Annotated in this window: 39 protein-coding genes and 1 pseudogene; 24 read left to right on the plus strand and 16 right to left on the minus strand. The window is 71.4% G+C overall.

The genetic code is table 11. From position 1 onward, the window contains the following. On the plus strand, positions 1 to 3,403 hold a 3,403-nt coding region (locus R3F55_24940), incomplete at its 5' end, for a PAS domain S-box protein (GenBank protein ID MEZ5670622.1). 29 nt (positions 3,404 to 3,432) lie between these two features. Here the strand turns inward: R3F55_24940 and murJ are convergent. The 9 genes from murJ to R3F55_24985 all read right to left on the minus strand — a co-directional run bounded on the left by murJ (position 3,433) and on the right by R3F55_24985 (position 13,624). Then, positions 3,433 to 4,710, minus strand: a complete 1,278-nt coding sequence (murJ, locus tag R3F55_24945; protein ID MEZ5670623.1) for a murein biosynthesis integral membrane protein MurJ — start codon at positions 4,708 to 4,710, stop codon at positions 3,433 to 3,435. Further along, on the minus strand, positions 4,710 to 4,979 hold the full coding sequence (locus R3F55_24950; protein ID MEZ5670624.1) for a lipid II flippase MurJ: 270 nt from the start codon (positions 4,977 to 4,979) through the stop codon (positions 4,710 to 4,712). The genes murJ and R3F55_24950 overlap by 1 nt, the downstream gene beginning before the upstream one ends. Before the next feature lie 78 nt (positions 4,980 to 5,057). Next, the gene (locus R3F55_24955) at positions 5,058 to 5,396 is read right to left on the minus strand and encodes a P-II family nitrogen regulator (GenBank protein MEZ5670625.1); all 339 of its coding nucleotides are present in this window, start codon (positions 5,394 to 5,396) and stop codon (positions 5,058 to 5,060) included. Between the two features lie 53 nt (positions 5,397 to 5,449). After that, the gene (locus R3F55_24960) at positions 5,450 to 6,811 is read right to left on the minus strand and encodes an ammonium transporter (protein MEZ5670626.1); all 1,362 of its coding nucleotides are present in this window, start codon (positions 6,809 to 6,811) and stop codon (positions 5,450 to 5,452) included. 102 nt (positions 6,812 to 6,913) lie between these two features. Next, on the minus strand, positions 6,914 to 9,700 hold the full coding sequence (locus R3F55_24965) for a [protein-PII] uridylyltransferase (GenBank protein MEZ5670627.1): 2,787 nt from the start codon (positions 9,698 to 9,700) through the stop codon (positions 6,914 to 6,916). Positions 9,701 to 9,765: 65 nt separating this feature from the next. After that, entirely contained in the window at positions 9,766 to 12,507 is a 2,742-nt protein-coding gene (mutS, locus tag R3F55_24970) for a DNA mismatch repair protein MutS (GenBank protein MEZ5670628.1), read from the minus strand. A gap of 95 nt (positions 12,508 to 12,602) precedes the next feature. After that, positions 12,603 to 12,839, minus strand: a complete 237-nt coding sequence (locus tag R3F55_24975; protein MEZ5670629.1) for a hypothetical protein — start codon at positions 12,837 to 12,839, stop codon at positions 12,603 to 12,605. Between the two features lie 128 nt (positions 12,840 to 12,967). Beyond that, complete coding sequence (locus R3F55_24980; protein ID MEZ5670630.1) at positions 12,968 to 13,222, minus strand: hypothetical protein; 255 nt, start codon at positions 13,220 to 13,222, stop codon at positions 12,968 to 12,970. 177 nt (positions 13,223 to 13,399) lie between these two features. Next, positions 13,400 to 13,624, minus strand: a complete 225-nt coding sequence (locus tag R3F55_24985) for a hypothetical protein (protein ID MEZ5670631.1) — start codon at positions 13,622 to 13,624, stop codon at positions 13,400 to 13,402. 254 nt (positions 13,625 to 13,878) lie between these two features. On the opposite strand from R3F55_24985, the gene R3F55_24990 reads away from it, so the two are divergent. From R3F55_24990 to R3F55_25030, 9 genes and pseudogenes are all read left to right on the plus strand, one after another. Beyond that, positions 13,879 to 16,164 (plus strand): NADP-dependent malic enzyme, encoded by a 2,286-nt coding sequence (locus R3F55_24990; protein MEZ5670632.1) that lies wholly within the window; start codon positions 13,879 to 13,881, stop codon positions 16,162 to 16,164. Positions 16,165 to 16,297: 133 nt separating this feature from the next. Continuing rightward, the gene (locus R3F55_24995) at positions 16,298 to 17,722 is read left to right on the plus strand and encodes an ATP-binding protein (protein ID MEZ5670633.1); all 1,425 of its coding nucleotides are present in this window, start codon (positions 16,298 to 16,300) and stop codon (positions 17,720 to 17,722) included. A gap of 297 nt (positions 17,723 to 18,019) precedes the next feature. Then, complete coding sequence (locus tag R3F55_25000) at positions 18,020 to 19,060, plus strand: substrate-binding domain-containing protein (protein MEZ5670634.1); 1,041 nt, start codon at positions 18,020 to 18,022, stop codon at positions 19,058 to 19,060. 877 nt (positions 19,061 to 19,937) lie between these two features. Then, positions 19,938 to 20,855: pseudogene (locus R3F55_25005) on the plus strand (ABC transporter permease subunit). Further along, entirely contained in the window at positions 20,848 to 22,170 is a 1,323-nt protein-coding gene (gene pstA, locus R3F55_25010; protein MEZ5670635.1) for a phosphate ABC transporter permease PstA, read from the plus strand. Before R3F55_25005 ends, pstA begins: the two are co-directional and overlap by 8 nt. A gap of 83 nt (positions 22,171 to 22,253) precedes the next feature. Beyond that, on the plus strand, positions 22,254 to 22,997 hold the full coding sequence (gene pstB / locus R3F55_25015; GenBank protein MEZ5670636.1) for a phosphate ABC transporter ATP-binding protein PstB: 744 nt from the start codon (positions 22,254 to 22,256) through the stop codon (positions 22,995 to 22,997). 59 nt (positions 22,998 to 23,056) lie between these two features. Then, positions 23,057 to 23,809 carry a phosphate signaling complex protein PhoU gene (gene phoU / locus R3F55_25020; protein ID MEZ5670637.1) on the plus strand — a complete coding sequence of 251 codons (753 nt, stop codon included), beginning with the start codon at positions 23,057 to 23,059 and terminating at the stop codon, positions 23,807 to 23,809. Positions 23,810 to 23,854: 45 nt separating this feature from the next. Beyond that, positions 23,855 to 24,556, plus strand: coding sequence for a phosphate regulon transcriptional regulator PhoB (gene phoB / locus R3F55_25025; GenBank protein MEZ5670638.1), 702 nt, complete (start codon positions 23,855 to 23,857; stop codon positions 24,554 to 24,556). Beyond that, the gene (locus tag R3F55_25030) at positions 24,553 to 24,942 is read left to right on the plus strand and encodes a VOC family protein (GenBank protein ID MEZ5670639.1); all 390 of its coding nucleotides are present in this window, start codon (positions 24,553 to 24,555) and stop codon (positions 24,940 to 24,942) included. Before phoB ends, R3F55_25030 begins: the two co-directional genes overlap by 4 nt. Positions 24,943 to 24,961: 19 nt before the next feature. On the opposite strand, the gene R3F55_25035 is transcribed toward R3F55_25030, so the two are convergent. Continuing rightward, the gene (locus tag R3F55_25035; GenBank protein ID MEZ5670640.1) at positions 24,962 to 26,791 is read right to left on the minus strand and encodes an extracellular solute-binding protein; all 1,830 of its coding nucleotides are present in this window, start codon (positions 26,789 to 26,791) and stop codon (positions 24,962 to 24,964) included. A gap of 38 nt (positions 26,792 to 26,829) precedes the next feature. Then, positions 26,830 to 27,840 (minus strand): adenosine kinase, encoded by a 1,011-nt coding sequence (locus tag R3F55_25040; GenBank protein ID MEZ5670641.1) that lies wholly within the window; start codon positions 27,838 to 27,840, stop codon positions 26,830 to 26,832. A gap of 270 nt (positions 27,841 to 28,110) precedes the next feature. On the opposite strand from R3F55_25040, the gene R3F55_25045 reads away from it, so the two are divergent. Next, complete coding sequence (locus R3F55_25045; GenBank protein ID MEZ5670642.1) at positions 28,111 to 28,959, plus strand: polymer-forming cytoskeletal protein; 849 nt, start codon at positions 28,111 to 28,113, stop codon at positions 28,957 to 28,959. 3 nt (positions 28,960 to 28,962) lie between these two features. Beyond that, positions 28,963 to 29,283 carry a hypothetical protein gene (locus R3F55_25050; protein ID MEZ5670643.1) on the plus strand — a complete coding sequence of 107 codons (321 nt, stop codon included), beginning with the start codon at positions 28,963 to 28,965 and terminating at the stop codon, positions 29,281 to 29,283. A 24-nt stretch (positions 29,284 to 29,307) separates the two neighbouring features. Here R3F55_25050 and nth read toward each other — a convergent pair whose 3' ends face one another. Then, positions 29,308 to 29,943 (minus strand): endonuclease III, encoded by a 636-nt coding sequence (nth, locus tag R3F55_25055; GenBank protein ID MEZ5670644.1) that lies wholly within the window; start codon positions 29,941 to 29,943, stop codon positions 29,308 to 29,310. Positions 29,944 to 30,113: 170 nt separating this feature from the next. On the opposite strand from nth, the gene R3F55_25060 reads away from it, so the two are divergent. The 3 genes from R3F55_25060 to R3F55_25070 all read left to right on the plus strand — a co-directional run bounded on the left by R3F55_25060 (position 30,114) and on the right by R3F55_25070 (position 32,812). Next, positions 30,114 to 30,578, plus strand: a complete 465-nt coding sequence (locus tag R3F55_25060; GenBank protein ID MEZ5670645.1) for a DUF2244 domain-containing protein — start codon at positions 30,114 to 30,116, stop codon at positions 30,576 to 30,578. Between the two features lie 29 nt (positions 30,579 to 30,607). Further along, positions 30,608 to 31,510 (plus strand): DMT family transporter, encoded by a 903-nt coding sequence (locus tag R3F55_25065; protein ID MEZ5670646.1) that lies wholly within the window; start codon positions 30,608 to 30,610, stop codon positions 31,508 to 31,510. Positions 31,511 to 31,615: 105 nt separating this feature from the next. Then, the gene (locus R3F55_25070; GenBank protein ID MEZ5670647.1) at positions 31,616 to 32,812 is read left to right on the plus strand and encodes a tetratricopeptide repeat protein; all 1,197 of its coding nucleotides are present in this window, start codon (positions 31,616 to 31,618) and stop codon (positions 32,810 to 32,812) included. A gap of 33 nt (positions 32,813 to 32,845) precedes the next feature. Here the strand turns inward: R3F55_25070 and R3F55_25075 are convergent, their stop codons facing one another. Then, on the minus strand, positions 32,846 to 33,535 hold the full coding sequence (locus tag R3F55_25075) for a response regulator transcription factor (GenBank protein MEZ5670648.1): 690 nt from the start codon (positions 33,533 to 33,535) through the stop codon (positions 32,846 to 32,848). A gap of 334 nt (positions 33,536 to 33,869) precedes the next feature. Here R3F55_25075 and R3F55_25080 point away from each other — a divergent pair, with 334 nt between their 5' ends. Beyond that, positions 33,870 to 34,685 carry a hypothetical protein gene (locus tag R3F55_25080; GenBank protein ID MEZ5670649.1) on the plus strand — a complete coding sequence of 272 codons (816 nt, stop codon included), beginning with the start codon at positions 33,870 to 33,872 and terminating at the stop codon, positions 34,683 to 34,685. A 46-nt stretch (positions 34,686 to 34,731) separates the two neighbouring features. Here the strand turns inward: R3F55_25080 and R3F55_25085 are convergent, their stop codons facing one another. Further along, positions 34,732 to 36,327: a M23 family metallopeptidase gene (locus R3F55_25085; GenBank protein ID MEZ5670650.1), complete on the minus strand. Its 1,596-nt coding sequence runs from the start codon at positions 36,325 to 36,327 to the stop codon at positions 34,732 to 34,734. A 226-nt stretch (positions 36,328 to 36,553) separates the two neighbouring features. Between R3F55_25085 and R3F55_25090 the strand changes: the two genes are divergently transcribed. Together R3F55_25090 and R3F55_25095 are read left to right on the plus strand one after the other, a co-directional pair. Then, entirely contained in the window at positions 36,554 to 36,856 is a 303-nt protein-coding gene (locus R3F55_25090) for a YciI family protein (protein MEZ5670651.1), read from the plus strand. 13 nt (positions 36,857 to 36,869) lie between these two features. After that, positions 36,870 to 37,283, plus strand: coding sequence for an EVE domain-containing protein (locus tag R3F55_25095; GenBank protein MEZ5670652.1), 414 nt, complete (start codon positions 36,870 to 36,872; stop codon positions 37,281 to 37,283). A 7-nt stretch (positions 37,284 to 37,290) separates the two neighbouring features. Here the strand turns inward: R3F55_25095 and R3F55_25100 are convergent, their stop codons facing one another. Both R3F55_25100 and R3F55_25105 read right to left on the minus strand, forming a co-directional pair. Further along, positions 37,291 to 38,424, minus strand: coding sequence for an aldose 1-epimerase family protein (locus R3F55_25100; GenBank protein MEZ5670653.1), 1,134 nt, complete (start codon positions 38,422 to 38,424; stop codon positions 37,291 to 37,293). Between the two features lie 104 nt (positions 38,425 to 38,528). After that, positions 38,529 to 39,005 (minus strand): TIGR02300 family protein, encoded by a 477-nt coding sequence (locus R3F55_25105; protein ID MEZ5670654.1) that lies wholly within the window; start codon positions 39,003 to 39,005, stop codon positions 38,529 to 38,531. 251 nt (positions 39,006 to 39,256) lie between these two features. On the opposite strand from R3F55_25105, the gene aroA reads away from it, so the two are divergent. The 6 genes from aroA to R3F55_25135 form a co-directional block, all read left to right on the plus strand. After that, complete coding sequence (gene aroA, locus R3F55_25110; GenBank protein ID MEZ5670655.1) at positions 39,257 to 40,606, plus strand: 3-phosphoshikimate 1-carboxyvinyltransferase; 1,350 nt, start codon at positions 39,257 to 39,259, stop codon at positions 40,604 to 40,606. 2 nt (positions 40,607 to 40,608) lie between these two features. After that, complete coding sequence (cmk, locus tag R3F55_25115) at positions 40,609 to 41,268, plus strand: (d)CMP kinase (GenBank protein MEZ5670656.1); 660 nt, start codon at positions 40,609 to 40,611, stop codon at positions 41,266 to 41,268. 155 nt (positions 41,269 to 41,423) lie between these two features. Then, positions 41,424 to 43,130: a 30S ribosomal protein S1 gene (rpsA, locus tag R3F55_25120; GenBank protein ID MEZ5670657.1), complete on the plus strand. Its 1,707-nt coding sequence runs from the start codon at positions 41,424 to 41,426 to the stop codon at positions 43,128 to 43,130. Positions 43,131 to 43,256: 126 nt separating this feature from the next. Then, entirely contained in the window at positions 43,257 to 45,272 is a 2,016-nt protein-coding gene (gene tkt, locus R3F55_25125) for a transketolase (protein MEZ5670658.1), read from the plus strand. A gap of 92 nt (positions 45,273 to 45,364) precedes the next feature. Next, entirely contained in the window at positions 45,365 to 46,375 is a 1,011-nt protein-coding gene (gene gap, locus R3F55_25130) for a type I glyceraldehyde-3-phosphate dehydrogenase (GenBank protein ID MEZ5670659.1), read from the plus strand. Between the two features lie 191 nt (positions 46,376 to 46,566). After that, positions 46,567 to 47,788: PEP/pyruvate-binding domain-containing protein (locus R3F55_25135; protein ID MEZ5670660.1), on the plus strand; the 1,222-nt coding region annotated here is incomplete at its 3' end.

A 47,788-nucleotide genomic window follows, 5' to 3' on the forward strand; every position in this document is an offset into this window, starting at 1 on the left:
CGGCCCGACGGTGATGCCGCTGACCACCCGCGACGGCACCCACTGCTATGTCGAGTTCGCGCTGAGCCGGCACGACGAGACCGAGGTCTGGCAGCTGTCGGACGTGACCGAGCGGGTTTCGTCCGACGAGCGCTTCCGGCTGCTGTTCGAGCTGTCGGCCGACGCCCACTTCCTGTACGACGAAACCGGGGTGATCGACTGCAACCGCGCGGCGATCGAGATCACCGGCCGCGGCACCAAGGGCCGGCTGATCGGCATGGACCTGGCCGATATCCTGTCGCCCGACGCCGCGATCGGCATCTCCGGCGACAGCCAGCGCGACCGCAACGGGCTTGCCTTCAGCGACATGGCCGCGCTGGCCCGCGCCAACGGCCACCATCGCTGCGACGCGCGGCTGACCACGGTCAGCGGCATCTCGGTCCCGGTCGAGGTGACGCTGACATCGGTCCAGCTGGCCGGGCGGGCGATGATGCTGGCCGCCCTGCGCGACCTGACCGAGCGCAACAAGGCGGCCCGCGCGCTGCGCGCCAGCGAGGAGCGCTTCCGCCAGATCGCGGAGGCGGCGGGCGAGTATATCTGGGAAATCGACGCCGACGGTCAGTACCGCTTCGTCTCCGCCCGCATCGCCGACGTCCTCGGCCATCCGGTCGACCAGGTCACCGGCCGCAGCATGTTCGACTTCGTCGCCGCCGAGGACCGCGAGCTGCTGCTGCAGTGGTTCGAGGAGACCAAGCGCCGCAAGGCGGCCTATCGCGACGTCGAGCTGCGCAGCGTCAAGCCAGACGGCAGCCTGGTCCACCGGCGCGAAAGCGGGCAGCCGATCATCGAGGCCGACGGCCGCCTGACCGGGTTCCGCGGCGTCGGCCAGGACATCACCCGCCTGCATGCCGCCGAGATCGAGCGCATGCGCACCGAGGCCCGCTTCCGCGAGCTGATCGAAGGCTCGATCCAGGGCATCGTCATCCACCGCCGCTTCATGCCGCTGTTCGCCAACAAGGCCTTCGCCGACATGTACGGCTTCGGTTCGGTCGACGAGGTGCTGGCGGAAAGCGATATCTTCCCGATGGTGTGCGAGGCCGACGCGGGCGGCTACGACCAGGTCTGGGCCAACCAGCTGGCCAGGCGCCAGCCGGCCTATCCGTCGCGCCGCGTCGTGCGCAAGCGCAGCGGCGAGAAGATGTGGGTCGACATCCTGCCGCGCCCGATCGACTGGATGGGTGAGCCGGCGCTGCAGATCACCGTGGTCGATGCCTCGCAGAAGCATCTGGCCGAGCAGACCGTCCAGCGCGTCGAGCGCCACCTCAGCGACGCCGTCGAATCGATCAACGAAGGCTTCGCGCTGTGGGACAGCGACGACCGGCTGGTGATGTGCAACCAGCGCTTCCGCCGGCTGGCGCCCGGGTTCGACGACGTGGCGGTGCCCGGCGCCTCGTTCCGCGACATCCTGCGCGCCATGCAGCCCGAGGTCGCAACCGCCGGGCCCGGCCATGCCGAGGACGGCGGCGCGCCGGGCAACGACATCGCGCTGCTGTGCGCCCAACGCGAGGAGACGCTGGCCCGCGAGGCGCTGCTGCGCAAGGAATTCCGCATCGCCGACCACTGGTACCTGATCTCCGAGCGCCGCACCGCCGACGGCGGCACGGTCAGCGTCTATTCCGACATCGACGCGCTGAAGCGCAACGAGGCCAAGCTGCGCCACAACGAGGAGATCCTGAACCACTACATCAGCGACCTGGAGATCTCGCGCTCGCGGGTCGAGGAGCAGTCGCAGCGGCTGGCCGAGCTGGCCGAGATGTATGCCAGCGAGCGGACGAAGGCCGACGCGGCCAACGAGGCGAAGTCGCACTTCCTGGCGATGATGAGCCACGAGCTGCGCACGCCGATGACCGGCGTGAAGGGGATGATCGACCTGCTGCAGCGCACCGCGCTGTCCACCGAGCAGGACCGCTATGTCGACACGCTGCGCCGCTCGGCCGACGCCCTGCTGGCGCTGCTCAACGACATCCTCGACTTCTCCAAGATCGAGGCCGGCCGCCTGACCATCGAGAACACCGAGTTCGACCTGCAGACGCTGTGCGAGGAGGTGCTGACCCTGTTCGAGGACAAGGCCGACGACCGCTCGACGGTGATGCGGCTGCGCTTCGATCCGGCGATCCCGACGCCGCTGGTCGGCGACCCGACCCGGCTGCGCCAGATCCTGAACAACCTGGTCGGCAACGCGGTCAAGTTCACCGAGAAGGGCTTCGTCGAGGTCCGCGTCCGTCCCGACGGCGCCCAGCCCGAGACCGGGCTGCGCCTGCGCATCGAGGTCGAGGACACCGGCATCGGCCTCAGCGAGGAGCAGATCGCACGGCTGTTCAACGCCTTCGTGCAGGCCGACGCGTCGACCACCCGCAAATACGGCGGTTCCGGCCTGGGCCTGGCCATCTGTCGGCGCCTGGTCGAGGCGATGCACGGCGAGATCGGCGTGGCGAGCACCCCGGGCCAGGGATCGACCTTCTGGTTCACCATGGTCGTGGACACCGCGCGGGCCGAAGGCGCCGAGCCGCAGGTGGAACAGCCCGCCGCCGCGCCCGATCCGGCCCCGACGGTCACGCCGGAGCAGGCGGCCGGCATCCGCGTGCTGCTGGCCGAGGACAACCCGGTCAACCGCATGCTGATCGTCTCGATGCTGTCGGGCATGGGCTACAAGGTCGACGCGGTCGAGAACGGCCTGAAGGCGGTGCAGCGCATCACCCAGGACACCGGCTACAACCTGGTGCTGATGGACATGCAGATGCCGGTGATGGACGGGCCGACCGCCACCAAGGCGATCCGCGACCTGCCGGCGCCGGCCAGGCGCGTACCGATCGTGGCGCTGACCGCCAACGCCTCGCCGGAGCATCGCCGCGGCTACCTGGAGGCGGGGCTCGACGAGGTGCTGACCAAGCCGATCGAATGGCCCGAGCTCGACCGCGTGCTGCGCACGCTGTCGACCCGGCCGGCGGAGGAGGAAGATGTGCCCGAAGCCGCAACGGATGCGCGCGCCGCCGCGCCGGCCGCGCTCGACCGCACGCTGATCGATGCCAACGCGCTGCACCAGCTCGCGCTCGCGATGGGCCGCGAGTCGCTGCGCGACATGGTCGCGATGATGCTGTCGGCGGCGGAGAAGAACCTCAACGAACTGCGCGCCGCGGACGCCGCCGGCAACCGCACCCAGCTGTCGGAGGTCGCCCATTGCCTGAAGGGCGTCTCGGCCAATTTCGGCGCGGTCCGTGTCGCCGAGCTCGCGGCCGCGCTGCAATATGTCGACGACCTGGAGCGCCCGATTCCCGACGTGATCGCCGACCTGGCCGATGCCGTCGCCGCCACCGCGGCGGTGATGAACGCCGAGTTCGACGCCCTGGTCGGCGCCGCCGCCTGACCGGCCGGTTCGGGCCGGCACAACGGCGCTCAGGCCCGCCGGCGCCGCACCATCCGCAGCACCACGCGCAGGTCGGCGCCGCCGCTGAGCTGCACGCCGGCGGCGAAGGCCAGCCCGCCGACCGCCAGCAGGCCGATCGTCGCCGCCAGCCGTTCCGGCGCGCCGGCCGCCAGCCAGCCGTCGCCGGCCCAGGCCAGCCCGGCCAGCACCAGCGCCATCGCCAGGCTGCAGGCGACGATGCGCGGCGCCCGGCGGGCGAGCCCGCTGTCGATCGCCAGATGGCCGCGGCGGCGCAGCACCACCCACAGGCCGACCGCGTTGGCCCAGGCCGCCACCGCGGTCGCCAGCGCGATGCCGACATGGCCCAGCGGCCACATCAGCAGCGGGGTCAGCGCGGCATTGGCCGCCATCGATGCGCCGGCGATCACCACCGGGGTGCGGGTGTCCTCGCGCGCGAAGAAGCCCGGTTGCAGCGCCTTGACCAGCACATAGGCCGGCAGCCCGACGGCATAGGCGATCAGCGCGCCGGCGGTGGCCGCGGTGTCGGCGGCGGTGAACGCACCGCGCTCGAACAGCACCGCCACCATCAGGTGCGGAATCGCGATCAGCCCCGCCGTCGCCGGCAGCGTCAGCAGCAGCGCGAACTCGATCGCCCGGTTCTGCGTCTGCATCGCCTGGACCGTCTCGCCGGCCTTCAGCTGGCGGGTCAGCATCGGCAGCAGGGCGACGCCGACCGCCGCGCCGACCACGCCGAGCGGCAGCTGGTTCAGGCGGTCGGCATAGTACAGCCACGACACCGCGCCGGGGATCAGCGAGGCGAAGATGGTGCCGACCACGATGTTGAGCTGGACCACCCCGGCGCCGATCGCGCCGGGCACGATCAGCCTGCCGAACCGGCGCATGCGCGGCGTCAGCCGCGGCCGCGGCAGGGCGGGCAGCATGTCGATGCGCCGGCAGGCCACCGCCAGCCACAGGAACTGGCCGATCCCCGCCGCCGCCACGCCCCACGACAGCGCGTGGCCGGCCGTCGGCATCACCGGCGTCAGCACCAGCACGCACAGGATCAGGATGACGTTGAGCAGGATCGGCGCCGCGGCGGCAGCCCAGAACCGGTAGTAGGTGTTCAGGATCGCGCTGAACAGCGCCACCAGCGCCATCATCATCAGATAGGGGAAGGTCAGCCGGCCGAACATCACCGCCAGGTCGAAGGCGTCCGCCCGATCGGCGAAGCCGGGCGCGATCGCCGGCACGATCCACGGCATCGCCGCCTGCATGACGACGGTGAACGGGATCAGCACGATCAGCATCACCCCGATGGCGTGGCCGGCGAAGCGCCGCGCCGCCGCCGGCCCTCCTGCTCCAGCGCGCCGGCGAACAGCGGCAGGAAGGCGGCGTTGAACGCGCCCTCGGCGAACAGCCGGCGGAACAGGTTCGGCAGCTTGAAGGCGACGAAGAAGGCGTCGGCCACCGGGCCGGAGCCGACCACCGCGGCGATCAGCAGGTCGCGGACGAAGCCGAGGATGCGGCTGACCATGGTCAGCCCGCCGACGGTGGTGATCGAACGCAGCAGCGTCATGATTGTCTGCCCGAACGCCCCGCGCCGCGCCTCAGCCGCTGGAACCGGCCGCAGGGCGCCGGCCGCCGGGGCGGGCGCCTACAGCGCCTTGTCGCCGGTCTCGCCGGTGCGGATGCGGATCGCCATGTCGATGTCGGCGACGAAGATCTTGCCGTCGCCGATCTCGCCGGTGCTGGCATTCTCCTGGATCGTCTGCACCACCCGGTCGAGGATGTCGTCGGCGACCGCGACCTCGATCTTCACCTTCGGCACGAAATGCACCTTGTACTCCGCGCCGCGATAGATCTCGGTGTGGCCCTTCTGCCGGCCGAACCCGCTGACCTCGGTCACGGTGAGCCCGGCGACGCCCAGCTCGGTCAGCGCCTCGCGCACGGCGTCAAGCCGGAAAGGCTTGATGATCGCCATCACCAGTTTCATCGCACCCGCTCCCGTCCAGGCAGCGGGTTCCGCCGCCGCACCCGACTCGCTCGCTAGTCATATTGGGCCCGCTCGCCGTGCGCGGTCAAATCGAGGCCCTCGGTCTCGGCCTCGCGGCTGACGCGCAAACCGGTCGTCGCCTTCGCCACCAGCACGATGGCGATGCTGGCGATCGCCGACCAGGCGCAGACCGCGACCACGCCCAGCGCCTGCACGCCGAGCTGGCCGCCGACGCTGCCGTCGGTGCCGAGGCCGACCCCGCCGAGCCCTTCCAGCGCGAACACCGCGGTCAGCAGCGTGCCGAGGATGCCGCCGACCCCGTGCACCGCCATCACGTCGAGCGAATCGTCGACCTTCAGGCGGTGCTTGATCCACTGCACCGCGGCGAAACAGAGCAGGCTGGCGGCGACGCCGTAGACCAGGCCGCCGATCGGGCCGACATAGCCGGAGCCGGGGGTGATGGTGGCCAGCCCTGCGATCAGGCCGGTGACCGCGCCGACCATGCTGGGCTTGCCGAAGCGCAGCTTCTCCAGCGCCATCCAGGTCAGCCCGGCGGCGGCGGCGGAGATGTGGGTGACGGTCAGCGCCATGCCGGCCGACTGGTCGGCGGCCAGCGCGCTGCCGGCATTGAAGCCGTACCAGCCGACCCATAGCATCGCCGCGCCGATCATGGTCATGGCCGGGTTGTGCGGCGGGCGGATGTGCTCCGGAAAACCGTCGCGCCGGCCCAGCATCACCGCGATCACGATGGCGGCGACGCCGGCGGTGGCGTGCACCACCAGCCCGCCGGCGAAGTCCATCACGCCGAGCCCGGCCAGCCAGCCGCCGCCCCACACCCAGTGGCAGACCGGCGCATAGACGACGACCAGCCACAGGCCGCTGAACAGCAGCACCGCGCCGAAGCGGATGCGCTCGACATAGGCGCCGACGATCAGCCCCGGCGTGATGATCGCGAAGGTCATCTGGAACATGAAGAACACGGATTCCGGCAGGCCGTTGGCGACCGCGCCGCGGTCGACGCCGGCCATGAACGCCTTGCCGAGGCCGCCGATCACCCCGTTCAGCCCGCCGCCGTCGCCGAAGGCCAGGCCGTAGGCGCCGACCATCCACAGCACCGACATCAGGCAGGCGATGGCGACGCAGTGCATCAGCACCGACAGCACGTTGCGGATCTGCACCAGCCCGCCATAGAACAGCGCCAGCCCGGGCATGGTCATGAACAGCACGAGCGCCGTCGCGGTCAGGATCCAGGCGGTGCTGGCCGGGTCGAACGCCGGCCCGGTATCCGGCACCGCCGCCTGGGCCGCCTGGGCCGCCTCCTGGGCCACCGCCGCGCCGCCGGCCGCGACCAGGCCGAACGGAAAACAGGCAACGCCGGCCGCCCGCCGTGCGACGGTCGATGCAGATTTCATCATGTCCCCCAATGCCGCGCTTGGTTTTGCCGCCTGATTAGCCGCGGCATGCGCGCTTGGCAATCGCGTCCGCCCTCGAAACGGGCGCGACGGCGCGCGGATCGGCTATTCCGCGGCCTGCGCCTCGGGCTGCTTTTCCGGCTCGCCGCCGGCGGGCTCGGTCAGCACGGCGAGCAGGCGGCGGCGGATGGCGGCCAGCTTGCCCTCGTGCATGATCTTGGTGCCGAACAGGTCCTGCACGTAGAACACGTCGACGGCGCGCTCGCCGAAGGTGGAGATCTTGGCCGAGCGGATGATGGTGTTGCGCTCGCTGAGCGCGCGGGTCAGCGCGTAGAGCAGGCCCGGCCGGTCGATGCCGTTGACCTCGATCACCGTGCAGGTGGCGCTGGCCTTCTGGTCGATCAGCACGCGCGGCTCCAGCTTGAACACGCGGTTGCGCCGCGGCTGGAAGCTGCGCTCGCTCATCACCTTCTTCACCCGCAGCCGGCCGCGGAAGCTCTGCTCCAGATAGCTCGACAGCTTGGCCAGCCGGTCGGGCCGGTCGAATGCGGCCGGCGTGCCGGTGCCGGTCAGCGTGTCCTGCACCCAGAAGGTGTCGAGCGCGCGCCCGTTGTTCAGCGTGTGGATGCGCGCGTCGACCACGTCGGCGCCGGCCACGGTCAGCGCGCCGGCGATGCGCGAGAACAGGCCGTGCTGGTCGAAGGTGTAGACGGTGATCTCGGTCACCGCCCGGGCCTTGTCGACCCGGGTCTGCACCGCCAGCGGCAGGTCCTCGATCTCGGCGGCACGCACCATGCGGGCATGGCTGGCCAGCGTGTCGATGTCGTAGGACAGCCAGTAGGCGGCGAAGCCGCGCGCCACGTGCTCGTCGAAATCGGCCTGCGGCCAGTCGGCCAGCCGCTCGCGCAGGGTGGCGAGCTTGCGCGCCACCCGCTCGCCGGCGGTGTCGACCTCCAGCCCGCCGACCATCGCCTCCAGCGCGACGTGATACAGCTCGCGCAGCAGCGAGGCCTTCCAGCCGTTCCACACCTGCGGGCCGACGGCACGGATGTCGGCCACCGTCAGCACCAGCAGCAGGCGCAGGCGCTCCGGCGACTGCACCAGGCGGACGAAGTCCTCGATCGTCTTCGGGTCGCCGAGGTCGCGCTTGAACGCGGTCTCGCTCATCACGAGGTGATAGAGCACCAGCCAGGCGACCGTCTCGGTCTCCTCGGCGTTGAGGCCGAGGCGCGGGCACAGCCGGCGCGCCACCTTGGCGCCGAGCTCGCTGTGGTCGCCGCCGCGGCCCTTGGCGATGTCGTGCAGCAGCACGGCGACGTAAAGCACCCGGCGCGAGACGATCTTGCCGATCAGCTCGCTGGCCAGCGGCAGCTCGTCGGCCAGCTCGCCGCGCTCGATCCGCGACAGGATGCCGATCGCATAGATGGTGTGCTCGTCGACCGTGTAGACGTGGTACATGTTGTACTGCATCTGCGCGACGATGCGGCCGAACTCCGGCACGAAGCGGCCGAACACGCCGGCCTCGTTCAGCCGGCGCAGCGTCGGCTCCGGGTCGGGCGCGGTCAGCATCTCGAGGAACAGCCGGTTGGCCTCCTCGTCCTCGCGCAGCGCCTTGTCGACCAGCTTCAGGTTGCGGCTGACCAGCTGCAGCGCGCGCGGGTGGATGTCGACCTCGTGGCGCTGGGCGACGCGGAACAGGCGCAGCAGGTTGCGCGGGTCGGCCAGGAAGGTGTCGGCCTCGACATGGGTCAGCCGGCCGTTGTCCAGCCCGAAGCCGCCGAACTCGTCGCGGCGCAGCCTGAGCCGCGGGATGCGGAAGCGCGACTTGGTCTGCTCCGCCTCCAGCGTCGCGCAGAAGATGCGGGTCAGGTCGCCGACCTCCTTCGCGGTCAGGAAATAGCGCTTCATGAAGCGCTCGACCCCGCTGGTGCCGGCATGGTCGGTATAGCCCAGCCGCGCCGCGATCTCCGGCTGGATCTCGAAGGTCAGCCGCTCCTCGGCGCGGCCGGCCAGGTAGTGCAGCAGGCAGCGCACGGTCCACAGGAAGCTCTGCGCGCGGGCGAATGTCGCCGCCTCCTTGCGGGTCAGCGCCTTCTTGTCGACCAGCTGGTCGATCTGCTCGACGCCGTAGACGAACTTGGCGATCCAGCCCAGCGTGTGCAGGTCGCGCAGGCCGCCCTTGCCGTCCTTGATGTTCGGCTCCAGCACATAGCGGCTGTCGCCCATGCGGGCATGGCGGGCCGAACGCTCGGCCAGCTTCATCTCGACGAACTCGCGCGCCGCGCCCTGGGTCAGGTCTGCGCGATAGCGCTTGCGCAGCTCCTGGAACAGCTGCTGGTCGCCCCAGATCCAGCGCGCCTCCAGCAGCGCGGTGCTGATGGTGCCGTCGGCCTTGCCCAGCCGGATGCACTCGGCGACCGAGCGGGTGGCGTGGCCGACCTTGAAGCCCAGGTCCCACAGCAGGTACAGCATCGATTCGACCACCTGCTCGCCGCGCGGCGTCTGCTTGTACGGGCGCAGGAACAGCAGGTCGATGTCGGAGAACGGCGCCAGCTCGCCGCGGCCATAGCCGCCGACCGCGACCACGCTCAGCCGCTCGCCGGCGGTCGGGTTGGCGACCGGGTGCAGGATGTCGGCGGCGAAGTCGTGAACCAGGCGGACGATCTGGTCGATCAGATAGGCGCGGGCGTGCACCGCGGTGTCGCCCTGCGGCTCGGCCATGAAGCGCGCCTTGATCTCGGCCTCGCCGGCGGCCAGCGCCTCCTTCAGCAGCTTCAGCACCGCGGCGCGGCCCTTCGGCGTGGCGGCGTCGGCCTTGTGCGCCGCGATCCGGCCGACCAGCGCCTTGCGGTCGATCACCGCACGCGGATTGTCGACCTCGATCAACGGCATTCAGGGGCTCCGGTCTGGCTGGCTGGCGGCGCGACTATGCCAGATCGGGGGCCGGCAAGGCGATCTCAATCGGCCGGACCCGCCGTGCCGCGCAGAGCATACAGCGCCTCCAGCGCCTGCCGCGGCGTCATCGCGTCGGGGTCGAGCGCGCGCACGGCGTCCAGCAACGCCTGTGCCTGCGGGTCGGCCTGCGGCGCGGGCGGCGGGGGCGGGGCGGCGCTGAGCGCGGCCTGGAACAGCGGCAGGTCGGGGGCGAGCGCGCCGGCGCCGCCGCCGCGGGCCTGGTGCTGTTCCAGCAGCGCCAGGATCTGTTCCGCCCGCGCCACCACCGCCGGCGGCAGCCCGGCCAGCCGGGCGACGTGCACGCCATAGCTGCGGTCGGCCGCGCCGGGCGCCACCTCGTGCAGGAACACCACCTGGCCCTGCCATTCGCGCACCCGCATCGAATGGCAGCTGAGCCCGTCCAGCCGCTCGGCCAGCCGGGTCAGCTCGTGGAAATGGGTGGCGAACAGGCCGCGGCAGCGCACCCGGTCGTGCAGGTCCTCCAGGCAGGCCCAGGCGATCGACAGGCCGTCGAAGGTGGCGGTGCCGCGGCCGATCTCGTCGAGGATGACCAGGCTGCGCGTCGTCGCCTGGTTCAGGATCGCCGCCGTCTCCACCATCTCGACCATGAAGGTGGAGCGGCCGCGGGCCAGGTCGTCGGCCGCGCCGACCCGGCTGAACACCCGGTCGACCGCGCCGATGTGGGCGCTGTCGGCCGGCACCCAGCTGCCGGCCTGGGCCAGGATCGCAATCAGCGCGTTCTGGCGCAGGAAGGTCGACTTGCCGGCCATGTTCGGGCCGGTGACCAGCCACAGCCGGCCGCCGTCGGCCGCGGTCCCCTCCAGGGTGCAGCCGTTGGGCACGAAACCGGAGTCGCCGGCGCGCGACAAAGCTAGCTCGACCACCGGATGGCGGCCGCCGGCGATGGCGAAGCGGTCGCTGGCATCCACCGTCGGCCGGCAATAGCGCTGGGTCGCGGCCAGCTCGGCCAGGCCGGCGGCGACGTCGATGGCCGCAAGCGCCTCTGCCGTAGCGCCGATCTCGGCGGCGCGCCCGGTCGCCTCGCCGGCCAGGTCGGCGAACAGCGCCAGCTCCAGCGCCAGCGCCTTGTCGGCGGCCTCGGCGATGCGCCGCTCCAGCTCGGCCAGTTCCGTGGTGGTGAAGCGCACGGCGTTGGCCATGGTCTGGCGGTGGACGAAGGCGGCGGTGCCTTCGTCGCTGCGGTGGTTGCGCAGGGTCTCGCCGTGGGTGGCCGTCACCTCGATGTAGTAGCCGAGCACGTTGTTGTGCCGGATCTTCAGCGACGCCACGCCGCTGTCCTTCCGGTAGCGGCCCTCCAGCTCCAGGATCAGCTTGCGGCTGCGGTCGCGCAGCGTGCGCAGCGCGTCCAGCTCCGGCGCATAGCCGGCGGCGACGAAGTCGCCGTCACGGGGCAGCGCCGGCAGCTCGTCCTTCAGCGCACGGGCCAGCCGGTCGACCAGCACGTCGTGGCCGGTCAGCCGGCCGCACGCGGCCGCCGTCTCGTCGGGCAGGCCGAGGCCCGCCGCGCGGTCGACCAGCGCGGCGACGCCGGCCGCCGCCGCCAGCCCGTCGCGGATCGCGGCCAGGTCGCGCGGGCCGCCGCGGCCGAGCGACAGCCGGGCCAGCGCCCGCTCCAGGTCCGGCGCCGCGCGCAGGGCGGCACGCACGTCGCGGCGCAGTTCCTCGGCGGCGACGAAGTGGCCGACCGCGTCCAGCCGCCGGGCGATCGCGGCCGGGTCGGTGGCGGGCGCGGCCAGCCGCGCCGCCAGCAGCCGCCCGCCGGCATGGGTGCAGGTGCGGTCGACCGCGTCGAGCAGCGCGCCCTTGCGTCCGCCGCCCAGCGTGCGCACCAGCTCCAGGTTGGCGCGGGTGGCGGCGTCGATCTGCACCACGTCGCCGGCGGCCATCCGGACCGGCGGCCGCAGTGCCGGCAGCGCGCCCTTCTGGGTCAGCAGCAGATAGTCGACCAGCGCGCCGAGGGCGGCGGTTTCCGCCCGGCCGAAGCCGCCGAACGCGTCCATGGTGCCGACGGCGTAGGTCTGCTGCAGCAGCCGGGCGGCGTTGGCGCTGGAGAAGCGGGCGTCGGGCTGCGGCGTCAGCGCCGCCTTGCGCTCGCCCAGCGCCTCGAACAGGTCGGGCCGCTGCAGCAGCCGCTCCGGCAGCAGGATCTCGCTCGGCTCGATCCGGGCCAGCGCGGCGGCGAGGTCGGCCTCCGCCACCGGCTGCACCGCAACGGCGCCGGTGGAGATGTCGGCCCAGGCCAGTGCCAGCGCGCCGGCGGCGTCGGCCAGCGCAGCGAGGAAATTGTGGGCGCGGCCGTCGAGCAGCGCATCCTCGGTGAGCGTGCCGGCGGTGACCAGCCGCACCACGTCGCGCCTGACCACCGCCTTGGCGCCGCCCCGCTTCTTCGCTTCGGCCGGGTCCTCCAGCTGGTCGCACACCGCCACCCGGAAGCCCTGCCCGGTCAGCCGGTGCAGATAGGCCTCGGCCTGGTGCACCGGCACGCCGCACATGGCGATGTCCTCGCCCAGGTGCTTGCCGCGCTTGGTCAGCGCGATGTCCAGCGCCTGCGACGCCGCCACCGCGTCGTCGAAGAACATCTCGAAGAAGTCGCCCATGCGGAAGAACAGCAGATAGCCCGGGTGGCGCGCCTTCAGCGCCAGATACTGCTGCATCATCGGGGTGGCGCCGTCGGGCACCCCGTCGGGGGCCGCTTCGGCCGGCGGTGAATCGAGGTCGCTCATCGCCGGCCAGCATAGCGGCCGGGCGCGGATCGTTCAGCAGCCCATTCGGGCCGGGCCCGCGCGCGGTGCCGCCGGCACGCCGGCGGCGAACCGGCTCACCAGGGCGGGTCGCCCAGGTCGAGCACGTCCGGATTGGTCACCGCGCCGGTGATCGCGCCGGCCGCCGCGCCGATCGCCGCGCCGGCCAGGATCGGTCCGCCGAAGATCGCGGTGCCGGCGGCGCCGGCGGTGGTGCCGATCAGCCCGCCGCCGAGCGCGCGGTCGCCGATCGACTTGCCGCAGCCGGCCAACGCAAGCGCGGCCAGCGCCAGAACCGTCACCCTGATCGCCATGGCGGACCCCCGATCGTTGTTGCCCGGGCCTTTATGTCAGCCGGCGGCGCCGGCCGACCCATAATTCTCGGTCATGAGCAAACGCTCATCCGCGGCCGGCATCGGCCTCTCGGCCGATCGACTGCCGCTCAGTTGCCGATCTGGTCCCACACCGGCTCGCCGAGATACAGGTCGTCGGACGTGGTCAGCACGCCGACCGCTCCACCGGCCAGCGCCCCGACCGCGGCCCCGCCGAGCAGGCTGGAGTCGATGATCGCCGCGCCGACCACGCCGGCGGCCGCGCCGATGCCGGCGCCGGTGGTGGCGCGATCCAGCGGCGTGGTGCCGCAACCGGCCAGGACCAGGGCGCCGAGGCCGGCGCCGATCGCAAGGATGTTCCGCATCGAAGTCGCTCCTTCGCCGATTCCACGTGCGCAAAGTAGGAATTTCTCGCGCATTATCAACTGAGTATATCGTAAAGTTCCAGCGAAGATGCAAGAAATTCGACCGTCGGCGGCTCCGGGCACAAAAAAAGCGGGGCCGAAGCCCCGCCGATCCGACGCGCGAAAGGGATTGCGCCGTCAGTCCAGGTCGATGTCGTCCTCGTCGGTCAGCGCGCCGGCGGCCGCACCGACCGCGCCGCCGACCGCGGCACCGCCCAGCACGCTGCCGCCGGTCACCGCCGCACCCGCCGCGCCGACGCCGGCGCCGATGGCGCCGCCGGACAGGCCGCGCTCCAGCGGGCTCTTGCCGCATGCCGCCAGCGCGAGGCCGGCAATCGCCAGAATGGCCAGTTGATAACGCATCGCTGCCGCACTCCCTAGTCCGTGGAATGATGCCTGTGGAACACCCGGGCCGCGGAAAGGTTCGCACGCGGCCTCGAAGTTGCATCGCCGGGCCCCGGTTGCACGCCTTGCGCACCGTCACAATTCGCTCGTGACGCCCGCGCGCTGTGCTAAAGCTTGGCCAGGCTGCCGCGTCGCCGCCCGCAGCGCCGCCGACGCCGGCCAATGGTCGCCGGCCAATGGTCATTGAGAACCGAGCCCGAGGAACGCCCGAGATGCCCGACGAGATAAAGCGCGCCAGCCTGGAAGAAGACTCGCTGATCATGCATGCGAGCGGGCGGCCCGGTAAGCTGGAGATCGCCCCGACCAAGCCGCTGATCACCCAGCGCGACCTGTCGCTGGCCTATTCGCCCGGCGTGGCGGCGCCCTGCCTGAAGATCGCCGAGGACCCGGACACGGTGTTCGACTACACCGCCAAGGGCAACGTGGTCGCGATCATCTCCAACGGCACCGCGGTGCTGGGCCTCGGCAACATCGGCGCGGCGGCATCCAAGCCGGTGATGGAGGGCAAGGCGGTGCTGTTCAAGCGCTTCGCCGACATCGACGGCATCGACCTGGAGGTCGGCACCGAGGACGTCGACGCATTCATCGCCGCGGTCCGCTATCTCGGCCCCAGCTTCGGCGGCATCAACCTGGAGGACATCCGCGCGCCCGACTGCTTCATCATCGAGCAGCAGCTGCGCGAGATGATGGACATCCCGGTCTTCCACGACGACCAGCACGGCACCGCCATCGTCTCGGCCGCCGGGCTGATCAACGCGGTGCAGCTGACCGGCCGCTCGATGGACCAGATCCGCATCGTCTCCAACGGCGCCGGCGCCGCCTCGATCGCCTGCGTCGAGCTGATGAAGGCGATGGGCGTGCGCCACGAGAACGTCATCCTGTGCGACCGCGAGGGCGTGATCTACCAGGGCCGCGAGACCGGCATGAACCAGTGGAAGTCGGCCCATGCGGTGCCGACCGACGCCCGCACCCTGGCCGAGGCTCTGGTCGGCGCCGACGTCTTCCTCGGCCTGTCGGTGGCCAACTGCGTCACCGGCGACATGGTCAGGTCGATGGCCGACAAGCCGATCATCTTCGCCATGGCCAACCCGACGCCGGAAATCTCGCCGGAGGAGGCGCTGGCCGCCTGTCCCGACGCGATCGTCGCCACCGGGCGCTCCGACTACCCGAACCAGATCAACAACGTGCTGGGCTTCCCCTATATCTTCCGCGGTGCGCTGGACGTGCGCGCGACCACGATCAACGAGCCGATGAAGATCGCCGCGGCCGAGGCGATCGCCGCGATGGCGCGCGAGGACGTGCCCGACGAGGTGGCCAACGCCTATGGCGGCCGCCGGCTGCAATACGGGCCCGAGTACATCATTCCGGTGCCGTTCGATCCGCGGCTGATCGCCCAGATTCCGCCGGCGGTGGCCAAGGCGGCGATCGACAGCGGGGTGGCCCGCCGGCCGATGCAGAACATGGCCGGCTATCGCAAGACCCTGGAATCGCGGCTGGACCCGACCGCGGCCGCGCTGGAGCTGATCTTCGAGACCGTGCGCCAGAACCCGCAGCGCGTGGTGTTCTCGGAGGGCGAGGAGGAACGCTCGGTCCGCGCCGCGGTCGCCTTCTACAACGCCGGCTTCGGCACCCCGCTGATGGTCGGCCGCGAGGAGGTGATCGAGGAGACGATCAAGCGGCTGGGCCTGCGCGGCGCGGAGTGCCTGGAGATCCACAACGCGCGGCTGACCGACGAGCGCGAGCGCTATACCGCCTATCTCTACGAGCGGCAGAAGCGGCGCGGCATGCTGCTGCGCGACTGCCAGCGCCAGGTCAACCAGAACCGCAACGTGTTCGCCGCCTGCATGGTGGCCTGCGGCGACGCCGACGCGATGGTGACCGGGCTGACCCGCAGCTTCGGCGTCGCCTATGACGACATCCGGCTGGTGTTCGACGCCAAGCCGAACAAGATCGTGTTCGGGCTGGCGATGGTGCGCGCGCGCGGCCGCACGGTGTTCATCGCCGACACCAACGTCAACGAGAACCCGACCCCGCAGGCGCTGGCCCGCATCGCGATCCAGGCCGCCTCGCACGTGCGCCGCATGGGCCACGAGCCGCGGGTGGCGCTGTCGGCCTCGTCCAACTTCGGCAACCCGTGGCGCGAGTCGTCGCAGCTGGTGCGCGAGGCGATCGGCATCCTCGACGAGCAGGGCGTCGATTTCGAGTATGACGGCGAGATGGCGCCGGACATGGCGCTGAACCCGGAGCTGCGCAACCGGTTCTATCCGTTCTGCCGCATCAACGGCGCGGCCAACGTGCTGATCATGCCCAACCTGCACACCGCCAACATCGCCTTCAAGCTGGTGCAGCAGATGGGCGGCGCCACCGTGATCGGCCCGCTGCTGCTGGGCCTGACCCACCCGATCGAGATCACGCCGATGCGCTCGACGGTGACCGACATCGTCAACGCCGCCGCCCTGGCGGCGCACGAGGCCTGGACGCGCCACGCCGACCGGTAGCGCGGGGCGTTGACGCCGGGTCGGCGGCGGAACTGGGCAAACCGACACGGGATTGTCATCGAACCGCGCTATCGCATGTGTTCTAGATGAGTGGCGGCGCGTCGTGTCGGGCCGCCGAACGGAAGGAGCGCATATGGCGCGATCGCGGACCCCGCTGCGAGCGATCGCCGGCACGGTCGCGACGCTGGCCGCGCCGCCCGTTGCCGTGGCCGCGATCCTGGCGCTGGCCGACGAGATCGCCTGGCTGTGGGTGCTGGTCATCGGGCTGGTCACCGTCGCCGCGGTCGCGCCGCTGGTGATCGGCCACCAGCGCGGCCTGACCCGCATCGCCGACTATGCCAGCGGCGCCGCCGGCCGTGGCGAGCCCGCGCCGCAGCCGGCTGGCACGCTGGCCGACCTGGCGGCGGCGGTCGGACGGCTGGCCAGCGGCGCGGCCGAGCAGCAGCGCCGCGCCGAGCAGGGCGTGCGCAGCAACGCGACCATCATCGAGAACCTGCCCAACCCGCTGCTGCTGGTCGACGCGGCCGGCAGCATCGTCGGCGCCAACCTGGCCGCCCGCGCCACTTTCGGCAACCGCCTGGTCGGCCAGGACCTGAGTTCGGTCAGCCGCGCGCCGGCGCTGCTCGACGCCATGGCCGACGTGCTGGACGGCGCCATGAAGCGCGAGGTCGAGTTCGACCAGCCGGTGCCGGTCAACCGCAGCTTCGCCGCCATCGTCGAGCGGCTGCCGCAGGCGGATGGCCCGGACGGCGACGCCCGCCCGGTGGCGATGGTGCTGGTCCACGACCTGACCGCGCTGAAGCGCACCGAGCAGCTGCGCGCCGAGTTCGTCGCCAACGTCAGCCACGAGCTGCGCACGCCGCTGAGCGCGCTGATCGGCTTCATCGAGACGCTGGCGACCGCGGCGAAGAACGACCCCAAGGCGCGCGAACGCTTCCTCGGCCTGATGGACGAGCAGGGCCGGCGGATGACCCGGCTGATCGACGACCTGCTGTCGCTGTCGAAGATCGAGCTGGACGAGCACACCCGCCCCGCCGACCGGGTCGACCTCGGCGCCCGCGCCCGCGCCGTGTTGCACGGCCTCGACCAGCGGGCGAGAAGCCGCGGCATCACGCTGACCCTCGACCTGCAGGACCCGGCCGCCGTCGTGCTCGGCGACGCCGACCAGATCTACGAGGTGCTGGAGAACCTGGTCGAGAACGCCATCCGCTACAGCCGCGAGAACAGCACCGTGACCGTGCGGATCTGGCGGGCGGCGGCGCGCGATGCCGGCGGCGATGGCGAGGGCACGGTCGGCATGGCGGTGATCGACCAGGGCGAGGGCATCGCCCGCGAGCACATCCCGCGCATCACCGAGCGGTTCTATCGCGTCGACAAGGCGCGCTCGCGCGCGATGGGCGGCACCGGCCTGGGGCTGGCCATCGTCAAGCACATCGTCAGCCGCCACCGCGCCGCGCTGCAGATCGAAAGCAAGGTCGGCGAGGGCAGCACCTTCACCGTCTACTGGCCCGCCGCCGCCAGGCCGGCCCGCGCCGATCGGGCCGCCGCAGCGGAATAGCGCCGGCGCCGCCGGCCTGCGTCATTCGGTCCCGGCCGGTTTGACCGACGCCATGGCCGTGGCAGCGTCGCTGTCATCAAAGTGTCACCGCAGTGCAATAAAACTGCGTTGGGCCATAACTAGGGTCTCGACAGGTTGCCAAGTCATCGGGAACCGGCCGGCCGTCCGAACAGAGGCTCGCCTGCGTCACGACCGCCCGGACACGGGCGCAGGGGTGCGAGGACGGCGGCACCATGAGGGGGTTGAGCCAAGCGGCGCACGGTGTGCCGCGGCCCACAGACATTCTGGAGTGAGGGTATGACAAAGACCTGGTCGCGTGCCATGGCCATCGGCGGCGTCGCCGTGGTTGCCGGCGCCAGCCTGGGCGCCGAAGCGCAGGCGCAGAACCGTGACTACATCAGCATCGTCGGCTCGTCGACGGTGTTCCCGTTCGCGACCGCGGTGGCGGAGGAGTTCGCCAACACCTCCGATTTCCCGGCCCCGGTGATCGAATCCACCGGCTCGGGCGGCGGCTTCAGCCTGTTCTGCGCCGGCGCCGGCATCGACACGCCGGACATCACCAACGCCTCGCGCGCGATCAAGTCGTCCGAGGTCGAGGCCTGCGCCGCCAACGGCGTCGACGCCATCACCGAGGTGACGATCGGCTACGACGGCATCGTGATGGCGAACTCCAACGCCGCGCCGACCTACGGCCTGACCCGTGCCCAGATCTGGCTTGCGCTGGCCAAGACCGTGCCGGTCGACGGCGCGCTGGTGCCCAACCCGCACACCTTCTGGAGCGACATCGACCCGTCGCTGCCGCCGAACCCGATCGAGGTGCTGGGCCCGCCGCCGACATCCGGCACCCGCGACGCCTTCGTCGAGCTGGTCATGGACCACGGCTGCGAGGCATTCGCGGAGGTCGAGGCGCTGGAAGGCGACGCCAAGAAGGAGGTCTGCCAGTCGATGCGCGAGGACGGCCTGTTCATCGAGGCCGGCGAGAACGACAACCTGATCGTGCAGAAGCTGCAGGCCAACCCGAACTCGCTGGGCATCTTCGGCTTCAGCTTCCTCGACCAGAACATGGACACGCTGCACGGCTCTGCCATCGACGGCGTCGCGCCGACCTTCGAGGCGATCGCCGACAGCAGCTATCCGGTGTCGCGGCCGCTGTTCTTCTACGTGAAGAACGCGCATGTCGGCGTCGTGCCGGGGATGCAGGAGTACGTGACCGCCTTCACCGACGAGGCGGCCTGGGGCCCGGACGGCTATCTGTCCGCCATCGGCCTGATCCCGCTGCCGGACGACGCGCGCGCCGACATGGCCGCCTCTGCCCGCAGCCTGACGCCGATGAACTGAGGCTTCGCCTCGCACCGACCGGCCGGCGGCGGTCCCACGGGGTCGCCGCCGGTTCTCGCCCGAGGTCCGATGATGCAGGGGGAACGCGGCGGGCCGAACTGTTGCCGCCGCGCGTGGTAAGGGCCCGATATGCCTAGCTTGGTGTTGCTCGCCGTCCTGATCGCGCTCGCGGTGGTCGGCTTCTGGATGGGCCGGCAGCGATCCACCGTCCTGGCCGGCGGTTCGCCCCGCTCGCTGCATTCGCGGCCGGGCTATTACGGGCTCTACGTCGCCATCTGGTGCGCGATCCCCAGCCTGCTGCCTGCCGTTCTGTGGATCGTCTTCTCGGGTGTCGTCATCGACTGGATGGTCGTCGGCGGCCTGCCGGCCGAGGTCCAGGCCCTGCCGTCCAACGAGCTCGGCCTGGTGATGAACACCATCCACAACCTGGCCGAGAACGCCAACGCCGCCGGCGCCGACGACCCGGTGGTCGCCGCGGCGGCCGATCGCTATCAGAGCCTTAGCCGGATCAGCAGTTATGTGATCTTCGTGCTGGCGCTGGCGGTGGCCGCCCTCGGGCTGGCTACGCCCAGCGCCGGGTGCAGCCGACGATGCAGGCGCGCGCAACGCGGTCGAGCGCACGGTGCGGATCCTGCTGATCGTCTGCTCGACCATCGCGATCCTGACCACGGTCGGCATCGTGCTGTCGCTGCTGTTCGAGTCCTTCCGGTTCTTCACCCAGGTACCGGTGTGGGACTTCCTGTTCGGACTGGAGTGGAGCCCGCAGACCGCGATCCGCGCCGACCAGGTCGGCTCGTCGGGCAGCTTCGGCGCGGTGCCGCTGTTCACCGGCACGCTGCTGATCAGCGCCATCGCCATGCTGGTCGCCGTGCCGATCGGCCTGTTCTCGGCGATCTACCTGTCCGAATATGCCGACCGGCGCGTGCGCGGCTGGGTCAAGCCGGCGCTGGAGGTGCTGGCCGGCGTGCCGACGGTGGTCTACGGCTTCTTCGCCGCGATCACCGTAGCGCCGTTCTTCCGCGAGATCGGCGTCGGGCTCGAGGACCTGATCAACTGGGCGCTGTCGCCGCTGCTGCTGGACGGCTGGCGCACCGACTTCATCGACCGGACCCTGGCCCCGGTGCTGGATATGGTGGTCGACGCGGCGAAGCGCGACGAGCTGCGCGACCAGCTGATCGCCTATGTGCTCGAGCTTGCCCGAACGACCGCGCCGACCCAGTTCGACTACACCTTCACCAGCCCGCTGATCGGCGGCAGCGCCGACCTGCACCAGTATCTCGGCAACACCTGGCGCGAGGCCTATCTCGCGCCGCGCTTCGTCGAGATCGACATCGCGTCCGAAAGTGCGATCGCCGCCGGCATCGTCATGGGCATCATGATCATCCCGTTCGTCTCCTCGCTCAGCGACGACGTGATCAATGCGGTGCCGCAGACCCTGCGCGACGGCGCCTACGCGCTGGGCGCGACCCGGTCGGAAACGATCAAGCAGGTCATCATCCCGGCCGCGCTGCCGGGCATCGTCGCCGGCGTGCTGCTGGCGGTCAGCCGTGCGATCGGCGAGACCATGATCGTGGTGATGGCCGCCGGCCTGGCCGCCAACCTGACCGCCAACCCGTTCGAGGCGGTGACCACGGTGACGGTGCAGATCGTCACGCTGCTGACCGGCGACCAGGAGTTCGACAGCCCGAAGACGCTGGCGGCCTTCGCCCTCGGCCTGGTGCTGTTCATCGTCACGCTGGCCATGAACGTGATCGCGCTCCGCGTGGTGCGCAAGTACCGAGAGAAGTATGACTGACATCGCCGCTACACCGGACGCAGCCGGCGCGCTGCCCCGGGGCCCGCTGGTCCTCTCGCCGGCCCAGATCCGCAAGCGCTATCGCGCCGAACGTCGCTTCCGCTTCTATGGCCAGATCGCGATCGGCCTGGCGCTGCTGATGCTCGGCATCCTCACGGTCACCATCGTCGGCAAGGGCTGGTCGGCCTTCTACACCTACGAGCTGGAGCTGGCCGTCGCGCTGGACGAGGCCGTGATCGACCCGGACGGCACCCGCGACCCGGCGACGCTGTCCGGCGCCAACTACAAGAAGGTGGTCGACACCGCCCTCGCCGCCCTGTTCCCGGACGTCTCCGGCCGCAACGACACGCGGGAACTCAACGCGCTGATGAGCGACGGCGCACGCTATGCGGTGCGCCAGATGGTCCTGGACGACCCGAACCTGATCGGCCAGACGGTCACCATCGCCGTTCCGTTGGCCGACGATGCCATCCAGGTGCTCAAGGGCAACGCGCCGCGTCCCCGCCCCGGCGACACGCTGACACGGGTCAGCGAGCAGCAGATGGGCTGGCTCGATTCGCTGGAAGAGCGGGGCCTGATCGAGAGCGCGGCCGACTGGGGCTTCTTCACCACCGCCGACAGCCGCAAGCCGGAGCTCGCCGGGATCTGGAGCGCGGTGGTCGGCAGCCTGTACACCATGCTGGTCACGCTGGTGCTGGCCTTCCCGATCGCCGTCGCCGCGGCGATCTACCTGGAAGAGTTCGCGCCGAAGAACCTGTGGACCGACCTGATCGAGATCAACATCAACAATCTGGCCGCGGTGCCGTCGATCGTGTTCGGCCTGCTCGGGCTTGCCGTGTTCCTCAACGTGTTCGGCCTGCCGCGCTCCGCGCCGGTCGCCGGCGGCATGGTGCTGGCGCTGATGACCCTGCCGACCATCATCATCGCCACCCGCGCCGCGCTGAAGGCGGTGCCGCCGTCGATCCGCGAGGGCGCGCTGGGCATGGGCGCCTCGCACCAGCAGGCGATCCAGCACCATGTGCTGCCGCTGGCGATGCCCGGCATCCTGACCGGCACCATCATCGGCATGGCGCAGGCCCTGGGCGAGACCGCGCCGCTGATCATGATCGGCATGGTCGCCTTCATCGCCTCGGTGCCGGCCGACCCGCTGAGCCCGGCGACCGTGCTGCCGGTGCAGATCTTCATCTGGTCGGACAGCCCCGAACGCGGCTTCGTCGAGAAGACCAGCGCGGCGATCATGGTGCTGCTCGCCTTCCTGGTGCTGATGAACGGGGTGGCGATCTACCTGCGCAAGAAATTCGAGAGACGGTGGTAGGCATGAAAATGGAAACGGTCGAACAGCTCGACGCCCTGACCGCACCGGCGGCCGCCGAGAGCGGCGCCGCCAGCCCGAAGGTGATGGCGCGCGACGTGAGCGTCTTCTACGGCCAGAAGCAGGCGCTGTTCGATGTCAATCTCGACATCCACGAGAACGAGGTGATCTCGCTGATCGGCCCGTCGGGCTGCGGCAAGTCCACCTTCCTGCGCTGCATCAACCGGATGAACGACACCATCGAGGGCTGCCGCGTCACCGGCGGGCTCAGCATCGACGGTCAGGACATCCACGACCCGCGGCTGGACGTGGTGCAGCTGCGCGCCCGTGTCGGCATGGTGTTCCAGAAGCCGAACCCGTTCCCCAAGTCGATCTACGACAACGTCGCCTACGGCCCGCGGCTGCACGGGATGGCCAAGGACCGCGCCGGACTGGACCAGCTGGTCGAGCACAGCCTGCGGCGCGCCGGCCTGTGGGAGGAGGTGAAGGACCGGCTCGAGGCCTCCGGCACCGGCCTGTCCGGCGGCCAGCAGCAGCGGCTGTGCATCGCCCGCGCCATCGCGGTCAACCCGGAAGTGGTGCTGATGGACGAGCCGTGCTCGGCGCTGGACCCGATCGCCACCGCCCGGATCGAGGAGCTGATCGACGAGCTGCGCGAAAGCTTCACCATCGTCATCGTCACCCACTCGATGCAGCAGGCCGCGCGCGTGTCGCAGAAGACCGCCTTCTTCCACCTCGGCATCCTGGTCGAGCACGGCGAGACCGAGCAGATCTTCACCAGCCCGAACGAGAAGCGCACCCACGACTACATCACCGGCCGCTTCGGCTGAGCCCGCCCCACCGACAGCCGGACATCCGCGCGCGGTCGCGCGCCAGCGAGGAACAGGTCATGCCGACCACCGAAAAGACGAGCCACACGGTCAAGGCCTTCGACGACGAGCTGAAGGCGCTGAACCACATGGTCGCCCGCATGGGCGGCCGGGCCGAGAACCAGCTCAACACCGCGATCCAGGCGCTGGTCCAGCGCAATGCCGAGCTGGCCTCGCGCGTGGTCGAGGCCGACGCCGAGATCGACCATGCCGAGCAGCAGATCGCCGAGCACGCGGTGCGCACGCTGGCCCTGCGCCAGCCGATGGCCAGCGACCTGCGCGACATCATCGGCGCGCTGAAGATCTCCACCGACCTGGAGCGGGTCGGCGACTATGCCGCCAACGTCGCCAAGCGTGCGATCGCGCTGAGCCAGATGCCGGCGACCCGCCAGTCCGGCGCGATCCAGCGCATGGGCCGGCTGACCCAGCAGCAGATGAAGAGCGTGCTCGACGCCTTCATCGAGCGCGACACCGCCATCGCCCGCCAGGTGTGGGAGCGCGATGCCGAGGTCGACGAGATGTACAACAGCCTGTTCCGCGAGCTGCTGACCTACATGATGGAGGACGCGCGCAGCATCTCGGCCTGCACCCACCTGCTGTTCATCGCCAAGAACATCGAGCGGATCGGCGACCACACCACCAACATCGCCGAGACCATCCATTTCATGGTCACCGGCAGCTACGTCATCGACCAGCGCCCGAAATCGGACAGCGCGAACTTCGCGGTGATCGACAGCGGCCGCGATGACGAGGCCGACGGGCCCGGCGCCTGAGCCGGCATCGGTGCGACCGAAGGCAGCCGGTAGGAGAACGGACCGATGGAACCACTGATCCTGATCGCGGAGGACGAGCCGTCGATCGTGGAGATGGTCAAGTACAACCTGGAGCACGAGGGCTTCCGCACCGCCACCGCGCTGGACGGCGACGAGGCCCTGATCGCGGTGGCCGAGCACAAGCCCGACCTGGTCCTGCTCGACTGGATGCTGCCGCATGTCTCCGGCCTGGAGATCTGCCGCCAGCTGCGCCGCGGCAACGCCACCCGCGACCTGCCGATCATCATGCTGACCGCCCGCGGCGAGGAACCGGACCGGGTGCGCGGCCTGGAGAGCGGCGCCGACGACTATGTGGTCAAGCCGTTCAGCCCCGGCGAGCTGATGGCCCGCATCCGCGCGCTGCTGCGCCGCTCGACCGCGACCGGGCGGTCGGAGACGCTGAGCTACGGCGACCTGTCGATGGACCTGACCGCCCACCGCGTCACCCGCGGCGGCCGCGCCATCCACCTGGGCCCGACCGAATACCGGCTGCTGCGCCACTTCCTGTCGCATCCCGGCCGGGTATTCTCGCGCGAGCAGCTGCTGGACGCGGTGTGGGGCCGCGACGTCTATGTCGAGCCGCGCACGGTCGACGTCCACATCCGCCGCCTGCGCCGGGCGATCAACGCCAGCGGCGAGGCCGACGTCATCCGCACCGTCCGCTCGGCCGGCTATGCGCTCGATTCGACGATGGAGGAAACCGCCTGAGCGCGCACATCGCCGCCGTTGCCCTGCTGGTGCCCGACTACGACGCCGGGCTCGACTTCTATGTCGGCCGGCTCGGCTTCGCGCTGGTGGAAGACACCGACCTCGGCGACGGCAAGCGCTGGGTGCTGGTGGCGCCGCCCGGCGCGCGCGAGACCCGGCTGCTGCTGGCCAAGGCGGCAAGCCCGGCCCAGGCCGCCGCGGTCGGCAACCAGGCCGGCGGCCGCGTGTTCCTGTTCCTCGCCACCGACGATTTCGCCCGCGATCACGCCGCCTTCACCGCCGCCGGCGTCCGCTTCCTGGAGCCGCCGCGGCACGAGGCCTATGGCACCGTCGCCGTCTTCGCCGACCCGTGGGGCAATCGGTGGGACCTGATCCAGCCGGCCTGAATCCGGCCGCGCGCACCTTTTATTCGCGGGCGCAGTGCCACCAGGCCTCCAGCACCGTGCCGTACAGCGACGGCTCCGGCGTGTGGCACAGCGTGTTCCAATAGGCCCAGCGGTCGGCGGTGGCGTGGTACAGCGGCACGGCGTAGTGGCCCCACATCACGGCGCGGTCGAGCGCGCGGGCGGCGGCGGTCAACTCGTCGGCGCTGCGCGCGTTGGTCAGGGCGTCGATCAGCGCGTCGATCGCCGGGCTCTTCACCCCGGCCAGGTTGCGGCTGCCCGGCTGGTCGGCCTGGGCGCTGGACCAGTATTGCCGCTGCTCGTTGCCGGGCGACAGGGTCACCCCCCAAAGGTTCACGGTCATGTCGAAGTCGAAATTGTTGCGCCGCTCCTGGTACTGGGCGCTGTCGACGGTGCGGACGGAGACCTGCATGCCGAGCCGGCCGAGCGTGTCGGCGAAGCCGAGCGCGACCTTCTCGTCGCCGGCATCGACCAGCAGGATCTCGAAGGCGAAGGGCGTGCCGGCGGCATCGACCAGCGCGCCGTCGCGCACGGTCCAGCCGGCCTCGGCCAGCAGCGCCACCGCCTGGCCCAGGTTGCCGCGCACCGTGGCGCCCGGCGCGGTGCCCGGCACCACATAGGGCTCGGTCATGATGCCGGCCGGCAGGTCTGCGGCGACCGCGGCCAGCAGTTCGGCCTCGCGCCCCTCCGGCACGCCGGAAAAGGCCAGCGGCGAGTTGTCGAACATGCCCTCGGTGCGGGTATAGGCGCCGTAGAACAGGGTCTGGTTCATGGCCGGGAAGTCGAAGGCATAGGCGATCGCCTCGCGCACCCGCCGGTCCTCGAACTGCGCCCGCCGGGTGTTGAACACCAGCCCGCGCAGCCCCGACGGCCGGTTGTTCGGGATCTCCTCGCGCACGATGTCGCCGCTGGTCACCGCCGGCATGTCGTAGGCGGTGGCCCACTGGGTCGGCGACGGCTCCGGCCGGACATCGTAATTGCCGGCGAAGAACGCCTCGCGCGCCACCGTACCGTCGCGGAAATAGGCGAACTCCCAGCGGTCGAAGTTGTACAGCCCGCGGTTCAGCCCCAGGTCGGCGCCCCAGTAGTCGGGCACGCGTTCGAGGACGACGCTGCGGCCGGCATCGACCGCGGCGACGCGATAGGGCCCGCTGGCCAACATCGGCTCCAGGCCCGGCTCGGTGAAGCTGTGAGTCGCGAACCACGCCTGCGAGACGATCGGCATCAGCCCCATGATCATCGGGGTCTCGCGGTTGGCCTGGTCGGTGAAGTCGATGCGGACCGTGCGGGCGTCCAGCGCGGCGACCGACGCCACCATCGGGGCGTATTGCTGCCGCCGGGGCGAGCCGTCGCGCAGCATGGTCTCGATCGAGAACTTGATGTCGTCGGCGGTCACCGGCGTGCCGTCGTGCCAGCGCGCCTCCGGCCTGAGGGTGAACACCACCCAGCTGCGGTCCTCCGGCATCTCCACCGATTCGGCGAGCAGGCCGTACAGCGTGAACGGCTCGTCCCATACCCGGCCCATCAGCGTCTCGCCGTAGAGCTGCTGGCCCGCGGCGGAGACGCCGGCCAGGATGTAGGGATTGAGGCTGTCGAAGGTGCCGACCACATACTGGCGCATCGTGCCGCCCTGCGGCGCGTCGGGGTCGGCATAGGACAGGTGGTCGAAACCGGGGCCGTATTTCGGCTCGCCGATCATCGTCATCGCATGGCTGACGATGCCGCCGTGCGGGCCGGACTCCTGGCCCAGGGCCGCCGCCGGCCCCAGCGCCAGCGCCGCAAGCAGCACGCCCGCCAGCCGATCCGCCCCGCGCCGTCCGTTGACGCCCATCGTGCCCTCCCTCGGTCTACCCCCCGTGGTGCCGGCGCTCAGCCGGCGTCTTCGACCGCCGCCAGTAAGTCCGACAGCGGCCGGTCCGGGCGCGGGCCCAAGTGCCCGATCACCTCGGCCGCGGCCAGGCCGCCCAGCCGGCCGCACTCGGCCAGCGGCCGGCCGCGGGCGTAGCCGAACAGGAAGCCGGCGGCATACTGGTCGCCGGCGCCGGTGGTGTCGACCAGGTGCTCGATCGGCTCCGCGGCCAGCTCGATCACCGTGTCGCCGGCGACCACGACCGAGCCCTTCTCGCTGCGGGTCAGCGCCGCCACCGTGCAGTCCAGCCGCACCGCCGCCACCGCGTCGGCGAAGTCCTTCACCCGGTACAGCGACAGGATCTCCGCCTCGTTGGCGAACAGCACGTCGATATGGCCGGCGATCAGGTCGCGGAACGAGTCGCGGTGGCGCTCGACGCAGAACGGGTCCGACAGCGTCAGCGAGACCTTGCGCCGGGCCGCGTGCGCCGCCTCCGCCGCCTTCAGCAGCGCCTGCTTCGCCGCCGGCGGGTCCCACAGGTAGCCTTCCAGATAGGTGATCTGCGCCGATTGCACGAAGGCGGGGTCGACGTCGTCCGGCCCCAGCTCGACGCAGGCGCCGAGATAGGTGTGCATGGTGCGCTGCGCATCGGGCGTGATCAGGATCAGGCTGCGCGCCGTCGGCGCGCCGTCCCGCGACGGCGCGGTCTCGAAGTCGACGCCGATGGCCCGGATGTCGTGGCGGAAGATGCGGCCGAAATCGTCGTCGCGCACCTTGCCGATATAGCCGGCCTTGCCGCCGAACGAGGCGACGCCGGCCATGGTGTTGGCGCATGAGCCGCCCGAGGCCTCCACCGCCGGCGGCATCGATTCGTACAGCCGCGAGGCGAAGGCGTCGTCGACCAGGTTCATGGCGCCCTTGGTCAGCGCGTGCTTGCCGAGGAAGGCCTCGTCGGCGTGGGCGAGGATGTCGATGATCGCGTTGCCGATGCCGACAACGTCGCGCGTTGTCTCGGTGGTCGTCCTTGCCATTGTGCTGGGCACCGTCCTCGGTCGCTGTTGTCGGGCGCGTTTGCTGGGGGCCGCCGGCCGGAACCGCCGTGCGACTCGGATGGATAGCACGCATGGCCGCCACGCGCATCGCGAAAGCTGGTATTGGAGTTGGCGGCGCGACCCGCTAGACTCGCCGCCGCCGATCGCCCCCGCGCGCAACGGAAAATTAACCATAAGACCGCCGGGATCGGCTGGGGCGTGCGCTTCGCGACGGTGGGCCGCGCCGCGACACAGACGATGAGGACTGCGATGTTCCGCAAAGACCGCGGCATGGACCGGCCGACCCGCAGCAAGACCGCGCAGCGCGGCAGCGAGGCCCAGCCTCGCCTGGACCCGGCCAAGATCGCCGCGTCCGGGGCGCCGGCGGCGAAGCCGGCCGCACCCGGCCGCGCCGCATCGTCCGCCGATGCCGATGCGCCGGCGGCCAATCGCGCCTCCTGGCCGCGCCCGACCGGCAACGCCACGCCGAACCGGCTGAGCGCGCTGCTGGGCGAGCCGGTGACCCGGCCGATCGCCCCGCAGCCGGAGGCGGCACCCAGCGAGCCGCGCCGCGAGACCGGCAAGCGCATGCACATCGGCCAGGACATCTCGATCAGCGGCGAGATCACCACCTGCGACGTGCTGGTCATCGACGGCCATGTCGACGCCACGGTGCGCGACTGCGGCCGCCTTGAGATCGGCCCGGCCGGCACGCTGAAGGGCGACATCGAGGTGCGCAACGCGGAAATCGGCGGGCGTTTCGACGGCGAGCTGAAGGTCGCCGACCGGCTGACCGTGCGCGGCACCGGCCGGGTGCACGGCAAGATCCGCTATGGCCGGCTGGAAGTCACCGTCGGCGGCCAGCTGCGCGGCGACATCGCCCCCGCCGAACCGGCGGAGCCGGCGACCGCCGCCGCCGCCCCGGCCGCACCCGCGCAGATTCCGGCCGCCCGGCCGGACAGCGCGGAGCGGCCCAGTGCCGCCTCGATCCTGCGGCCGCGCGACGGCGCCACCGCCCCGACGCCGGCAAATGCCGAGGCCGGCCCGGCCGCGACCGGCACGGACACCGGCGAGGCCGCGTCACCGGCGGCGCGCCGGGACCTGACCGCGGCGGAATAGCCGATGCGCCGCCCCGCCGCCTGCGCCGCCCTGATCGCGCTGGCCGGCTGCCAGTCGACAGGCAGCCAAGCGCCCACAGGCGGACTGGCGATCGAGCCGGCCGTCTATGTCGGCAGTTCGGAGGGCGAGCTGCGCGCCGCGCTCGGCCAGCCGGACAGCGCCCGTAACGAGCTCGACGCCCAGGTCTGGCAATATGCCGGGCCCGACTGCGTCGTCGACTTCTTCATGTATCCGCAGGGCGGCGTGCAGGTCGTCGCCTATGCCGAGGCGCGCAACCGCACCGACGGCGCCACGCTGGCGCGCTGCGCGGTCCGCGCCGGCTGACGTCCGGCGCGCGGCAGGCAGGTCCTAGGCGGCGGTCTTCCCCTCCCACCGGCACAGGTCGGCGACGATGCAGCGCTCGCACGCCGGCTTGCGCGCGGTGCAGACATAACGGCCGTGCAGGATCAGCCAGTGGTGGGCGTGCTGCTTCCACTTGTCCGGAACCCGCTTCAGCAGGGCCTGCTCCACCGCCAGCGGCGTCGGCCCCGGCGCCAGACCGGTGCGGTTGGCCAGCCGGAACAGGTGGGTGTCGACCGCGATGGTCGGTTCGCCGAACACGGTGTTCAGCACCACGTTGGCGGTCTTGCGGCCGACGCCGGGCAACGCCTCCAGCGCGGCACGGTCGCGCGGCACCGCGCCGCCGTGCGCCGCGATCAGCCGCTCGCTGAGCAGGATCACGTTCTTCGCCTTGGTCCGGAACAGGCCGATGGTGCGGATCGCCTCGCGCAGCCGCGCCTCGCCCAGCGCCACCATCGCCTGCGGCGTGTCGACCGTGGCGAACAGCGGCGCGGTCGCCTTGTTGACCGAGGCGTCGGTGGCCTGCGCCGATAGCACCACAGCGACCAGCAGCGTGTAGGGATTGCGGTAGTCGAGCTCGGTGGTCGGCGCCGGGTCGGCCGCAGCCAGGCGGGCGAAGAACGCGTCGATCTCCGCCTTGGTCATCAATTTGCGTGCGATCGCTCGGCTCCCTGGCTAACGTGGCGCTTGGCGTGACGAACCGTCGCAAAAGCGCGGCTTCGTCGGCCGCGATGCCCGACACATATCATGGCGCGATGACGGCGACCGGCGAAAGTTCGGCAACAGGCGCGACCACGGACGCCGAAGGCGGGCCGGTGCTGTTCGACGCCGTGCTGACGCCGAGCCGCAGCCTGCCGCCGCTGGCCGCGCGGCACATCCTGGTCGCCTTCTTCCTGCTCAGCTGCGGCGTCGGCCTGGCCTTCCTGGTCAACGGCTGGTGGCCGATCGCCGGCTATTTCGGGCTGGACGCGCTGCTGCTGTGGTGGGCGTTCCGCGCCAGCTACCGCAGCGGCCGGCTGGTCGAGCGGCTGCACCTGACCGCGCGCGCACTGACGGTTGCCCGGGTCCATCCCAACGGCAACGCCGTCGAATGGACCTTCCAGCCGACCTGGCTGCGGGTGGAAATGGACGACCCGCCGCAGCACCAGAGCCAGCTGACCCTGCGCAGCCACGGCCGGGCCATCACCGTCGGCCGCTTCCTGACGCCGGACGAGCGGCTGGAGGTGGCCCGCGCACTGCGCGCCGCCCTGGTCGACGCCCGCCGCCCCGCGCTTGCCTGAGGCCCGCGACCCGACGCAGGCGGCCGGGCATGGCTGAGCCCGCCGCCGGCCGGCCGGTCGCCGCGCTGCGCACCGGGCCGCTGGAGTTCGCCATGCTCGGCGGCATCGGCCTGCTGTGGGGCGCCAACTTCACGCTGATCAAGGTCGGAGTCGGCGACATCCCGCCGGTGACCCTGACCTTCGCCCGCATGGCACTGGGCGCGCTGCTGCTGATCGCGGTCGCCGCGGCGCGCGGCGTCGCCTGGCCGCGCGACCTGCGCACCTGGGCGCTGCTGTTCGCCCTGGCCGTGTTCGGCGCCGGCTTGCCGCAGGGGCTGATCGCCTGGAGCGAGCAGACCATCGACAGCGGCCTCGCCGCCATCCTGATGGCGCTGATGCCGGTCGGCGCCATGCTGATCGCCCATGCGATGACCCGCGACGAGCGCCTGCGCTGGCGCACCGCCGCCGGCATCGGCCTCGGCTTCGGCGCCATGGTCGTGCTGGTCGGCGCCGATGCGCTCAGCGGTCTCGGACACGCCGTCGGCCCTGAGCTGGCCGCCGCCGCCGCGGCGTTGTGCTATTCGCTGAACGCCGTGCTGGCCCGGCGCGTCAGCCACCTGCCGGCGCTGGTGGTCGGCGCGGTCTCGCTTGGCTTCGCCGCGCTCTATTCCCTGCCGGTCGCGCTGATCTTCGAGCGGCCGTGGACCATCGCGCCGTCGACCGAGGCGGTGGTGGCGATCGTCGCGCTCGGGCTGGTCGGCACCGGTGCCGCCGCGCTGCTCTACTTCGCGCTGATCAACCGGGCCGGCGCCACCTTTCTCGCCCTCAGCAACTACCTGGTCCCGCTGGTCGGTGTGGCGTTCGGCGCGCTGTTCCTGGGCGAGGCGCTGCGCGCCCAGGCCTGGGTGGCGATGGCCATGGTGCTGGGCGGCCTGGCGCTGGCGCGGCGCTGAGCGGGCGGCGCTGCGGCGCATTTTTCATAAATCCAATGTTAACCCTGCCCCCGCTATGCCGATCGTCAGCAGCCGTCGCAGAAGCGACGGACCATGGAGACTTGCATGACACAGGCGCTGTTCGAGGTTCAGACCTTCGATGGGCATGGTTGGGTGACCCGTCACCGCGGCGCCGATGTGGATGCGGCCGGCGAGGCGGCGCGGCACGTGCTGCCGCATGCCAAGAAGCAGGCCGTACGCATCGTCAGGCAGAGCTTCGACCCGGCGCGCCGTACGCTCGACGAACAGGTGGTGTTTTCGCTCGGCAAGCCGCGCAGGCGGCTGGCCCGTCGCGCGTTCGGCGTCGCCGCCGCCTTCGGCTTCTCGGCATTGGCGATCGTCGGCGCCACGCTGGCGCCGTCGATCGAGCCGGCCGACCTGGCCGCGCTGTTCGAGTCTCCCGCCGGCGTGGCCGCCCCGTCGACCCCGGCCGATGACATCGCGACGGCCGCAGGCGTCGAGCCGGCGCCCGCCGCAACGATGCCGGACAACGGCACCGCGCTGGCCGTGCTGACGCCCGCCGCCGGCAGCCCGCCGGCGTTCGACTGCGACCGCCAGGCGGAACAGGGCCTGGTGCGCACCGCCGGTATCGCCGCCGACCTGGAGCAGCTGTACGTGCTGTGCGGCCGCGCCATCCTGGCCGATCCGACGGCGCAGACCGAACTGGCCGCCCGGTTCGCCGCCGGTACGGGTACGGTGGCCGACCCGGTGCAGGCAATCCGCTGGTACCAGGAGGCGGCGCGTGCCGGCCATGTGCCGGCCTATCGCCCGCTGGCCGACCTGCTGGCTGCCGCCGGCAACGCGCCGGCCGACGTCAGCCGCGGCATCTCGTGGTATCACCGCGCCGCCATGGGCGGGGACGCGGCCGCCGCGGTCGCACTGGCCGACCGCTATCGCAGCGGCGCCGGCGTCGACCAGGACCTGCGGATCGCGCTGTCCTACGACCTGATGGCGGCCGAGGCCGGCGACACCGATGCCATGCTGCGCGCCGCCGACGCGTTCCGCAGCGGCACCGGCACCGACTCCGACCCGGACGCCGCCCGGCGCTGGCTGGAGCGGGCCGGATCCGTCGCCAACGGCGAACAGGCCGCGCCGCAACTGCAATGGTCGGCGCCGGCCGACATCGGCCAGCAGGCCGCACTCGACCCCGCCGCGCCGGCGCCCGGCGCACTGGTCGTGCCGGTGCTGCACCTCGACTTCGACCGCGACCTGCCGGCCGACGACCACAGCTTCGCCGGCGCGGTCGCCCACGCCAGCGTCTGACGACGGACTGGAAGCGAAGGCGCGGCCCGGCGCCTACGGCACCAGGCGATAGCCGCCCGGCTCGGTGATCAGGATCTCGGCGTTGGAGGGATCGGTCTCGATCTTCTGGCGCAGGCGATAGACGTGGGTCTCCAGCGTGTGCGTGGTGACCTCCGAGTTGTAGCCCCAGACCTCGTTCAGCAGGATGTCGCGGCCGACCGGCTTGTCGCCGGCGCGATAGAGGAACTTCAGGATCGCGGTTTCCTTTTCGGTCAGCCGGATCTTCTGGTTCTTCTGTTCCTCCAGCAGCAGCTTGCTCGCCGGCTTGAAGGTGTAGGGCCCGATCGAGAACACCGCGTCCTCGCTCTGCTCGTGCTGGCGCAGGTGGGCGCGCATGCGCGCCAGCAGCACGCCCAGCCGGAACGGCTTGACCACATAGTCGTTGGCGCCGGCGTCGAGGCCGAGGATGGTGTCGGCGTCCGAATTGGCGCCGGTCAGCATGATCACCGGCGCCTTCACGCCGCTGCGGCGCAGCAGGCGGCAGACGTCGCGGCCGTCCATGTCGGGCAGGCCGACGTCGAGCAGCACCAGCTCGAAATAGTCCTTCTTCAGCAGGTTCAGCGCGGCCTGGCCGGTCCCGGCCTCGGTGACGTGGAATTCCTCGTGCAGCTTCAGCTGTTCCGTCAGCGAGGTCCGCAGGGCTTCGTCGTCATCGACGATCAGGATGCGTTTGCCGGTCGACATGGGCGCTCCGTGGCGGGATCACACGCGGGTCCGGTCCGAAGTCAGGCCAGAACACCTTGAATGATATAGGAAGAGAACGCGGTTCTTCGCACCATTTTTGTTGAAGATGGGGCGTTCGTGCCTGTGCGCAAAATCACGCCGCGCGGCTTTTCCCGCCCGGCAAGCCCTGCCGGGCCGGCAGGATTTGCCCGGCAGACTCCGCCGCCGCCGCGCGCGGACGCCGCCGGCGGGACGACCCGGGCCCCGCATTCCGTCGTTTCGGACGTCACCGCCGCCGCCGCGGCGCTGGCACGGCCCTTGCGGAAACCCTGCGGTCCACGACGCAGGTATCCGCATGAGCGCCGTTCCCGTCTCCCAAGTCGCTGCCCAGCAGGCAAGCCAGCAGCTCCGCACCCAGAAGCGGGAAGAGGACGACGGATTCGACTTCTTCGACTTCCTCGACATCATCAACCCGCTGCAGCACATCCCGATCGTCTCGACGATCTATCGCGCGGTCACCGGCGACGAGATCGGCTCGGTCGCCCAGCTGATCGGCGGCGGCCTGTACGGCTTCGGGCTGCTGGGCGGCGGCTGGCTCAGCCTGGCCTCGACCGCCGCCAACGTGGCGCTGGAGGAGGCCACCGGCAACGACATCGCCGGCCATGTGTTCGATTTCGTGTTCGGCGAGGACGGCGAGGCGCTGGCCCCCGAGGGCGGCGACGGCGCGGAGGGATCGGCCGGCCTGGCGCCGGCCGAGGCGCCGCTGCCCGAGGACGAGGCGGCACTGGCCGCCATCCCGCGTCCGGCGGCGGTGGTCCTGCGCTCGTCGGCCGCGCCTGCCGGCGGCACCGACCGCCTGATCGACGGCACGCCGGCGGCAACCGCCGAACAGACCGCACTCGTCGCGCAGGATGCCGGCGACGTCGCCGCCGCCACCGGGCAGACGGTGCTGAGCCCGGCGATGAGCCAGGCGCTGCTGCTGGCCGGCCAGAGCGGCGACGACGGCGCCGCCGCCGGCCTGCTGTCCCGGCTGCTGCCGCGCGGCGCCGAGCACCCGGATCAGCTGCGCGAGGTCGGTCCGGGCACGACCGGCTATGCGCTCGCCGGCGTGACGATGCAGGTCGCGCCGGGCGTCACCGCAGGTCGCCTGGCCGCCGCGGCCGCCTACTGAGCGCGGCGCCCGGCACCGGTACCCGGCTGAACGCCGCCGATCGCGGTCATTGCGCCGCCGCCACCAGCGTCGCCTCGCCGGCCGTCATCGCCAGCCGCTCGGCATCGAATGCGCCGCGCCAGGCCTGGAACCGCGCCAGGTCGGCGCCGGCCAGCGGCTCGCCCGGCGGCAGCTGCACGCTCAGCGGGTCGACCTGCGCGCCATTGACCAGGATCTCGTAGTGCAGGTGCGGCCCGGTCGCCAGCCCGGTGGAGCCGACATAGCCGATCACCTGGCCCTGCTCCACCCGGTCGCCGGCCGAGATGCCCTGGGCGAAGCGGCTGAGGTGGCCATAGGCGGTCTGGGTGCTGCCATTGTGCCGGATGCGCACATAGTTGCCGTAGCCGCTGTTCCACCCCGCCACCGCAATCGTGCCGTCGCCGGCGGCGTAGACCGGTGTGCCGGTCGGCGCGGCGAAGTCGAGCCCGCGGTGCATGCGGGTGTAGCCCAGGACCGGGTGCCGGCGCATGCCGAAGCCGGACGAGATGCGGGCCGCGTCCACCGGCGTGCGCAGCAGCGCCTTGCGCACGCTGGCGCCCTCGGGCGTGAAATAGTCGACGCTGCCGTCGGCGCGGGTGAAGCGATAGATTTCCAGCGTCTCGCCCGACAGCGTCAGCGCGGCATAGACCAGCGCACCGTTGGCGACCACGCCGCCGCCGCCGTCCAGGCTCTGCTCGAACACCGTCTCGAAGCCGTCGCCGGGCTGGAAATCGCGCTGGAAATCGACGTCGTAGCTGAACGCCCGGGTCATCGCGAGCAGGATCGAGTCCGGCACCCCGGCCGCATTGCCGTCGGCATAGAGGCTGTTGTCGATGGTGCCGACCGCCCGGAACAGCGCCGCGTCGAAGGCGATCGATTCGTCGAGCACGGCATAGCTGCCGTCCTCGTTGCGGCTGACCGACACGCGGCGGTCATAGGCCAGGTCGAGCGCGAACGACACCAGCGTCGCCCGGCTGTCGGCGTCCTCGGCCGGCACGAAGGTCAGCGCCACCTGCTGGCCGGGCCGCAGCTGGCGCGGGTCCCACACGTCCTGCAGGCTCTCGATCGCCTCCAGCGCGGCGCCATAGCCGATGCCGGCGTCGGTGAACAGCCCGGCCATGGTGTCGCCCGGCTCCACCACCAGGGTCGCGGTGATCGGCGCCCACGACATCGTCGGCACCACGCCGAAGGCGATGTTGCGGCCGACCGCCGGGCCCAGCGCCTCGGCCAGGCTGGCCGAGCCGCGGAACGGGCCGCCCGGCACCATGTCGGGCATCATGTCCGGCGTCAGCGGGCCGCCGATCGGATCGGCGACGTCCGGCTCCTGCACCTCCGCCACGGCCGCCGGGTCGGCGCCGTCGCTTGCCGGTGCCGCGTCCGCCGCGCCATCCGCCGCCGGCTCGGCGACGGCATCGGCTGCGCCCGCGGCCCCGGTCGCTGCCGGCGCGTTCTCGGGCGCCGCCTGGGCGATCACGTCCGGAAAGGGCTCGAGGAACCACGCCGCCGGCTCCTCCGCCGCAGCCGGCCCGGCCGCGGCCAGGCCCAGGGCCAGCACCGCCGGGCGGCGCCAGTGGCCGCGCGGTTCCCGAATCCGAAATGCCGGCATCCGATCGCGATGCGCCATCGCTCCATCCATGTCCGTTGTGCGGCCCCCACAGCCGAATCGCGGCCAATCTAGCGGCCGGCCCCGCGCCGGATCAACTCGCGCGACCTTCCGCCGCCCCGGATGACGCGTTTCTCACCGGCCGGTCATGCGGACGGATGCCGTTGACCCCGGCGCGGCTCCGCCCATATTTTCGCCGCGAAACGCCTTTCGTCACGCCGCCAATCCACAACAAGGAAACGCCGCCATGCTCTGGGCCATCCACTGCGTCGACAAGCCGAACAGCACAGACCTGCGCATGTCGCTGCGCCCGGCGCATCTCGACTATCTGAAGCAGCAGAACGCGCTGATCGTGCTGGCCGGCGCCACCCTGACCGACGACGGCGAGACCATGACCGGCAGCGCCTTCGTGATCGAGGCCGAGAGCCGGGCCGCGGCCGAGGCGTTCTCCGCCAACGACCCGTTCACCAAGGGCGGCCTGTTCGGCAGCATCACCATCGGCCGGATGCGCAAGGGCATCTGGAACCCCGACCACATGCCGGCCGCCTGACGCGACGGCGCCCATGGCCCACTGGCTGTACAAGTCCGAGCCCGGCACCTGGTCGTGGGACGACCAGGTCAAGGCCGGCAGCACCTTCTGGGACGGCGTCCGCAACGCCCAGGCCAACAACAACATGAAGGCGATGCGGGTCGGCGAGCGCGGCTTCTTCTACCACTCCGGCGACGAGCGGGCGGTGGTCGGCGTGGTCGAGGTGGTCAAGACCTGGTACCCCGACCCCAAGGACGACACCGGCCGCTACGGCATGGTCGACCTGAAGACGGTGGGCGCCTTCCCGCAGCCGGTCGCGCTCGCCGCCATCAAGGCCGAGCCGGCGCTGGCCGAGATGGTGCTGGTCAAGAACTCCCGGCTGTCGGTACAGCCCGTTACGGATGCGGAATGGTCCCGCGTCTGCGCCATGGGCGGCTACAAGCCATAGCGCCGCTCTAGCCCTGGATCGCCGCCACCCGGGCATCGAGCGACGCCAGCGCCGCCTCGCCCGCCAGCGCGGAGAAACGCAGCGCGTAGCTGCTTTCCTGGCCGTGGTCGAGCCAGCGGATCTCGCCGCGCTCGCGCTGCTGCTGGCGGCTGCCCGGCCAGACCGTGCACGGCTCGATGCCCATCACGTAGTTGCCGGCCTGCAGGTTCTGCCACTGCAGCAGGCAGGGCAGGGCGCGCTTGTCGTATTCCATCTGGAAGCCCAGCCCGGTGCGGCCGTCGCCCCAGTCGAAGCGGCGGTTGACCAGTGCCGCCAGCGCGGTGCCGTCGGCTGCCGTCTTGACCTCGTGGGCGTAGACCTGCTCGCGGAACCCGTCCAGCGGCGCGGTCTGGAAACGATAGTCGACGTCGGTGGCGTCGGGGTCGTGGGCCATGAACGGCGTGCCGGCGATCGGCGCCACCAGTTCCGACCCGTCGTCCAGCACCGGCCAGCCGATGTTGACGTGGTAGAGCAGCATGTGCGGCGTGCGATAGAAGCCCAGATTCTCCACCCGGTCGCGGATGCTGACCGTCGGCTCGCCGACCCGCGCCTCGATCCGGCGGGTCAGCTTCAGGTTCTCGGCGAACATCGCCGCCTGGCGCACCTCGCCCTCGGCCCACAGGGTGCATTGGTCGCCGTCCCACTGCACGCCGTAGCCGACCAGCCGCGCGGGCGTGTAACTGGCGCGGCCGTGGATGCCGTGGAAGATCTTGGCGCGATAGGGATAGTTGTAGTGGTCGGCGCTTTCCTCGGCCATGCCCAGCACATGGTCGAGGCCGCAGGTGTTCATGAAGCCGGAGAAGGAGCGCAGGAAGCCGAGCCCGCCCTCCGCGTCGACCTCATGCAGCCAGGGATGGCGGAAGCCGGTCGGCGAATGCCAGCCGATGGCGGCGCGGTCCAGCTGCATCGAGCCGATGTCCATGCAGCGGTCGACCAGCACGTCGAAGCGGAAGCCGCAGCCGGTGTCGAATTCCAGCACGCGCAGCCCGCGCTCCGGGCCGTCGTCGCAGGTGACCGCGCGCACGCCGAACACCTGCGACATGTCGCCGAACTGGCGCACCAGCTGGGCGCGCGACCAGTCGCGCCCGAACAATTTGGGCATCGCTTTCCTCCCCCGGCTCTTCGGCCTTGCATCCGCGGCCGGGGCGAGGGTGGGGCCGGAGCGGCCCCGGGGTCAAGCGCGCCGACGCGGCGCCGGACCGGGCGTCAGTCCTCGTCCTCCGGCTTGACGATGCCGTCGACGTCGTCCTCTTCCTCGTCGTCTTCTTCGAGCACGAAGTCGCCGTCGTCCTCGTCGTCGTCGACCTCGGGCAGGTCCTCGTCGATGTCGTCCTCGATCTCGTCGTCGGCCGGCGCCGCCTTCTTGGCCGGCGCTTCGATGGCGGCCTCGTCCTCGTCTTCGTCCTCTTCGAGCACCAGCGTGTCGTCGTCTTCGTCATCGAGCACGACCTCGTCGTCGTCCTCCATGGTCTCCTCGTCGACCTCCTCGTCCTCGTCCTCCACCGCCGCCACCGCGGGCCGGGCCTTCTCCGGCGCGGCGCGCCCGCGCCGGCTGCGATAGGCCGCGTCGGGATCGTAGGCCGTGCCGCAGGCGGGGCATTCGATCGGCGTCTTGTTCAGGTCGTAGAAGCGCGTGTGGCAGCTGTGGCACTGCCGCTTGATGCCCCATTCCGGATTGGCCACGCCTCGGTCTCCTTCACTGCGTCGGGTTGCGCGGGTCCTTGCCCGGCCGGTCCGCCGGCCGCTGCGGCGCGGGCCGCCTGCGCTCAAGGCTCGGTGCGATGCGGCCCGTGCCTCTGCCACGAAGTCCGGCATGTGTCAAAAGCAAAGTGGGCACACGCGTCGCGCGCGGCGACGATCGGCGATTGACCCCGCCGCGCGGGGCCGCCTACTGTCCGCCGCGCGAGCGCAACCTCTGGCGGATTTCCAGGCACATGACCCACCCTTCCTCGAGCCCGCGGCCGCTCAGCGCCGGCCGTTCGCGCGGGCTCGCCGGCACCCTGCGCGTGCCGGGCGACAAGTCGATCTCGCACCGCGCGCTGATGCTCGGCGCGCTGGCGCTCGGCGAGACCACGATCAGCGGCCTGCTCGAGGGCGAGGACGTGCTGGCCACCGCCGCCGCCATGCGCCGCCTGGGCGCCACGGTCGACCGCGGCGCCGACGGCGTCTGGCGGGTGCACGGGGTCGGCGTCGGCGGCATGGCCGAGCCAGACTGCGTGCTGGACATGGGCAATTCCGGCACCGCCGCACGGCTGCTGATCGGCGTGGTGTCGACCCAGCCGATCACCTGCTTCTTCACCGGCGACGCCTCGCTGAACAAGCGGCCGATGGCGCGGGTCACCGGCCCGCTGGCGCGGATGGGCGCACGCTTCGTCACCCGGACCGGCGGGCTGCTGCCGCTGGCGGTGACCGGCCCGGAAACCGCGCTGCCGATCCGCTACGACTCCCCGGTCGCCTCGGCGCAGATCAAGTCGGCCGTCATCCTCGCCGGGCTGAACGCGCCGGGCGAGACCACGGTGGTGGAGCCGGCGCCGTCGCGCGACCACAGCGAGAACATGCTGCGCCACTTCGGCGCCAGCGTGACCGTCGAGGCCGACGGCGCGCGCCGCATCGTCACCGTCGCCGGCCACCCCGACCTGCGCGGCCGCACCGTCGCGGTGCCGGCCGACCCGTCGTCGGCGGCCTTTCCGACCGTCGCCGCGCTGATCGTGCCCGACAGCACGGTGCGGCTGCCGGCGGTCGGCATGAACCCGCACCGCGACGGCCTCTACCGCACCCTTGTCGAGATGGGCGCCGCCATCCGCATGGAGAACGAAGGCAGCGTCGGCGGCGAGCCGGTCGCCGACCTGGTGGTTTCGGCCAGCGCGCTGAAGGGCGTCGACGTGCCGGCCGAGCGCGCGCCGTCGATGATCGACGAATACCCGGTCCTGGCGGTGGCCGCCGCCTGTGCCGAGGGCAGCACCCGCATGCGCGGGCTGGCCGAACTGCGCGTCAAGGAATCCGACCGGCTGGCGGTGACCGCCGACGGGCTGGCCGCCTGCGGCGCCCGGGTCGAGATCGAGGGCGACGACCTGATCGTGCACGGCACCGGCCGGCCGCCTGCCGGCGGCGCCACCATCGCCGCCCGGCTCGACCACCGCATCGCCATGAGCTTCCTGGTGCTCGGCCTGGCCAGCGACGCACCCGTGGCCATCGACGACGGCGCGCCGATCGACACCAGCTTCCCCGGCTTCGCCGACGGCATGCGGGCCCTGGGCGCGGACATCCGCGCCGCCGGCGGCTGAGCGTGGCCGTCGTCGTCGCCATCGACGGGCCGGCCGCCTCCGGCAAGGGCACGCTCGCCCGCCGGCTGGCCGAGCGGCTGGGCTACGCCCACCTCGACACCGGCAAGCTCTACCGCGCGGTCGCCCGCGACATGCTGGACGCCGGCGCCGACCTCGACGACGCCGAGGCGGCCGCGCGCACCGCCCGCGCGCTCGACGTCGCCACGCTGGCCGACCCGCGGCTGGCCGACGACGCGATCGGGCGCGCCGCCTCGCGCATCGCCGTCGTGCCGGCGGTGCGGGCGGCGCTGCTGGACCTGCAGCGCGCTTTCGCGGCGCGTCCGCCCGGCGGCGCGCCGGGCGCCGTGCTCGACGGCCGCGACATCGGAACGGTGATCTGCCCCGGCGCCGACGTGAAGCTGTTCGTCGACGCCGACGTGGCGGTTCGCGCCCGCCGGCGCTGGAACGAGTTGCGGGAACGCGGCGAGGACGCTATATACGCCGCCGTCCTGCAAGAAATGAAGGAGCGGGACGCACGCGACGCTTCGCGTGCCGTCGCGCCGATGGCGCCGGCCGAAGACGCCTGCCGCGTGGACACGACCGAGATGGACGCGGACGCCGCCCTGGCGGCAGTGCTGCGCATTGTGCATTCCAGGCTCGGCCGCGACCGCGCGGACAACTAGGGGCGTTCCCGGACCGGAACAGACATGAACCCGGCCGTGCAGGCATCCGCACGGCCCGTTTGGCAAACCATCGCACCAACAGCCCCTTTCGGGGGCAGACCGCCGGAGACAACCGGCTGGCCGGAACATGACCCGAACCGAGTAAGGACCCTTTGATGACTGCTCAGACCCCCGCAACCGAAACCGAAGCTTTTGCCGCGCTGCTCGCCGAGACCATGGGCGACGACGCGGTGTTCGAAGGCGCCGTGATCCGCGGCACCATCGTCGCCATCGACGACGACGCCGTCACCGTCGACGTCGGCCTCAAGTCCGAGGGCCGCGTCGACCTGAAGGAATTCGCCGAGAACGGCCAGATCCCCGAGCTGAAGGTCGGCGATCAGGTCGAGGTGTTCGTCGAGCGCATGGAAGACCGCATGGGCGAGGCGATGCTGTCGCGCGAGAAGGCCAAGCGCGAGGAGACCTGGGACGCGCTGGAAGAGCACTTCAACAAGGCCGAGCGGGTGCAGGGCGTGATCTTCGGCCGGGTCAAGGGCGGCTTCACCGTCGACCTTTCCGGCGCCGTCGCCTTCCTGCCCGGCAGCCAGGTCGACATCCGCCCGGTGCGCGACGTCACCCCGCTGATGGGCACCAAGCAGCCGTTCCAGATCCTGAAGATGGACCGCCCGCGCGGCAACATCGTGGTGTCGCGCCGCGCCGTGCTGGAAGAGACCCGCGCCGAGCAGCGTTCCGAGCTGGTCGCCAACCTGAAGGAAGGCCAGATCCTGCAGGGCGTGGTGAAGAACATCACCGACTACGGCGCCTTCGTCGACCTGGGCGGCGTCGACGGCCTGCTGCACGTCACCGACATCGCCTGGCGCCGGATCAACCATCCCAGCGAGGCGCTGCAGATCGGCCAGACCGTCAAGGTGCAGGTGATCCGCTTCAACCCGGAGAACCAGCGCATCAGCCTGGGCATGAAGCAGCTCGAGGCCGACCCGTGGGAAGGCGTCGAGATCAAGTATCCGGTCGGGGCCAAGTTCAACGGCCGCGTCACCAACATCACCGACTACGGCGCCTTCGTCGAGCTGGAGCCGGGCATCGAGGGCCTGGTCCACGTCTCGGAGATGAGCTGGACCAAGAAGAACGTTGACCCCGGCAAGATCGTCTCGACCAGCCAGGAGGTCGAGGTGATGGTGCTGGACGTCGACCCGGTCAAGCGGCGCATCAGCCTGGGCCTGAAGCAGTGCCTGTCGAACCCGTGGGAGGACATCGCCAGCCACCACCCGGTCGGCTCCACGGTCGAGGGCGCGATCAAGAACATCACCGAGTTCGGCCTGTTCGTCGGCCTGCCCGGCGACATCGACGGCATGGTCCACCTGTCCGACCTGAGCTGGGACAAGCCCGGCGACGAGGCGGTGAAGGACTATGCCAAGGGCGACACGGTCAAGTGCAAGGTGCTGGACATCGATGCCGAGAAGGAGCGCATCAGCCTCGGCATCAAGCAGCTCGAGCAGGATCCGTTCGAGAGCAGCCTGGGCAGCCTGAAGAAGGGCCAGATCGTCACCGGCACCGTCAGCGCGGTGCTGGAGAACGCGATCGAGGTGACCCTGGCCGACGGCGCCGTCGGCGTGATCCGCAAGTCGGACCTCGCCCGCGACCGCTCCGAGCAGCGGCCGGACCGCTTCGCGGTCGGCGAGAAGCTGGACGCCAAGATCACCCAGATCGACCGCGGCAGCCGCAAGATCATGCTGTCGATCAAGGCGCGCGAGGTCGAGGAGGACAAGGCGGCGATGGAGCAGTACGGCTCGTCCGACAGCGGCGCCACGCTCGGCGACATCCTCGGCGCCGCGCTGAAGGGCCAGGAAGAGAAGAACAACGGCTGACCGGCCGCCCCTTCTCGCCTATCCTGCCATCGGGATCGGCGCCCGCGCGGCCCATCGCCGGCCGCGCGGGCGCCCGCCCCGTTTCTCGTATCCAGCGTTCGCCGCTCCAGCATTCGGGGATCTGACATGACGGCACCGGCCGAGGCTTCTCACGCGGAGATGGCCAACGCCATCCGTGCGCTGTCGATGGACGCGGTCCAGCGCGCCAATTCGGGCCATCCCGGCATGCCGATGGGCATGGCCGACATCGCCACCGTGCTGTTCCGCGACTTCCTGAACTTCGACCCGGCCGACCCGCGCTGGCCGGACCGCGACCGCTTCGTGCTGTCGAACGGCCACGGCTCGATGCTGCTCTATGCCGTGCTGTACCTGACCGGCTATGCCGACATGACGCTGGACGAGCTGAAGAACTTCCGCCAGCTCGGCAGCCGCACCGCCGGCCACCCGGAATACGGCCACGCCGCCGGCATCGAGACCACCACCGGCCCGCTCGGCCAGGGCATCGCCAACGCGGTCGGCATGGCGCTGGCCGAACGCCGGCTGAACGCCGAGTTCGGCGACGCGCTGGTCGACCACCACACCTACGTGTTCTGCGGCGACGGCTGCCTGATGGAAGGCGTCAGCCAGGAGGCGATCTCGCTGGCCGGCCATCTGCGGCTCGGCCGCCTGATCGTCATCTTCGACGACAACGGCATCTCGATCGACGGCAGCACCTCGCTGACCACCTCCGACGACCAGCTCGCCCGCTTCGAGGCCTCCGGCTGGCACGTGCAGGCCTGCGACGGCCACGACCCCGACGCCATCGCCAAGGCGATCGCGGCGGCGCGCGACAGCGAGCGGCCGTCGCTGATCGCCGCCAAGACGGTGATCGGCTTCGGCGCGCCCGAGGGCCTGGCCGGCAGCGCCGAGTCCCACGGCAAGGCGCTGGGCGACGAGGCGATCGCCAGGACCCGCAAGACGCTGGGCTGGCCCTATCCGCCGTTCGAGGTGCCGGACCGCATCCTCGACGCCTGGCGGGCGACCGCGAAGCGCGGCGCCGCGGCCCGCGCCGCCTGGGCCGGGCGGCTGGAGCAGGCGATCGGTCCCGTCCGCGCCGAGTTCGAGCGCCGCTTCCGCGGCGACCTGCCCGACACGGTCGGCCACGCGGTCCACGCCGCCAAGGTCGCGCTGGCCGAAAAGATGCCGAAGCTGGCCACCCGGGTCGCCTCGCAGCAGGCGCTGGAGGCGCTGGCGCCGGTGCTGCCGGAGCTGATCGGCGGCTCGGCCGACCTGACCGGCTCCAACAACACCCGCACCAAGGCCTTCGCCATGGACCCGGTCAAGGCCGGCGACTGGCACGGCGGCTATGTGTTCTACGGCGTGCGCGAGCACGGCATGGCCGCCGCGGTCAACGGCATCGCCCTGCATGGCGGGCTGATCCCCTATGGCGGCACCTTCCTGGTGTTCAGCGACTACATGCGCCCGTCGCTGCGGCTGGCGGCGCTGATGGGCATCCGCGCCATCCAGGTGCTGACCCACGATTCCATCGGCCTCGGCGAGGACGGCCCGACCCACCAGCCGGTCGAGCATCTGGCCGCGCTGCGCGCCATTCCAAACCTCGACGTGTTCCGCCCCGCCGACGCGATGGAGACGCTGGAGTGCTGGGCGCTGGCGCTGGCCCGCAAGGACGGGCCCTCGGTGCTGGCGCTGACCCGCCAGGGCCTGCCGGCGCTGCGCGACGACGCCGACAGCACCAACCGCTGCGCCCGCGGCGCCTATCTGGTGCGCGATCCCGGCCACGGCCGCGACGTCACCCTGATCGCCAGCGGCTCGGAGGTCGAACTGGCGCTGGCCGCGGCCGACCTGCTGGCCGCGGACGGCCGCAAGGTCGCGGTGGCGTCGGCGCCGTGCCTGGAGATCTTCCGCCGCCAGGACGCCCACTACCGCGCCGATATCCTGGGCCCGGCCGGCGGCGTCCGCGTCGCGGTCGAGGCCGCGCTGATGACGGGCTGGGACGACATCGTCGGCGCCAACGGCGCCACCGTCGGCATGACCGGCTTCGGCGCGTCCGGCCCGATCGAGGCGCTGTTCCCGCATTTCGGCATCACCGCCGAGGCGGTGGCGGCCGCGGCACGGGAACGGCTGGCCGCCGCGAAGAAGTGATCGGCCGGCCATGGCCGAATTGACACGGGTTGCATATTACAGGCGGGCACGGTGCGTGGCCGACCGCGCCGGCAACGGAATGGAGGATTGAGATGGCTGTTCGCGTCGCGATCAACGGCTTCGGCCGCATCGGGCGGCTGGTGTTGCGCTCCGCGTTCGAATACGGGCGCGACGACATCGAGTTCGTCGGCATCAACGACCTGGGTTCGGTCGAGACCAACGCCCATCTGCTGAAATACGATTCCGTCCATGGCCGCTATCCCGGCCGGGTGACCCACGGGCCGGACTGGATGGACCTGGGCAAGGGCCAGATCAAGGTGACCGCCGAGCGCGACCCGTCCAAGCTGCCCTGGGGCGTGCTGGGCGTCGACGTGGTGATGGAGTGCACCGGCATCTTCACCGCGCGCGACAAGGCGGCGATGCACCTGGACGCCGGCGCCAAGCGGGTGCTGGTTTCCGCCCCGGCCACCGGCGCCGACCTGACCGTGGTCTACGGCGTCAACGACGACCAGCTCGATGCCGCCCATCGCGTGGTCTCCAATGCCTCGTGCACCACCAACTGCCTGGCCCCGGTCGCCCACGTGCTGCACCAGGCGATCGGCATCGAGCGCGGCTTCATGACCACCATCCACAGCTACACCGGCGACCAGCCGGTGCTGGACACGCTGCACAAGGACCTGCGCCGGGCCCGCGCCGCCGCCCTGTCGATGATCCCGACCACCACCGGCGCGGCCCGCGCCGTCGGCCTGGTGCTGCCGGAGCTGAAGGGCAAGCTGGACGGCAGCTCGATCCGGGTGCCGACGCCCAACGTTTCGGTGGTCGACTTCAAGTTCGACGCCCGCCGCGCGACCAGCGTCGACGAGGTCAACGGCGCGATCAAGCAGGCGGCCGGCGGCCGGCTGGCCGGCATCCTGGAAACCAGCGAGGAAGAGCTGGTGTCCACCGACTTCAACCACAACCCGGCCAGCTCCACCTTCGACCTGACCCAGACCACGGTGATGGAGGAGACCTTCGTGCGCGTGGTCAGCTGGTACGACAACGAGTGGGGCTTCTCCACCCGCATGTCCGACACCGCCATCGCCATGGGCAGGCTCGGCGACTGAGCCGCCGCGGGCGGCGTTCCGGCCCCCGCCTCGAGCCGTACAACCCGCGTCGCCCCCGGGCCGGTCCCGGGGGCTGCCCGGCCTTCGCGCCGCATTCCGCTGCGACGCGTCGTTTCGCGCGCCATTCCCCGGTTGCCCCCGCATCTCGCACATGCGAAATGACGCGCGTGAGGCAGCTTGATGGTGCGGCGATGACGAAATGGGTCTTTGCCTTCGGCGGCGGGGCGGCCGACGGCGACGCGCAGATGAAGGCGCTGCTCGGCGGCAAGGGCGCCAACCTGGCGGAGATGAGCCGGCTGGGCCTGCCGGTGCCGCCCGGCTTCACCATCACCACCGAGGCCTGCAACCATGTCTTCGCCCACGGCCGCCATCCCGACGGCCTGCGCGCGCAGGTCGCCGCCGCGCTGGAGGCGCTGCAGGCCCGCATCGGCCGGCGCTTCGGCGACCCGGCCGACCCGCTGCTGATCTCGGTGCGCTCCGGCGCCCGCGCCTCGATGCCGGGCATGATGGACACCGTGCTCAACCTCGGCCTCAACGACGACACGGTGGCGGGGCTGGCCGCCGGCGGCGGCGAGCGCTTCGCCTGGGACAGCTACCGCCGGTTCGTGCAGATGTACGCCAACGTGGTGCTCGGCCTCGCCCACGAGGGCTTCGAGGAGGCGATCGAGATCCACAAGGAGGAACGCGGGCTGATCCTCGACACCGACCTCGGCGCCGACGACTGGCGCGCCCTGGTCGCGCGGTTCAAGCAGCGGGTCGAGGCGGAGACCGGCAAGCCGTTCCCGAGCCGGCCCGAGGACCAGCTGTGGGGCGCTATCGACGCGGTGTTCAACAGCTGGTCGAACGCCCGCGCCCGCGAATACCGCCGGCTGCACGACATTCCCGAGGACTGGGGCACCGCCGTCAACGTGCAGGCGATGGTGTTCGGCAATATGGGCGACGACTGCTGTACCGGCGTCGCCTTCACCCGCGACCCGTCGACCGGCGCCAACGCCGTGTTCGGCGAGTATCTGGTCAACGCCCAGGGCGAGGACGTGGTCGCCGGCATCCGCACCCCGCATCCGATCACCATCGCCGCCAAGGCCGCCACCCACACCGCCGTCTCGGCGATGGAGGAGGCCGACCCGCCGCTGTTCGCCGCGCTGTCGCGCACGCTGGGGCGGCTGGAGCGGCACTATCGCGACATGCAGGACGTCGAGTTCACGGTCGAGCGCGGCCGGCTCTACATCCTGCAGACCCGCACCGGCAAGCGCTCGGCCGCCGCCGCGGTCCGCATCGCCGTCGACATGGCCGACGAGGGGCTGATCGGCCGCGACGAGGCCGTGCGGAGGGTGGCGCCGGAGTCGCTCGACCAGCTGCTGCACCCGACGCTGGACCCGAAGGCGCCGCGCAGGCTGCTGACCCGCGGGCTGG

This window comes from Alphaproteobacteria bacterium, assembly GCA_041396705.1.
Classification (GTDB): Bacteria; Pseudomonadota; Alphaproteobacteria; order CALKHQ01; family CALKHQ01; genus CALKHQ01.

Coding starts and splice junctions, on each gene's coding strand:
- R3F55_24955 (MEZ5670625.1), bottom strand. CDS start 5,396: ATGAAACTGGTGATGGCGATCATCAAGCCTTTCCGGCTTGACGCCGTG.
- R3F55_25065 (MEZ5670646.1), top strand. CDS start 30,608: ATGGCTGAGCCCGCCGCCGGCCGGCCGGTCGCCGCGCTGCGCACCGGG.
- R3F55_25085 (MEZ5670650.1), bottom strand. CDS start 36,327: ATGGCGCATCGCGATCGGATGCCGGCATTTCGGATTCGGGAACCGCGC.
- pstB (MEZ5670636.1), top strand. CDS start 22,254: ATGGCGCGCGACGTGAGCGTCTTCTACGGCCAGAAGCAGGCGCTGTTC.
- gap (MEZ5670659.1), top strand. CDS start 45,365: ATGGCTGTTCGCGTCGCGATCAACGGCTTCGGCCGCATCGGGCGGCTG.
- nth (MEZ5670644.1), bottom strand. CDS start 29,943: ATGACCAAGGCGGAGATCGACGCGTTCTTCGCCCGCCTGGCTGCGGCC.
- R3F55_24985 (MEZ5670631.1), bottom strand. CDS start 13,624: ATGCGTTATCAACTGGCCATTCTGGCGATTGCCGGCCTCGCGCTGGCG.
- R3F55_25050 (MEZ5670643.1), top strand. CDS start 28,963: ATGCGCCGCCCCGCCGCCTGCGCCGCCCTGATCGCGCTGGCCGGCTGC.
- R3F55_24995 (MEZ5670633.1), top strand. CDS start 16,298: ATGGCGCGATCGCGGACCCCGCTGCGAGCGATCGCCGGCACGGTCGCG.
- phoU (MEZ5670637.1), top strand. CDS start 23,057: ATGCCGACCACCGAAAAGACGAGCCACACGGTCAAGGCCTTCGACGAC.
- R3F55_24960 (MEZ5670626.1), bottom strand. CDS start 6,811: ATGATGAAATCTGCATCGACCGTCGCACGGCGGGCGGCCGGCGTTGCC.
- R3F55_24990 (MEZ5670632.1), top strand. CDS start 13,879: ATGCCCGACGAGATAAAGCGCGCCAGCCTGGAAGAAGACTCGCTGATC.
- R3F55_25080 (MEZ5670649.1), top strand. CDS start 33,870: ATGAGCGCCGTTCCCGTCTCCCAAGTCGCTGCCCAGCAGGCAAGCCAG.
- mutS (MEZ5670628.1), bottom strand. CDS start 12,507: ATGAGCGACCTCGATTCACCGCCGGCCGAAGCGGCCCCCGACGGGGTG.
- tkt (MEZ5670658.1), top strand. CDS start 43,257: ATGACGGCACCGGCCGAGGCTTCTCACGCGGAGATGGCCAACGCCATC.
- rpsA (MEZ5670657.1), top strand. CDS start 41,424: ATGACTGCTCAGACCCCCGCAACCGAAACCGAAGCTTTTGCCGCGCTG.
- R3F55_25000 (MEZ5670634.1), top strand. CDS start 18,020: ATGACAAAGACCTGGTCGCGTGCCATGGCCATCGGCGGCGTCGCCGTG.
- R3F55_25035 (MEZ5670640.1), bottom strand. CDS start 26,791: ATGGGCGTCAACGGACGGCGCGGGGCGGATCGGCTGGCGGGCGTGCTG.
- R3F55_25045 (MEZ5670642.1), top strand. CDS start 28,111: ATGTTCCGCAAAGACCGCGGCATGGACCGGCCGACCCGCAGCAAGACC.
- R3F55_24965 (MEZ5670627.1), bottom strand. CDS start 9,700: ATGCCGTTGATCGAGGTCGACAATCCGCGTGCGGTGATCGACCGCAAG.
- R3F55_25090 (MEZ5670651.1), top strand. CDS start 36,554: ATGCTCTGGGCCATCCACTGCGTCGACAAGCCGAACAGCACAGACCTG.
- aroA (MEZ5670655.1), top strand. CDS start 39,257: ATGACCCACCCTTCCTCGAGCCCGCGGCCGCTCAGCGCCGGCCGTTCG.
- R3F55_25070 (MEZ5670647.1), top strand. CDS start 31,616: ATGACACAGGCGCTGTTCGAGGTTCAGACCTTCGATGGGCATGGTTGG.
- R3F55_25075 (MEZ5670648.1), bottom strand. CDS start 33,535: ATGTCGACCGGCAAACGCATCCTGATCGTCGATGACGACGAAGCCCTG.
- R3F55_25040 (MEZ5670641.1), bottom strand. CDS start 27,840: ATGGCAAGGACGACCACCGAGACAACGCGCGACGTTGTCGGCATCGGC.
- pstA (MEZ5670635.1), top strand. CDS start 20,848: ATGACTGACATCGCCGCTACACCGGACGCAGCCGGCGCGCTGCCCCGG.
- R3F55_24975 (MEZ5670629.1), bottom strand. CDS start 12,839: ATGGCGATCAGGGTGACGGTTCTGGCGCTGGCCGCGCTTGCGTTGGCC.
- R3F55_25100 (MEZ5670653.1), bottom strand. CDS start 38,424: ATGCCCAAATTGTTCGGGCGCGACTGGTCGCGCGCCCAGCTGGTGCGC.
- R3F55_25095 (MEZ5670652.1), top strand. CDS start 36,870: ATGGCCCACTGGCTGTACAAGTCCGAGCCCGGCACCTGGTCGTGGGAC.
- R3F55_24980 (MEZ5670630.1), bottom strand. CDS start 13,222: ATGCGGAACATCCTTGCGATCGGCGCCGGCCTCGGCGCCCTGGTCCTG.
- murJ (MEZ5670623.1), bottom strand. CDS start 4,710: ATGCTGATCGTGCTGATCCCGTTCACCGTCGTCATGCAGGCGGCGATG.
- R3F55_24950 (MEZ5670624.1), bottom strand. CDS start 4,979: ATGACGCTGCTGCGTTCGATCACCACCGTCGGCGGGCTGACCATGGTC.
- phoB (MEZ5670638.1), top strand. CDS start 23,855: ATGGAACCACTGATCCTGATCGCGGAGGACGAGCCGTCGATCGTGGAG.